Origin of the sequence: Aeromonas sp. R7-2 (assembly GCF_040908105.1) — a bacterium.
GTDB classification, from domain to species: domain Bacteria; phylum Pseudomonadota; class Gammaproteobacteria; order Enterobacterales; family Aeromonadaceae; genus Aeromonas; species Aeromonas caviae.
The window spans coordinates 1-57,671 of sequence record NZ_JBFODC010000018.1; the positions used below are offsets into that span (position 1 = coordinate 1).

Sequence of the window (57,671 nt, forward strand, 5' to 3'; positions counted from 1 at the left end):
AACTTCAACGGCATGAAGGTCGTGGTGAAGGAAGGCGTCAGCCCCGAGATCCTCTGATCCTGACGCCCTGCCACGCAAGCGCTACCCAGCACAGTGGCCGAGCGGGCGGTCAACTTCAACGGCATGAAGGTGGTCGGGAAGGAAGGGATCAATCCCGAGATCCTCTGATCCCGGCTTGAACAAGGGCGCCAAGCGCCCTCTGGCCTTCAGCTGGCCTTGATGGAGAGGGTCAGCACGAAGCGGGCCATGGCCTCGTCGCCGTTGCGCGATGGGCAGGTGGCTACCACCTGGATGGGACGGTTGATGCGCTGGCCGCTCGCCAGGGACTCGTCGATCATGGCATCGATAAGCTCCCCCGCCGCGCAATCAAACTGCACGTCCCCCTCCGGGCGCTTCAAAAACTCCCCCTGCACATCCTTGAAGGCAAAATGCACCTTCTTGCGCCGCGCCCGCCCCTTCTCCATGACCAGGAGCCCTCCCACCAGGTCGGCACCGGTGGCGAGCGCCCCGAAATACATGCTGCCCAGGTGGTTGCGGGTGCGCCAGCCCAGCGGAATGCGGATGCGCAGCGCCCTGGCGTCCATCTGCTCGATGACGGGGGCACAAAAACCAATGACGGGAATGTAGCGCCAGGCGAACAGACGCAGGGCGAGGTTGGCTTTGAGGCGTTGCAGGTCCATTGCAAACTGATCCGATGAGTGAATGTGACGCAAATGTTGCCAGCCTGCTTCCCGATAGACAAGCCTCCCGTGCCATCCCTGTGAGCGGACCCCCAAAGGGTATTTGCAAAATTCATGCAATGGCCAGGTTCTATTTGTCTGGCAAATGATAAAACCGGCCTTTCCTGACCCCGGGTCGCCCCTCTCTTTCCCCTTTTTCCGATTTTTTTCAAGGTCCCGCCCCGGATGACGGGACCATGACAGCCATATCCGAATGAAACACAACGAGAAATACTCCCCGTCAGGGGGCTAGCCCAGGATCCCGCCCCCGCCACTGGGATAATTCGCAGTAACCAAACCCCCTCTCCCTCGCTAGGCTGTTGCTGGCCCGGAAGTAGCCACTCGGCACCGGGTCAACCCGTCTACCAATCTCACCATAAGGATAGAGAGATGAGTCACGTGCAACAGTTGTTCAACGGGGGCGAGAGCGCCGGTACTTTCTAGCTCAACTTCAACAACAACCGTGCCTACGAGCTGTTTGGCCGGGAGTACCTCAAGTGCTATGCCAACCTCAGCGCCAAGGGGAAGATGAGCAAGCCCCTGCCCACCGGGCCGCTGAGCTACACCGTCGACTTCGCCATGGATTGCGGCTGCAGTTCGGTGCTGTTTGACTTCAACCTCGCCTACAAGAAGACCTTCGGCAACCAGTTGCAGGCCCCCCTGTGGCGCGAGTCGGACTACGAGGCCGAGCTGGTGCTCTGCCAGCTGGTGCGCGAGGCACCGGCCAACCGCCTGAGCAACCATGATCAGTTTGCCGAGGCCGAGGCCTTCTTCAACGACGTCAATCTGCCCGACACCGTCCGGGCGGTGGGCAATGATCCCTATGCCGACAAGGACGGTCTGGTGGAGTTCATCGTGGCCAACGAGCTGCTGGACGATCCCGCCGTCATGGCCAAGCTGGCGGAACAGAAGGCCTACCTCATCGCCATCACCTCCGTGGTCACCGCCTACATCAACCGTTACGCCGAAGCCTATGGCGAGCAGTACAAGACGGACGCGGATCTCTGGGCCAGGGCCCTCTCCAAGATCCCCCTGATGGGGCCGAGCAAGATCGATCAGCAGAGCTACAGCCGCCACATCAAGGGGCTCAGCATCGCCACCGACTTCATCAACTTCATCATGGACGTGGTGGTGAGCCAGGGCACCACGGCGCTGGCCAGCTTCAACAAGTTCCTGCAAAAGCAGGGGGATGCCATCCGCTTCGGGGTGGAGAACAACAAGGACTTCTACAAGACCATCACGGTGGGGGTCACTGTGGAAGTGTTCAAGGTGGGCAACGAGCTGGTCTATGTGCCGAAGATCAAGCAGTACCGCGTCAACTTCGACCGCCAGAACAGCAAGTTCACCTCCGCTTGTGCCAGCGCCGAGTTCGTCGACATCTACTTCAACTACCTCTATGCCGCCAACGTGTTCGACTACGAGGCCCTCAAGGACCCCGAGATCAAGCGCGACTTCGACAACTTCATCCAGAAGCAGCGCAAGGCACAAATTGAAGAAGCGGATACCTTCTTCAACGATGACTTCCCGCCCCTGGAGCCCAAGCAGGTCAGCCGCAGCAAGGCCACGGTGTAACCCCGCCAGTCAAAAAAACAGCCGGCAGATGCCGGCTGTTTTTTTAGGTGGGCCTCAGGCCCGTTTCTCTTCAAGCCAGGCCCCCTGGCTCTGCATCTCGAACAGCTGGGCATAATGTCCCCCCAGCGCCATCAGCTCGCCGTGGGTACCGCGCTCGCTCACCCACCCGCGGGAGAGCAGCAGGATTTCATCGGCATCCACAATGGTGGAGAGACGGTGGGCGATGGCGATGGTGGTGCGGCCACGGCGCGCCGCCGAGAGCGCCTGGGAGAGGGCGAGCTCGGTCTGGGAGTCCACGCTCGCGGTCGCCTCGTCCAGGATGAGGATGCGCGGATCCCCCACCAGGGCGCGGGCAAAGGAGAGCAGCTGGCGCTGGCCGGCGGAGAGGTTCTTGCCCCCCTCCTCCATCAGGGTGGCCAGGCCATCGGGCAGGCGGCGCACGAAATCGGCTAGCTGCACCTCCTCCAGGGCCTGCCAGAGCCGCCCATCCTCGATGCCGTCACGCCCAAGGCGCAGGTTCTCGGCCAGGGTGCCGACGAAGATGAAGGGATCCTGCTGCACCAGGCCGATGCAGCGGCGCACCGCCGAGAGGGCCAGGCCGTTCATGGGGTGATCATCGAAGTGGATGCTCCCCCGATCCAGGGGGTAGAAACCCATCAGCAGGCTGATGATGGTGGACTTGCCGCTGCCGGTGTGGCCCACCAGCGCCAGCATCTGGCCCGGCCGGGTGGCAAAGCTCACATCTTGCAGTACCTGCTGCTCCCCGTCGTAGGAGAAGCCCACCCCGTCGAAGCGTACCCGTCCCTCCAGGGGGCGCACCTCCCCGTCGGTGCTCTCGCGGGTTTCATCGAGCAGGGCGAACACCCGCTCCCCCGCCACCATGGCCTGCTGCAACTGGTTGAGCTGGTTGGTCATCTCGATGAGGGGCTCGATCATCCGCCCCAGATAGCTGATGAAGGCGTAAAGCACCCCCACCTGGATGGCCCCCGCCGTGCTCAGCCCCTCGTGGGCAAACAGGGCCAGCAGGCCGATGAGCACCATCATGTAGAAGAGATCGATGAGGGGGCGCAGCAGGATGCCGTTGATCTTGAGGCTCTTGATCCGCGCCTGCCAGTGCTGCTGGTTCACCCCGGCAAAGGCATTGGCGAAGTGGCGCTCCTGCACCATTGCCTGGATCACCGGCATCCCCTGCAACGACTCGTTGAGACGGCTGTTGATGTCGGAGAGCAAGGATCGGGTCGCCCGCACCACGGGCACGCTCAGTTTCTGGTAGAGCCACATCACGGCCCCCACCGCCGGCAGCAGGGTGGCGCACACCAGCATCAGGCGCAGATCCAGCAGCGCCATGGAGAGCAGAATGCCGCACAGGAGCACCACTTTTTGCACCAGAAGCCCTATCACCTGGACATAGAGGTTCATGATCGCCTCGGTGTCGTTGGTGATGCGGGAGATGAGGGATCCCGAGCGGTGCTTGTCGAAATAGCGGGCAGGCAGGCGGATGGCGGTGGCGAACACCTGCTCGCGCAGACGCTGTACCACCGCCTGGGCGATGCGGTTGAAGCGCAGGGATTGCAGATAGAAGCCGGCCGCCGACAACACCTGCAGCCCCAGATAACCGGCGGCAAGGGCGGCGATGATGCCCCACTCCAGCCGGCGCGGCGCCAGGTAGTCATCGATGAAGAGCTTGATGAGCAAGGGGCCCGCCACCTCGGCGCCGGTGGCGAGCAGCAGGCAGATGCCCGCCTGCACCAGCCAGCGGGGGTAGCTGGCGCAGTAGGCGAGCAGCCGTTTGATGGTTGGATTCACAGACTTGCCTCCAGCGCAACGTTCCACGGGAATTGACTCTCTTTGCTCCCCTCTCCGCTCGCGGGAGTCGGGAGAGGGGTGAGGGGTGCCTGGGGTCTTGTCATCCTGTTCACAGGCTCTCCTCCACGTCCTGCTCCAGGCGCTGGTAGCGGACCATGTCCGCGTACCAGCCGTTCCTGGCCATCAGGGTCTCGTGACGGCCCCGCTCGCTGATCGCGCCCTGCTCCAGCACCAGGATCTCGTCCGCCTGCTCCACCGCCGTCATGCGGTGGCTCACCAGCACCAGGGTGCGCTTGTGGACCTTGAGGGCCAGCAGGATCTGCTGCTCGGTGTGGGCATCCACCGCCGAGAGGGCGTCATCCAGCACCAGGATAGGGGCATCCAGCAGCAGGGCGCGGGCGATGGCCAGACGCTGCTTCTGACCGCCGGAGAGGGTCACCCCCTTTTCTCCCACCTCGGTTTCATACCCTTTGGGGAAGCGACTGATGTCGTCGTGCACGCAGGCGATGCGCGCCACCCGCTCAATCTCCTCCCGGCTCGCCTCGGGGCGGCCCAGGGCGATGTTGGCCGCGATGGTGGTGGAGAACAGAAACGGCTCCTGGGGCACATAGGCAAACTGGCTGCGCAGCTCACCCAGCGACAGTTGCGAGATGGGCACCTCCCCCATGCGGATCTCCCCGGCCGTGGGGTTGGCCAGGCGCATCAGCAGCTTGAGCAGGGAGCTCTTGCCTGCCCCGGTGCGTCCCACTATCCCCAGCATGGCGCCAGCCTGCAGGGTGACATCCACCCCCTGCAACAGGGTGCGCTGCTCCAACCGGTAGCCCAGCCCCTGCACCCCCAGGGGAAAGGCCGAGGCCAGCGCAACGGGATGGGCCGGCTCCTCGATGTCGCTGCGCTCCCCCAGCAGGCTTTCGATGCGCGAGTAGGCGGCGCTGCCCCGCTCGATGATGTTGAACAGCCAGGCGATGGCGAACATGGGCCAGATGAGCTGGCCGAGGTACATGGTGAAGCTGGTGAGCTCCCCCAGAGTCAGCTTGTCTTGCAGCACCAGGGCGCTGCCCCCTGCGACCGCCAGAAAATAGGAGCAGCCGATGCACAGGTAAATCACGGGGTCGAACTTGGCGTCGATGCGGGCCACCGCCATGTTGCGCTCCCCCGCCTGACGGGTCAGCTCGGCAAAGCCCTCGTCCTCCAGGGATTCGACCGCGTAGGATTTGAGCACCCGCACCCCGGAGAGGGCCTCCTGGGTCTTGTTGTTGAGGCGGGAGAAGGCCCCCTGCGCCGCCTTGAACTCCTTGTAGATCTGGGTCCCGAAGCGGTTCATGAAGAAAGCCATCACCGGCAGGGGCAGCAGGGAGAGCAGGGTCAGCTGCCAGGAGTACTGGCTGCACATGATGGAGAGCACCAGGATGCCGACGATGAAGGAGTCCACCAGGGTCAGCACCCCTTCCCCTGCGGTCATCTCCACCGCCTGGATGTCGTTGGTGGCGTGGGCCATCAGATCACCGGTGCGGTGGCGCTGGTAGAAATCCGGGCTCATGCGGGTGAAGTGGCTGAACAGCCGGTTGCGCAGCACGTAGGCGAGCCGGTAGGAGGCACCGAACAGCATGACCCGCCACACGTAGCGCAGCAGGTAGATAAGCAGTCCCAGGCCAAAAAGCCCCGCCAGATAGCCGGTCAGGGTGCCGCTGTCCAGGTCACCCTTGGCGATGCCATCCACCACCCAGCCCACCACCTTGGGGGGGATCACGGTCAACAGGGCCACCAGCATCAGCAGGGAGATGGCCACCAGATAACGCCGCCACTGATCCTTGAAAAACCAGCCAAGCCGCAAAAATACGCTCACAGAGAAGTCCTTGGTCGCGGCGCGCTGCCGCGTGATCATGAAGAGAAGCTCAATACAATCGCCCCCTGGCGGGGGCGAACGAGTGGGTCATCATAGCCTGAAGCGGGTGACTTGAGAACGATTGCTAACTTCCCCTCCCTCACAGCCGCTTGTCGGGGGGCGAGAACGGGAAGGCGACCGACTCCTGCTGCTCCCCGGTAAGCAGGAAGTGGGAGACCTCCTCCCGGGTCTGGGTAAAGACCTGCTGCAACTGGTTGAGCTCCCCCTCGCTCAGCTCCTCCTGCAGCCGCAGCCGCCACTCCAGTTCCCCGGCCAGCAGTTGCAGGCGGGAAGCGGAGATGTTGGCCGAGACCCCCTTCAGGGTATGCAGCAAGCGGCACGCCACTTCGGGCTGCTGGCGACGCAGGGCGGTGCGGATGTCCCACAGATCGTCCTTGTGCTCGGAGAGGAACAGCTTGAAGAGGATCTGCAGCGCCTCCCTGTCATGCTCCAGCCGGCGCAGGGCATCCTCCAGATCCAGCACGCCCATGAGGGCCGGCGGCTTGACCTCGATGGGCACCTTGGGTTCCCCGCCGCTGCTCTTCACCCATTGCAGCAGGTTGTTGTAGAGATCGAGCTTGCTCACCGGCTTGGTGACATAGCCGTTCATGCCGACGCCAAGGCAGCGCTCCCTGTCCCCCGGCATGGCGCTGGCGGTGAGGGCGATGATGGGCACATCGTGCTTGTCCACCATCTTGCGGATCTGGCGGGTGGCATCCAGCCCGTCCAGCACCGGCATCTGCAGATCCATCAGGATGACGTCAAACGGCTGCTCCGCCACCTGCTCCACCGCCTCGCGGCCGTTGTCCACCACGGTGACCTTGGCCTCCACCCGACGCAGGTACTCCAGAATGAGCTGCTGGTTGACCCGGTTGTCCTCGGCCAGCAGCACCCGGGTACCGCGCAGCAGCTCCCGGAACTGCTGCTGATCCCCCTGGGCCTCCGCCTGGCGGACCTTGCTGTCATGGGAGCTGCCGTTGAGCAGTTCGTCCACCTTGGCCAGCAAGGCGTTTTCGGTCATGGGCTTGGCCAGGAAATGGGTCAGTCCCATGCTCTCCATCCGCCCGTGCAGCCCCTCCCTGGACCAGGCGCTGGTCATCAGGACAGGCAGGCGCCGCCACTGGCTGTGCTGGTACATCTCGAGGGCCAAGTCCAGCCCATCCTCCTGACCCATGCGCCAGTCGAGGATGGCGAGGCGGATGTGATGCCCCTCTTCCCGCAGCACCTGACGGGCGCGGGAGAGGCTGTTGACCGTGATGACGGACGCCCCCGCCCGCCCCAGGATGTCCTTGGCCAGTTCCAGCACCAGCTCGTTGTCATCCATCATCAGGATCAGGGGCTGGTGATCGAAGAAGACCCGGCGACCCGAGACCCCGTACACCGCCTGGGAGATGGGGATCTCGAACAGGAAGGTGGAGCCCACCCCGGGCTTGCTCTGCACGGTGATCTCCCCGCCCATCAGCCCCACCAGGCGCTGGGAGATGTTGAGGCCAAGCCCGGAGCCGCCATATTTGCGGGTATTGCCCGCCTCCAGCTGGGTAAAGGGCTGGAACAGCTGGGCCTGCTTCTCCGGGGCGATGCCGATACCGGTATCCCGCACGCTGAAACAGACCCGCATGGGATGCTGGCTGGTGAGGGTGATGGCCACCTCCACCTCGCCCCGCTCGGTGAACTTGATGGCATTGTTCACCAGGTTGACCAGTACCTGACCGAGGCGCAGCGGATCCCCGCGCAGAAAGTCGGGCACGGCGGGAGACTTGTTGATGATGACCTCGATGTGCTTGCGCTCCGCCAGATCCGCGAACATGGCGGCGAGGGAGTCGAGCTGCTCGCTGAGATCGAAGTCGATCTCCTCCAGGGTCAGCTTGCCGGACTCCACCTTGGTGAGATCCAGAATGTCGTTGATGAGCAGCAGCAAGGTGTCCGACGAGGATTTGATCTTGTTGAGATAGTCCCGCTGCTGGGGATCCAGACTGGTTTGCAGTGCCAGGGCGCTGAAGCCGATGATGGCATTCATGGGGGTGCGGATCTCGTGGCTCATGTTGGCCAGGAAGTCGCTCTTGGCCTGGGCCAGCAGCGCGGCATGGCGAGAGAGCTCGCTCAGCTTCTGGTTGCGACGCCACAGGGTCGCGGCCACCAGCGAGAAGCAGAGCAGCGCCCCCCCCAGCACCATCAGGTAGAAGCGGCTCTTGAGGGAGGAGGCCCGCTCCAGCTTGCTCTGCTTCCAGGCGGGCAGTGAGCTCAGCCCCTTCATCTCCACCACCTGATTGCGCAGGCGATGGTACTCCATCACCTGCTGATTGAACTCCTGGCCCAGCCGGACGAGGGCCGCGACCCTCGGCTGCTCGCCATAGCGGTCAAGCAGGTGCTGCTGGAGTTGCAACAGTTGCCGCTGCTCGTTCTGATCCCAGCTGCGTCGGAGGTAGTGGTGCAGGCGCATGAGTTCGGTCAGGTCGCGGTACTGCGCCTCACCGACCGGCAGGGTGCCTTGCAACGCCTTGAGCTGGCCCTGGAAGCGGGGAGCCAGATACTCGATGGTCATCTCCATGGTGTAGAGCCTGGCGAGATCCAGCAGATAACCGTCGATGTCCCGCTGCAACGCCTGGGAGCCGGGGTCGTCCACCGACTCCGGATCCTCGTGCACCAGCCTGACGAATCTGTCCAGGTGACTGGAAAGCAGGCTCAGACGTTGCTGTACGCTGCCATCGCTGGCCTTCTCGCGCCCCAGCAGATAGACGGTATCGGTATTGACCCGATTGAGCACCATCTCAGCCGCCACGCTCAAATCGAAGGCACGCTGCTGCTGGCTGAGCAACTGCCAGCAATAGGCAGAAAAGCCCACCAGCGATACGATGATAAGGCCAAAGACAACACGATTGCCCCGTGCAACACTCTTCATCCCGTCTCGATTCTCATGTCATGGTCGGCCATCCGGTGACATCAGGTCACGGCCGGAGGCCAACTGTGAAAAACCACTGAGTGCTATGTTACCGTTAGTCGGCGCTCTGATTGCAATAAAGATGTTGCCGGGCCATGAAATAAGGAAGCAATTATGTCACTTGTCACCACCTATTGTAGCCAATGCTTTACCCGCAACCGCCTGCCTGTCGAAAAAGCAGACTCAAACGCGAAGTGTGGCCGCTGCCGTCACGCCCTCTTCGAACAAACCCCGGTGGCGGGGCGTCAGGCCAGCTTCGATGCCCTGATCCAGTCCGACATCCCGGTGGTGGTGGACTTTTGGGCAAGCTGGTGTGGCCCCTGCCTGCAGTTTGCCCCCGTCTTTCAGGAGGTCGCCCGGGAGCTTGAGCCCCGCCTTCGCTTCGTGAAACTCGATACCGAGCAGGAGGCCGCCATCGCAGGTCGCTATGGCATTCGCAGCATTCCTACCCCCTGATGGTCTTCCAGCGGGGGGAGATCCTGGCACAGCGCAGCGGCTCCCTGCCCAAGAGCCTGTTCAAGGAGTGGCTGCTCTCCTTCACCTCCCCCGTCAAATGAAAATAAAATGTTTCATTTCTGTTTGATTGAAGATCCATTTTCACTTGACTCTGTGAGTCGCCACATGATTTGACCATATCCCCCTGTTTCAAACAGGGGGATATATGTAACCTCGGCATCACAACAACAACCATAAATTAACCGAGAGAACGTTATGCACACATCGGCTGTACCTCCGACTCCCCCCTCACGCTGGCTGGACATCAAGTCCGGGATCGTCATCCTGGATCTGCTCCTGCTCTGCGCCATGCTGGCATGGCTCCCGTTTGACCCCATGGTCAACAAGGGGCTGGCCATCCTGATCTTCATCGCCATCCTCTGGCTGACCGAGGCGGTGAACATCACCATCACTGCCATCTCCATCCCGGTGCTCGCCACCCTGCTCGGGGTGTTCGACATGAGCAAGTCGCTGACCGACTTTGCCAACCCCGTCCTGTTCCTCTTCTTTGGCGGCTTTGCCCTCGCGGCAGCCCTCTCCAAGCAGGGACTCGACACCCAGATCGCCGGCAAGGTGATGCAGCTCGCCAAGGGACACCTGGGCTGGGCTTCCATCGTGCTCTTCACCATCACGGCCGCCCTCTCCATGTGGATCAGCAACACCGCAACCGCGGCCATGATGATGCCGCTGGCCCTCGGCATGCTGAAAGGGCTGGACGTTCACAAGGAGCGCCGCACCCTGGTCTTCGTGCTGCTTGGCGTCGCCTATAGCGCCAGCATCGGTGGCATCGGCACACTGGTGGGCAGCCCCCCCAATGCCATCGCCGCCGCCCAGATGGGCTTGGGCTTCACCGACTGGCTGGAGTTCGGCATCCCCGTGGTGATCATCTTCATGCCGGTAGGCATCGGCCTGCTCTATCTGGTCACCCGTCCTAATCTCTCCCACCAGGTCAGCACCGAGCAGGTCACCATCGAGTGGACAGGCCAGCGCAAGGTGACCCTGGCCATCTTCCTGACCACGGTGCTGCTGTGGATTGGATCCCAGCCTCTTGCCAAGGCGCTGGGCGGCATTCCCCAGTTCGATACCCTGATCGCCATGGGCGCCATCCTGGCCATCGCCGTCAGCCGGGTCGCCAGCTGGGATGACATCAACCAGAACACCGACTGGGGCGTGCTGCTGCTGTTCGGGGGTGGTCTCACCTTGAGCGCCATCCTCAAGCAGACCGGGGCCAACGCCTTCCTGGCGGAGCACCTCTCCAGCGGCCTCTCCTCCATGCCCATCTTCGTGATCCTGCTCTGCCTGGCCGCCTTCGTGGTGTTCCTGACCGAGCTGGTCTCCAACACCGCCACCGCCGCGCTGCTGGTGCCGCTGTTCGCCGGGGTGGCCGAGGCTCTGGGGGTCTCCCCCATCGTGGTCTCCGTCCTGATCGCCGTCGGCGCCTCCTGTGCCTTCATGCTGCCGGTGGCCACGCCCCCCAACGCCATCGTCTTCGCCAGCGGCCATATCCAGCAGCGGGAGATGATGCGGGCCGGCCTGGTACTGAACCTGGTGTTCACCGTCATCCTGACCATGCTGGCCTATTTCATGGGGGATATCCTCCACTGAGGTTCGCCCCCTAATGCCCCTCCAAGCCCCGCATCGCCGGGGCTTTTTCTCGCCCCGAAACCACCGCACTCCCTACCCGTGACATCACGGCGACATTAACTCGCACTTAAGAAATCACCTCCATGATGCTGACAACGGCCATCACGCAGCCATGGCTGACGATGGCGATGATCATGGACATCACGACAAGGGGATCTCCTCATGGGAAAGACGATGCAGAACAACCGTGAAATCATGGTATGGGATCCGGTGGTCAGGGGATTTCACTGGGCCACTGTGCTGTTGTGCGTGCTGAATCTCTTCATCCTTGAAGAGGGGGCGCGCAACCACCGCTATGCGGGATATGCGCTGGCCGGACTGCTGGCACTGCGCATCGTATGGGGTTTCATCGGCTCCTATCATGCCCGCTTCGCCCAGTGGCTGCCGACACCGATCGGCGTCATCACCTATCTCAAGGAGACGATCAAGGGGCGCCCCCCCTACTATGCCGGTCACAATCCTTTGGGGTCCTTGATGATACTGCTGCTGTTGACCTGCCTTGTCGGCACCGCCGCCAGCGGGATCATGACCGAATACGGGCCTCTCTCCGGCACCCATCGCATGGAAGAGATCCACGAGTTCTTTGCCAAGGGGCTGCAGGTGGCCATCTTCGTCCATGTACTGGCCGTCATCGCCCTGGATCGTCTGGTACGGGGCGATCTCGTCAGGGCGATGATCACCGGCAAGAAACGGGTGCCGGCGGACACCCGGGTGGTCGACAGGCCCTGAGCCTCTCTCAACCCGACAGATGAAAAAAAACCCCGCATCGCGGGGTTTTTCACTGGAGCAGACATCAGCCGACGCTGCAGCTCGTCAGTTTCCAGATCCGGTCTACGTAATCCTGGATGGAGCGGTCGGAGTTGAACTTGCCCATGGTGGCCGAGTTGATGATGGCCTTCTTCGCCCACAGGGCCGGATCCCGGTACCAGGCGTCGATCAGCTTGTGCGCCTCGGAGTAGGACTCGAAATCCGCCAGGGTCAGGTAAGGGTCTCCCCCTTCCAGCAAGGAGCGCTTGATGGAGGCCAGCTCCCCCGGGCGACCCGGCGTGAAGTAGTCGGTATCAAACCAGTCCAGCACGGCTTTCAGTTCGGAGTTGGCGTAGTAGAAGTCATACGGGTTGTAGCCGCGCGCCTTCAGGGACTTCACCTCGTCCACATTCAGACCGAAGATGGCGCAGTTCTCGGCACCTGCCTCTTCGGCGATCTCGATGTTGGCTCCATCCAGCGTCCCGATGGTGATGGCACCGTTCAGCGCCATCTTCATGTTGCCGGTACCGGATGCTTCGTAACCTGCGGTGGAGATCTGCTCGGAGACATCCGCCGCCGGGATCAGCTTCTCGGCGAGGCTCACGCGGTAGTTCGGCATGAACACCACTTTCAGCTTGCCCTGGATACGGGCGTCGTTGTTGACCCGCTCCGCCAGCTTGTTGATGGCGTAGATGATGTCCTTGGCCAGCTTGTAGCCGGGCGCCGCCTTGGAGCCGAAGATGAACACCCGCGGATGCATGTCATAGTCCGGGTTCGCCAGCAGGCGACGGTAGAGCGCCATGATGTGGATGAGGTTCAGCTGCTGGCGCTTGTACTCGTGCAGACGCTTGATCTGGACGTCGAAGATCGCCTCCGCGCTCACGTCGATGCCGGTTTCCGCCTTGATGACCTTGACCAGCTTCTCCTTGTTGTGGCGTTTGATGGTCATGAACTGCTGCTGGAACGCCTTGTCGTCGGCAAACTTCACCACGCTGCGCAGCTTGTCCAGTTGCAGCGGCCACTCCTTGCCCACCACCTCGTTGTAGAGTTCGGCCAGTTCCGGGTTGCAGGCCAGCAGCCAGCGACGGGGAGTCACGCCGTTGGTGACGTTGCACATCTTCTCGGGCCACAGCTCGGCATACTCGGGGAAGAGATCTTCCTTCACCAGCTTGGAGTGGATCTCGGCCACGCCGTTCACCTTGGAGGAGCCGATGACGCACAGGTTGCCCATGCGCACCTTGCGCACGTCACCCTCTTCGATGATGGAGAGCTTGGCCTTGATGGCATCGTTGCCCGGCCACTTGGGCTCCACCAGCTCGTTCAGGAAACGGGCGTTGATTTCGTAAATGATCTCGAGATGGCGCGGCAGCACCTTCTCGAACAGGCTGACGGACCACTTCTCCAGCGCTTCCGGCAGCAGGGTGTGGTTGGTGTAGGAGAAGACCTGATAGCAGATGCCCCAGGCGGTATCCCAGTTCAGCCCCTCTTCGTCCACCAGCACGCGCATCAGCTCGGGGATGGCCACGGTGGGGTGGGTATCGTTGAGCTGGATGGCGATTTGCGCGGCAAAGTTGCTGAAGTCACTGCCATGCACCCGCTTGTAGCGACGCATGATGTCCTTGATGGAGCAGGCGCAGAAGAAGTACTGCTGGATAAGGCGCAGCTCCTTTCCGGCGTCGGTCTCATCGTTCGGGTAGAGCACCTTGGAGATGGTCTCGGCCTGGGCCTTCTCGGCCTGGGAGTCGATATAACCACCGGCGTTGAACACGTCCCAGTCGAAGAACTCGGAGGCGCGGGATTCCCACAGACGCAGGATGTTGACGGTGTGACCACCGAAGCCGACCACCGGAATGTCCCAGGGCACCCCTTTGATCTTGCGACCGGCGTGCCACACCTTCTTCAGGCCACCCTTGTCACCAAAGACGGTCTCCACGTAGCCGTAGAGCGGGATCTCCTGCACCGATTCCGGGCGGCAGATCTCCCAGGGGTTGCCATATTCGCGCCAGGAGTCCGGACGCTCGATCTGGCGACCATCCTGGATCTCCTGACGGAACAGGCCGTGCTCGTAGTGGATGCCATAGCCCACCGCCGGGTAGTTCAGGGTGGCCAGGGAATCGATGAAGCAGGCAGCCAGACGACCCAGGCCGCCGTTGCCAAGGGCCATGTCAGGCTCTTGTTCGCAAAGATCGGTCAGTTCTAGACCGAGTTCACCCAGCGCCTCTTCACAGACTTTGTAGAGGGAGAGGTTGTGCAGGTTGTTGGAGGTCAAACGCCCCATCAAAAATTCAGCAGAGAGATAGTGAATCGCACGAGTATCTTTCTTGAAGTGAGTCTGCTGAGTACGGGTCAGGCGCTCGTACACCTGTTCATTGACGGCGGCAGCGGTCGCTTTCCACCAGGCATCCGGAGAGGCTTTCTGTTCGCTTGTACCCAAGGTAGAACGCAGGTGACGCACGATACTCGCCTTGAGCTGATCTTTATCCAGTTGGAGATCCTGGTCTGTCTTCTTCTTGGTAGCCATAAACCATTTTCCTTCGTTACAAATAAAAAATGTCATCCCATCGGGGGGACCGGCGCTGTTGTTATCTCAGAATATGCTCCGGCGGGGGCATACTAGCTAAAGCCAAGGGTTTAAAAGTTAACGTGAGTCACACTTTAACGCATAAAAATGACAGTTTTACCATGAAAACCCTTTCCTTGAGCCAGCCTGAATGAAATATAAATTTCGTTTTAAATCATAGCGATACAAGAAAACAAAAAAGATAGTTTCATGAATAGGTTTTCAATGATTGCCTGTGACTGAAAATACGTGAAAATAACCGTCAACACGGGAGAAATTGAAAGCGTTTTCAATTCACACCTCCTCGTCAGGTAATAAAAAGGATGCCCCAATCGGAGCACCCTTTGATTTCAATTAACCATGTGCCTTGAACTGATTGCTCATAGGGTCGTAGTGATACCCGATCTGTTGCAGACGGGTAGCCAGCTGATCTTCTGTCATGTCGTAGTAAGCCAGCAGCTCTTCAAGGCCATCACACTCCAGCCGCAGCTTCTCGTTGATGATCCCGAGCAGAATGTTCGCATCCAGTCGTTGCAAGGTACTAACGTCCATCTCGCTCCCTCCTCTCCCTATACAGGACTGTATAACCATGAGCGCCGACCCGAAGTTTGTCTACAGGTTAAAAAACATCCTGTATAAGGAAGATATAAATATCCTTTTTAATCATGCAGTTAAAGTCATCTCCTGTTAATCGGCTCACACTTTTAGCCACAAATGACTTGTCACTCCTTGCGAACAGAACTACTGTATGCGCATACAGCATGGTTATTCATACAGGAACGACATATGAGCCAGCCCCTGAATCTTTGCCCCCCCTCCTCCTCTGCCGGTCTGATCACCACCTGGCCCACTCGCCATCAGAGTAAGATGGGACAAGAGCAGCGGCGCGGCCCTCTCCATCAGGAAGCACCGCTGCTCGATGCCCTGGGGCAACTGAGTCAGTCCGACAGTGGCTGGATCCTGCTCGTCGCCCCGCCAGGTCTGCCCGCCGCCGCGCAATTGCAGGCCAGAGGGATCAATCCTGCCAGGGTGCTTGTCGTGCACGCCCCCAAGATCAAAAACTGGCAGCGCCTGCTGGAGCAGAGCCTGATCAATGGTCACTGTGCCGCCGTGCTGACCTGGCTGCCCGAACAGGTCGCCCTGGACCGGAGCACATTGAGCACCCTGGGCCAGCGAGCCGGTGTCCTGACCCGCTTCTTCGAGCCCTCAACCCCTCTGGGTGGGGCACTGAGTTACGGCGGCCAGGATGTCTACCTGAACCACTGATCGCCCCTTCGGCGTGACAGCCAATGCGCCGGCATTGCCCACCGGGTTATCCAGGCTTCCGACCCGGGATGCCATGGCGACAAAGACAAAGCAGCACAGCAGCACAGCAGCACAGCAGCACAGCAGCACAGCAGCACAGCAGCACAGCAGCACAGCAGCACAGCAGCACAGCAGCACAGCAGCACAGCAGCACAGCAGCACAGCAGCACAGCAGCACAGCAGCACAGCAGCAGTAAATTAGCTCAGGCCCAGACCGTCAAATGAGGCCCGCAAAAAAGGCGACCCGAAGGTCGCCTTTCAACATGCTGCTGTACGGGGGCTAATCGCTCTCCGTTTGCATCGAAGTCCGATTGATCAAGCCAGCTTGGTCTCCAGCTCGGCAATCTTGGCGGACCAGTAGGCCGGGCCGGTCTCGTGGATGTTGTTGCCCTGGGAGTCGACCGCCACGGTGACCGGCATGTCTTCCACCTCGAACTCGTAGATGGCCTCCATCCCCAGATCGGCAAAGGCCACCACGCGCGCCTTCTTGATGGCTTTCGCCACCAGATAGGCGGCGCCGCCCACCGCCATCAGGTAGACAGCCTGGTGCTGCTTGATGCTCTCGACCGTCTTGGGGCCGCGCTCGGACTTGCCGATCATGCCGATGAGGCCGGTTTCTCCCAGCATCATGTCGGTGAATTTGTCCATCCGGGTGGACGTGGTGGGGCCAGCCGGGCCGACCACCTCGTCACGTACCGCATCGACCGGGCCCACGTAATAGATGAAGCGGTTGGTGAAATCGACCCCTTCGGGCAGTCCTTCACCTTTTTTCAGCATGTCGGCGATGCGCTTGTGGGCGGCGTCGCGGCCGGTCAGGATCTTGCCGGAGAGCAGCACGGTATCGCCGCTCTTCCAGCTGGCAAGCTCTGCCTTGGTGATACCATCCACGTTGACCCGGCGCACATTGCCACCGGACTCACGGGTGATCTCCGGCCAGTCTTCCAGCCTGGGGGGTGTCAGCTCCGCCGGGCCGGAGCCATCGAGTTCGAAATGCACGTGACGGGTGGCGGCGCAGTTGGGGATCATCACCACGGGCTTGGAGGCGGCGTGAGTCGGTGCGGATTTCACCTTCACATCCAGCACCGTGGTCAGGCCGCCCAGCCCCTGGGCACCGATCCCGAGCTTGTTGACCTTGTCATAGAGCTCGACCCTCAGCTTCTCTTCGGTGGTCTCGGGACCACGGGCAATCAGCTCCTGGATGTCGATGTGCTCCATCAGAGCTTCCTTGGCGAGCACCGCCGCCTTCTCGGCGGTGCCGCCGATGCCGATGCCGAGCATGCCGGGCGGGCACCAGCCAGCCCCCATGGTCGGCACCGTCTTGAGCACCCACTCCACGATGTCGTCGGAGGGATTGAGCATCACCATCTTCGATTTGTTTTCGGAGCCGCCGCCCTTGGCCGCGATACTCACTTCCACCTTGTTGCCCGGGATCATGTCGATGTGCACGACAGCGGGGGCATTGTCTTTGGTGTTCTTGCGGCTGCCGGCCGGATCCGCCAGCACGGAGGCGCGCAGCGGGTTGTCCGGATTGGTATAGGCGCGGCGGGTGCCCTCATCCACCATCTCCTGGACCGTCATGTCGCTGTCCCACTGTACCTGCATGCCGATCTTGACGAAGCAGGTGACGATACCGGTATCCTGACAGAGCGGGCGATGACCTTCGGCAGACATGCGGGAGTTGATCAGGATCTGGGCCAGGGCATCCTTGGCGGCCGGGTTGATCTCGCGGTCATAGGCGGCCTTGGCGGCCTGCACGAAATCGAGGGGGTGGTAGAAGGAGATGTACTGCAGGGCGTCAGCAATGGAATCGATAAAGTCCTGTTTTCTAATGATGCTCATATCATCCTCACTGGTCCTTGTTATCGCTTGCGCGAGCAAGGGCTTCCATATGAGCCGGGCCTTCGGCAGGTGGCAAATGCACCTGGAGCCGGCAGACTGCGGCGTGTTTTTATAACGGTGTTTTTCTTAAAAATGCCGGCGGCCATGATACGCTTGACCACCCGAACCGGCTAGGGAGCCGGGCGCAAACTGTTGCCTATGTAACAAAAAATGAAACCAAGACTGCATATCCACCATTTCGACCCGCAGGCCTCGCTCCACACCTGGTTTGCCTGCCTGCAACACCAACCCTGGGCCATCCTGCTGGAATCCGCCGGCCCCCTGGGGGCTGACAACGGTTTTGACATCATCAGCGCCGATCCGCTTGCCACCCTGGAAACCCGGGGTACCAGCACCTGCCTCACCCAGGATAACCACCAGCACCATCATGACGGCGATCCCCTCGCCCTGCTCGCCAAGACCCAGCAAGCCCTGCTTGGGGAGCGCGTTGAGGATGACTCGGGATTGCCGTTTATCGGGGGAGCCCTGGGACTCTTTGGCTACGATCTGGGCCGACGATTCGAGCGTCTGCCCGCAGTGGCGCAACAGGACATCCAGGTGCCCGACATGGCGGTCGGGATCTACGACTGGGCGCTGCTGCGAAATGTCGCGACGGGACACTGGCAACTGACCCACTGGGGTGATGAAGCCGGCCTCGCCCGCAGGCTCGACTGGCTGATGGCGCAGCGCGAACGAACCACCCTCCCCCTTCGCCTGACCGGCCCCTGGCAGAGCAACATGACGCGGGCCGAATACGGAGACAAGTTTGCCCGTATCCAGGCCTATCTGGCGGCGGGGGATTGTTACCAGATCAACCTGACCCAGCGCTTCAGCGCCCCTTATCAGGGGGATGAATGGTCCGCCTATCTCGCCCTGAGCGCCGCCAACAAGGCGCCGTTCTCCGCCTTTGTCCGCCTGCCGCACAGCGCCATTCTGAGCCTCTCCCCGGAGCGTTTCCTGCTGCTCGACAAGCGCCATATCGAGACCAAGCCCATCAAGGGCACCCGGCCTCGCCACCCTGATCCCGCCCAGGATGCCAGGGTGGCCGAGTCGCTCGCCAGCGCCGACAAGGACAGATCGGAGAACCTGATGATCGTCGATCTGCTGCGCAACGACATCGGCCGGGTGAGCCGGCCGGGGTCGGTCACGGTCCCGCACCTCTTTGCCGTGGAATCCTTCCCGGCGGTGCATCATCTGGTTTCCACCATTCACGGAGAACTGGATACGCGCTGGCAAGAAGTGGATCTGCTGCGGGCCTGCTTCCCCGGCGGCTCCATCACAGGGGCTCCCAAGATCCGGGCGATGGAGATCATCGAGGAGCTGGAGCCGGTGCGGCGCAATGCCTACTGCGGCAGCATCGGTTATCTGAGTCAGCACGGAAGGATGGATACCAGCATCTGCATCCGTACCCTGATCGCCGAAGCCGGTCAGCTGCACTGCTGGGCGGGGGGCGGCATCATCGCCGACTCCGATCCCGACGCCGAATATCAGGAGACCTACGACAAGGTGGCCCGCATCCTGCCACTGCTCGATGCCCTTTGACCCCATCCGGCCCTGCGGGGCCGACACAAGGAGACCCATGGAGATGACGAGTGCCGAGCTGCTGACCCGCTTTTTGCTGCAGCGCCCCGCCCCCGCCCATCGCCTGGCACTGGCCGGGCTCAAACCTGCCGCCGTCTTGATCCCCCTGGTGGAGCGCCCCGAGGGCCTGCACCTGCTGCTGACGCGCCGCAGCGCCGCCCTGCGCCACCACCCGGGGCAGATCAGCTTTCCCGGCGGGCGCCAGGACCCGGAAGACCGGGACCTCATTCACACCGCGCTCAGGGAAACCGAGGAGGAGCTTGGCATTCCCCCCTCCCAGATCCGGATCATCGGCAGCCTCACCCCTCTCAATACCGTCTCACGCTACGATGTGCTGCCGGTCCTCGCCATGCTCGACCCAGGCTACGGGCTGACCCTGAGCCAGGACGAGGTGGCCCAGGCCTTCGAAGTCCCCCTCGCCCACGTGCTGGATCCGGGGCAGCACATAGCCCTGAGCCTGCCAAGAGCGGACGGTCGTCACACCATCTATTGGATCCCTTGGGAGCAATCTTTCATCTGGGGAGCCACTGCCAGCATGATCCGCCAGCTTGCCCAGCACATCTCAACATAACATTTTGACAACATGATGAGGTGGGAAATTATCCAGTTAACATTCAAATAACACTGCATTTGATAAATAAATTTTGATTTTTTATTCTTTTGATCACATTTCTACAAGAAAGTACGGGTTTCAGCCGCACAAAGGTGAATTTGATCAACATTTTTGATTAAAAAGAAAGTATTCTTGCGCCGACTAATTAAAACCACACATTCGGGGTGAGACACATGTCCAATACTGTCACTGGCGCACAGGATGTTGCAGCCGCACAGGAGCAAGGAATCAGCTCGGTCCAATCTCGCGGTTGGAGTAAACAAGACACCACCTGGGTGATCAGCCTGTTCGGTACCGCCGTCGGTGCAGGCATCCTGTTCCTGCCCATCAACGCTGGCATGGGTGGCTTCTGGCCGCTGGTGGTGATGGCGCTGCTGGTCGGCCCCATGACCTACCTGGCCCACCGTGGTCTGGCGCGCTTCGTGCTTTCCTCCAAGCAGCCCAATGCCGACATCACCCAGGTGGTGGAAGAGCACTTCGGCGTGGGTGCCGGTAAATTGATCACCCTGCTCTATTTCTTCGCCATCTACCCCATCGTGCTGATCTACGGCGTGGGCATCACCAACACGGTGGAAAGCTTCCTGGTCAACCAGTTGCAGATGACGCCGCCCCCGCGCTGGATCCTCTCCATCGTGCTCATCATGGCCATGATGTCCGTGATGCTGGCTGGCGAGAAGCTGATGCTGAAAGTGACCGAGTTCCTGGTCTATCCGCTCATCGCCATTCTGGCGGGCATCTCCCTGTACCTGATCCCGGACTGGACCGGTGCGGCCCTGAATGAAATGCCGAGCACCAAAGACTTCGCCACCACCCTGTGGCTGACCATCCCGGTGCTGGTGTTCTCCTTCAACCACAGCCCGGCCATCTCCAGCTTCGCTCTGGCCCAGCGCCGTGATCACGGTGAGCATGCCGTCGCCAAGTCCGACGCCATCCTCAAGCGCACCGCCATCATTCTGCTGGGCTTCGTGATGTTCTTCGTCTTCTCCTGCGTGATGAGTCTGACGCCGGCCCAGCTGGCAGAAGCCAAGTCCCAGAACATCGCCGTGCTCTCCTACCTGGCCAACCAGCATGCGAGCCCCATCATCTCCTACTTCGGTCCGCTGGTTGCCTTCGTGGCCATCGTCTCCTCCTTCTTCGGCCACTATCTGGGTGCCCGTGAAGGTCTGAAAGGGATGATCGTCCAGAACATGCGCAGCTCCGGCAAGGCACCGAACCACAAGAAGGTGGAGCTGTTCATCATCGCTTTCTTCATCCTGACCCTGTGGGGCGTGGCCGTGATCAACCCCTCCATCCTCGGGATGATCGAATCCCTGGGTGGCCCCATCATCGCCACCATCCTGTTCCTCATGCCCATGTACGCCATCAAGCGCGTTCCGGCCATGGCGAAATACCAGGGCCAGATCAGCAACGTCTTCGTGGCGACCATGGGCCTTATCGCCATCTCCGCCATCCTTTATCAACTGGTCGGCTAAGCCTTCCTGCGATACCGTCGGGCCAGCATCTGGCCCGGCGCCTCCCACAGCCCGGCAGATCTCCTCTGCCGGGCTGTGTTCGTTATGATCATCAGGCACTGAGCTCAGATGATCAGAGCCCCCTGCCCTCAAATCAGAGACAGCCCTTTCACCCACTCTCTTTCCCCTTGGTGACAGCTTGCCGCTCATATTCCTTTCCCCATGGCACACGACCAAGGCGTGCTGCGTTATCCCGTCATCTGCCGCACGCCATCGGCCTTGCCAGGCAGAACACCAGAGCCCTTGTCCTTGCCAGGAACGCCCGCTCTTCGGGGTTTAGCCCAGAGAGCCGACACCCCCACCCAATGGAGCCTTTCTTCGAGGCACTCAGGGAAAGTACCGGCCACAGGGCGCAGGCAAACCGCCGAGAGGGCCTTGACCGGGATTCTCGTACAGCGTCCGAAGAGCAGATGACCCCTTCGGTCACCAGAGGGGATGCCACAAGCCGCCACGCTGACAGCACAAACAGCCCGATATGCCCTGCCGAATGCAGCGCCGGGCACGCGGGTACAGGGAATGGTTTGTTGGCGGTGGCGAGAACACGAAGACAGCCAACGGGCCCCTCCCGGGAAATCACACAGGGGGATCCGAGCACTGTCACTGCCATGACACGGCGAGAAGGTGCAGGGCGCCTGACGCGCGCGCAAATAAAAAGCGCCCTCCGAAGAGGGCGCCTGTGCAAAGCGGAAAGTCTGAGGGGATCAGGCTTCGCGGCTGGGGACCGGGGCGGCATCCAGCAGGCTCTCATCCTCGGCCATGCAGGCGGCCGCAGTGAACAGCACGTCGGTGGAGCTGTTGAGGGCCGTCTCGGCGGAATCCTGCAACACCCCGATGATGAAGCCAACGGCCACCACCTGCATGGCGATGTCGTTGCTGATACCGAACAGGCTGCACGCCAGCGGGATCAGCAGCAGGGAGCCGCCCGCCACGCCGGAGGCGCCACAGGCACTGACGGTGGCAACCACGGAGAGCAGAATGGCGGTCGCCATGTCCACTTCCATCCCCAGGGTATGCACCGCCGCCATGGAGAGCACGGTAATGGTGATGGCGGCGCCGGCCATGTTGATGGTGGCACCCAGCGGGATCGAGACCGCATAGGTGTCTTCCGGCAGGCGCAGCCTCTCGGCCAGGGCCATGTTGACCGGAATGTTGGCGGCGGAGCTGCGGGTGAAGAAGGCGGTCACACCGCTCTCTTTCAGGCAGGTCAGCACCAGGGGATAGGGGTTGCGCTTGATCTTCCAGAAGACGATGAGCGGATTGACCACGAAGGCGATGAACAGCATGCAGCCGATCAGTACCACCAGCAGTTGGGCATAGCCAAACAGCGCATCGAAGCCGGTTTCAGCCAGGGTGGAGGCAACCAGACCCAGGATGCCGAGCGGAGCGCAACGGATCACGGCCTTGACGATGGCGGAAACCCCGTGGGACACATCGGAAATCAGTGATTTGGTGCTTTCATTGGCGTGACGCATGGCGATACCAAGGCCGATGGCCCAGGCCAGGATGCCGATATAGTTGGCTTCCAGCAGTGCTTTCACCGGGTTGGTCACCACGTTGAACAGCAGGGTCTGCAGCACTTCCGTGATGCCCCCCGGCGGCGTGATCTCGGTAGCGCCTGCCACCAGATGCAGGTTGGAGGGGAAGAGGAAGCTCGCCACCACTGCCACGGCAGCCGCCAGGAAGGTACCCAGCACATAGAGCAGCAGGATCGGTTTCATGTTGGTCTTCTGACCCTGCTTGTGGCCGATGATCGCCGACATCACCAGCACGAAGACCAGCAGCGGCGCCACGGCCTTCAGGGCGCCGACGAACAGGCTGCCGAGCAGACCCGCCGCCTTGGCCCACTCGGGCATGAACATCGCAAGAAGGATACCGAATACCAGACCGACCAGGATCTGGCTAACCAGACTGGTGCTGTTGACCAGTCGAATGAGGGGGTGTTGTTGTGTCATCAAGTAGTCCCTGTGCACTCATGGTGCGTGAATCATTAGTCCTGTTGGCAACCAGCCCCGCGCATTGGCACCGGTCCGTTGACGGTGACGCCGTGGGCAGCTCTTCTGGTGGATCTGTCCCGTTCGCATGGGGTTGCGGACAGGAATATCCCATCTGCCATGGTTTTTTTCCACATAATCACTGAAAAATATCAGGGTTACCTCACAAAAAATCTACAACAATGTGATAACACAATATCAACCACGGTCAAAATGTCACCAAACCAGTCCGATCATCGGCCACCACTGGGCCAGAAGTGATATGATGACGCCCTTTTTCAGGGAGCCTTGCCATGATCACCTCTTTATTGACCCGACACTTCGGCTTTGATCGCTTGCGGCCCGGGCAGGAAGCAGTGATCAGTCGTCTGCTGGCCGGCAAGAGCGCCGCAGCCATCTTCCCGACTGGCGCGGGGAAATCCCTCTGTTATCAATTGCCCGCCCTCGCACTGCCCCACCTGACCCTGGTCATCTCTCCCCTGCTGGCCCTGATGCACGATCAGCTCGCCTTTTTGCGCAGCAAGGGGATCGCCGCCGCCACTCTGGATTCCAGCCAGACAGCGGAAGAGAGCCGGCGCGTGATGCAGCAGGCCAGCGATGGCCAGCTCAAGATCCTGATGATCTCGGTGGAGCGCCTCAAAAATGAGCGCTTTCGCCGCTTCATCGCCCACATCCCCCTGTCACTGCTGGTAGTGGACGAGGCCCACTGCATCTCGGAGTGGGGCCACAACTTTCGCCCCGACTACCTCAAGCTGCCGGATCATCGCCGTGAACTGGCCATTCCCCAGGTGCTGTTGCTGACCGCCACCGCCACCCCGGCCGTCATGGCGGACATGCAGGCAAAATTTGCCATCGACCGGGACGATCTGGTGGTCACCGGTTTCTACAGACCCAATCTGGATCTGGCCGTCCTCCCGCTGGCCGGCATTGCCCGCGATACCTGGCTGCGCGAGGAGCTGCACCGGGATCCGGCCGCCCCCACCATCGTCTACGTGACTCTGCAACACAGCGCAGAGCAGTGCGCCGCGCAGCTACAGGCCAGCGGCATCCGGGCATGCGCCTACCATGCGGGGCTCGATCCCGCCCTGCGCAGCCAGATCCAGCACGACTTCATGGCTGGCAGACTCCACTGCATCGTGGCCACCATCGCCTTTGGCATGGGCATCGACAAGGCCGACATTCGCCGGGTCATTCACTACGACCTGCCCAAGTCCATCGAGAACTACAGCCAGGAGATAGGCCGCGCCGGACGTGACGGGCTTCCCTCCCGCTGCACCGTGCTGGCGAGCCGCGCCCAGTTGCCGGTACTTGAAAACTTCGTCTATGGGGATACACCGGACAGGGACGCCATCGCGCACTTGCTCGATATCGTGCGCCAGAGCGGCGCCGAGTGGGAATTCAGCCTGCTGCGCCTCTCCAACGAGACCAACGTTCGCCAACTGCCCCTCAAGACCCTGCTGGTCTATCTGGAGATGGCGGGGGTCATTGCACCGGCCTACAGCTACTTTGCCGAGTACCGTTTCAGGTTCGTACTGGAAAAACAGGCGATCCTCGCTCGTTTCAATTCCGAACGCCGCCAGTTCCTGGAGCAGGTCTTTGCCTGCGCCCCCCAGGCGCGCACCTGGTGCACCATGGACTTCGAGGCGCTGTGGCAGGGATATCAGAGAGAACGCCAGCGCGCCGCGGCGGCGCTGGACTACCTGCAGCAGCAGGGTTGGATCGAGCTTGAAAGCAAGCAGATGACCGAGGTCTATCGGGTGTTGAGCCAGCAAATCGATACCGCGACCCAGGCCGAAGAGCTTCATGGATTGTTTGAAAAGAAAGAGCAGAGCGAGCTGGCCCGCCTTCAGGCGCTGCTGGCCTTTTTCACCTCGACCACCTGCCTTAGCCATGAGCTTGCCCGCTATTTTGCCGACGACGCGGCCCCCGAGCGGTGCGGGCACTGTTCCGTCTGCCGGGGAGAGATCGCCGTGTTGCCGCCGTTACCATCACCGGGCTTGCCCAACGAGCACGGTCTGCGCACCTGGTGCGACCCGCTGATCGCCCTGTGCCATCAGCGCCATCCCAGGATCCTGACCCGTTTCCTGTGTGGCATCGCCACCCCGCTGACCACCCGTCTCAAGGCCAGGGATCTGGCCGGTTTTGGCCAGTTGGCGGACCATCCCTTCGCCGAGGTGCTGGCGGCGGTGTCAGCCCTCTATCCCGCCGAATCCTGAGCTTGCAGGTTTGGCGCCGTTCAGACGCTGAAAAAATAAGACCCTCGCGGATGCGAGGGTCAAGCCAACGGAAACGTGCTTAAACAGAGCTTAGTATCTGCACAATCACCCACTCTCTTGCTAAAGCGATGACTGCTCGACACAGGGCCAATCTAGAGCAGCCAGAATGTAGCGTCAATGTAAAAATTAGAGCAAAAACACCAAACAAATGACATTACGTTGACGTAAGCGATATGCCTTTTCACCCTCTATTCCCTGCCGCCCTTGCCCTTGCTGGCACAGCCCCCTGACAAAACAGAGCGTCACCATTTTCTCCCTCTGGCACACAAAGATTTATTTTTTATGTCTTTGACATTTGCATCACTGTCGTGGCAAAAATAATTTAACAGTCAGTAACATAGGTATGTCACTTACTGCTTCTTCCCGCACGAGGATCGGGAAGCTCCCGCACAAACTTAAACCAATGATGGCGATGGATTACTGGGGGCTGTTGACTAGGCTTAAGAGGTAAACAGAACAAAAGTAGTGATCCACTCTTTTTCAGGGCAAGCGACTATAACGAGGGCTAAGTTATGGGCATCTTCGAGCACTATCAACAGCGGTATGAGAAGGCCAGAGAGGAGGAGTACAGCATCCAGGAGTTTCTGGATATGTGCAAACAGGACAAATCCTGCTACGCCTCTGCCGCCGAACGTCTGCTGACCGCCATCGGCGAGCCGGAAATGATCGATACCTCGACCAATCCACGTCTCAGCCGTCTCTTTTCCAACCGCGTCGTCGCGCGTTATCCCGCTTTCAAAGACTTCTATGGCATGGAAGAAGCCATCGAACAGATTGTCTCCTATCTCAAACATTCCGCTCAGGGTCTGGAAGAGAAGAAACAGATCCTCTATCTGCTCGGACCGGTTGGCGGCGGTAAATCCTCGCTGGCAGAGAAACTCAAATCCCTGATGCAAAAAGTGCCCATCTATCGCATCAAGGGCTCACCGGTGAACGATCACCCCTTCTGCCTGTTTGACATCGACGAAGATGGCGAAATCCTCGAGAAGGAGTACGGCATCCCTCGCCGTTATCTGCGTCCCATCATGTCTCCCTGGGTCGCCAAGCGCCTTCACGAGTTTGGTGGCGACATCACCAAGTTCAAGGTGGAAAAGGTGAACCCCTCCATCCTCGATCAGATCGCCATCGCCAAGACCGAACCGGGGGACGACAACAATCAGGACATCTCCTCCCTGGTCGGCAAGGTCGATATCCGCATGCTGGAACACTTCGCCCAGGATGATGCCGATGCTTACTCCTACTCCGGTGCGCTGTGCAAGGCAAACCAGGGGATGATGGAGTTCGTCGAGATGTTCAAGGCCCCCATCAAGGTGCTGCACCCGCTGCTGACGGCGACACAAGAGGGGAACTACAACGGTACCGAGGGACTCTCCGCCCTCCCCTTCGACGGCATCCTGCTGGCCCACTCCAACGAATCCGAGTGGCAGCAGTTCCGCAACAACAAGAACAACGAGGCCTTCCTCGACCGGGTTTACATCGTCAAGGTGCCCTACTGCCTGCGGGTGTCGGAAGAGGTGAAGATCTACGAAAAACTGCTGTTCAACAGCGAGCTGACCGAGGCCAAATGCGCACCGGGTACTCTGGAGCTGCTGGGCCAGTTCTCGGTGCTGTCGCGACTCAAGGAGCCGGAAAACTCCAGCCTCTACTCCAAGATGCGAGTCTATGACGGCGAGAGTCTTAAAGACACGGATCCCAAGGCGAAGAGCTACCAGGAGTATCGCGACTATGCCGGTGTCGACGAGGGCATGAACGGCCTCTCCACCCGCTTCGCGTTCAAGATCCTCTCCCGCGTCTTCAACTTCGACCACGCGGAAGTGGCTGCCAACCCGGTGCACCTCTTCTACGTGCTGGAGCAGCAGATAGAGCGCGAGCAGTTCCCGCAAGAGCTGCACGATCGCTATCTGGAGTTCATCAAGGGTTACCTGACTCCGCGCTACGTCGAGTTCATCGGCAAGGAGATCCAGACCGCCTACCTCGAGTCGTATTCAGAGTACGGTCAGAACATCTTCGATCGCTACGTCACCTACGCCGACTTCTGGATCCAGGATCAGGAGTATCGTGACCCAGAAACCGGCCAGCTGTTTGACAGAGCGTCTCTCAACAGCGAGCTGGAGAAAATTGAAAAACCTGCCGGGATCAGCAACCCGAAAGATTTCCGCAACGAAATCGTCAACTTCGTGCTGCGTGCCCGGGCCAACAATGCAGGCCGTAACCCCAACTGGACCAGTTACGAGAAGCTGCGCACCGTGATCGAGAAGAAGATGTTCTCCAACACGGAAGAGCTGCTGCCGGTTATCTCCTTCAACAGCAAAACCTCGGCTGAGGAGCAGAAGAAGCACGATAACTTTGTCGAACGGATGATGGAGAAAGGCTACACACGTAAACAGGTGCGGCTGCTCTCCGAGTGGTATCTCAGGGTACGCAAGTCATCCTGACCCTGCCGTGTTCAAGGGGGAGTTATGGCGCATTTTATCGACCGCAGGCTCAACGGCAAAAACAAAAGCGCTGTCAATCGGCAGCGCTTCATCCGCCGCTACAAGAAGCAGATAAAACAAGCGGTCTCGGATGCTGTCTCCAAGCGCAGCATTCAGGACGTGGACAAGGGCGAGAGCATCAGCATCCCGACCAAGGACATCGGGGAACCCCATTTTCATCAGGGTCATGGCGGCAAACGGGAGATGGTGCATCCGGGCAACGACCAGTTTGTCTCCGGTGACAAGATTGACCGGCCCAAAGGGGGTGGCGGCGGCCAGGGGAGTGGCGAGGGCCAGGCCTCGGATCAAGGAGAGGGCGTCGATGATTTCGTCTTCCAGATCTCCAAGGACGAGTACCTGGACTTGCTGTTCGAGGATCTGGAGCTGCCGCGGCTGCAAAAGACCCAGCTCAACCAGCTGATGGAGATGAAGACCTATCGGGCCGGCTACACCTCCAACGGGGTGCCTGCCAACATCAACGTGGTGCGCTCCCTGCAAAATTCGCTGGCGCGGCGCATGGCGCTGCAGGCAGGCAAGAAACGTCAGTTGCGTGAACTGGAGAAGCGCCTGGCCCAGCTGGCTTGCGAGCCCAACGACCATTTCGCCGAAATGGCGCAACTTGAAAAAGAGATCAGGGAGCTGAAACGGCGGATCGATGCGGTCCCCTTTATCGACACCTTCGACCTCAAATTCAACAACTTTGTCAAACGGCCCGTCCCCTCGAGCCAGGCGGTAATGTTCTGCCTGATGGACGTCTCCGGTTCCATGGATCAGGCTACCAAGGAGATGGCCAAGCGTTTCTATATCCTGCTTTATCTATTCCTGAGCCGGACTTACAAGAATGTCGAGGTGGTCTACATCCGCCACCACACCCAGGCCAAGGAGGTGGACGAGCACGAGTTCTTCTACTCCCAGGAGACCGGCGGCACCATCGTCTCCAGTGCGCTCAAGATGATGAACGACATCATCAACGAACGTTATCCCGCCAACCAGTGGAACATCTATGCGGCGCAGGCCTCTGATGGTGACAACTGGGCCGATGACTCACCCCAGTGCAGGGAGATCCTGATGCGCGACATCATGCCGCGGGTGCGTTACTACTCCTACATCGAGATCACTACCCGCGCCCACCAGACCCTGTGGCACGAATATGAGGCGGTGGCAGAGCAATACGCCCACTTCGCCATGGAGCACATTCGCAAGGTCGAGGACATTTATCCGGTGTTCCGGGAATTGTTCAAGAAGCAAGCGGCTTGAGGGATCACATATGGTAGAAACCGCAAGAAAGATAGCGCCGCTGGACGATGGTCCTGACTGGAACTTCGATCTGCTGGAGCTTTATCACCAGGAGATAGCCCGGGTCGCCAAATTCTATCGGCTCGACACCTATCCCAACCAGATCGAGGTGATCACTGCAGAGCAGATGATGGATGCCTACTCCAGTGTCGGCATGCCCATCGGTTATCAACACTGGTCATTCGGCAAGCGCTTTATCCACACCGAACGCAACTACAAGCGCGGCCAAATGGGACTGGCCTACGAGATCGTCATCAACTCGGACCCCTGCATCGCCTATCTGATGGAAGAGAACACCATGCCGATGCAGGCGCTGGTCATGGCCCACGCCTGCTATGGTCACAACTCCTTCTTCAAGAACAACTATCTGTTCAAGGCCTGGACCGATGCCTCCTCCATCATCGACTACCTGTTGTTTGCCAAGAACTACATCACCGAGTGCGAGGAAAAACACGGCATCGATGCGGTGGAGAAACTGCTCGACTCCTGCCATGCCCTGATGAACTTCGGGGTGGATCGTTACAAGCGGCCCCAGAAGATTTCTCTGGCCGAGGAGAAGCGACGCCAGAAGGCGCGGGAAGATTATCTGCAAACCCAGGTCAATGAGCTGTGGCGTACCCTGCCCAAGCAGCACAAGATTGCCGGGGTGGAAGACAGGCGCTATCCTGCCGAGCCTCAGGAGAACATCCTCTATTTCATCGAAAAGAATGCCCCCCTGCTCGAGCCCTGGCAGCGCGAGGTGGTACGTATCGTGCGCAAGATCAGTCAGTACTTCTACCCGCAGAAGCAGACGCAGGTGATGAACGAGGGCTGGGCCACCTTCTGGCACTACACCATTCTCAACCACCTCTATGACGAGGGAAAAATCAGCGATCGCTTCATGCTGGAGGTGCTGCACAGCCACACCAACGTGGTCTATCAGCCCCCCTACAACAGCCGGTATTACTCGGGGATCAACCCCTACGCCCTTGGCTTTGCCATGTTCACGGACCTGCGTCGCATCTGCGAACACCCGACCGAGGAGGACAGATACTGGTTCCCCGATTACGCTGGCACCAACTGGGTCGAGACATTGCATTTCGCCATGCAGAACTTCAAGGACGAAAGCTTCATCAGCCAGTTCCTCAGTCCCAAGGTGATGCGAGACATGAAGCTCTTTGCCATCGATGACGACGATCTGAAGAACTACCTCAAGGTGTCCGCCATTCACAATGAAGAGGGCTACCGGCTGGTGCGTAGCACCCTGTCCGCTCAATACAACCTGAGCAACCTGGAGCCCAACATTCAGGTCTACAACGTGGCAGTGAAAGGCGATCGCTCCCTGACCCTGCGCTATGTTCCCCACAACCGCATCCCCCTTGGCGAGTCACGCCACGAGGTGCTAAAGCATCTTCATCAGCTGTGGGGCTTCGATGTGGTGCTGGAGCAGGACAATGGCGAGCTATCCGCAGATATCATCGGCCGTTGTCCGGACCGCAAGAGCATGACCTGACGTCAGTGCCGGGCATAAAAAAACGCGCCATCAGGCGCGTTTTTCTTGGATCAGGGCAATCAATTGTCACACAGGTTGCTTGGCATGTCCTGACGCAGACGGGTCCAAAGCTTGCCAGACTCGATACCGTACTGGCGTACCGTCATGAACACGGCTTCGTGATCCTTGGTTTCGGCCAGCTTGCGCAGCGTCTTGTAGTAGGCATCTGCGGTTTCCCGCGCCTGCTTGTCCGAGAAGTAGTAGCGGCCAACCCGGCTGTACAAGCCCTTGAAACCGTTGAGGATCAAGGCATAGATGGGGTTGCCAGAGGCAAACGAAAGCTGGTGATGCAAACGGTAGTCGAAGTCCGCATAGGCCTCGGCCGTGTTCTCCACATCATCGGCACCACGCAAGATCTCGGCGGCCTGTTCCGGGTTGTTGCGAATGGCGCCACGGATGAAGATGGTGCAGATGTTGGTCCGGGCGGAGAGCAGTTGTGCCACCAGATCAGGCACCTTGTCCTGATCGAGACGCGCCAGGGTCTCCAGGATGTTGAGACCGGAGGTTTCCCAGAAATTGTTGACCTTGGTCGGTTTGCCATGCTGGATGGTGAGCCAGCCATCACGGGCAAGGCGCTGCAACACTTCACGCAAGGTAGTGCGAGTCACGCCGATCAATTCGGACAGCTCGCGCTCCGCCGGCAGAATGGATCCAGGAGGAAAGCGATTGTTCCAGATGGACTCGATGATGTATTCCTCGGCAAACCCGGCAGGGCTTTGCGCTTTAATGACCATGTAATGACTCTGTTGTAGTGCGTAAAAAGGCCCCCGAATAATAGCAAAGCCGGTCATGCTGGCAAGCAGAAGGTCGGTCCTCTGCTCACATTACCCCGATCTTTTTGTTAAAAATATGTATACAGCAACAAGTGGGGAGTCAACCAACACCAAATGATGGGGATATAAGCGTTTGCTCGCTGGGCAAGTTCAGCGACCTTATTTATAGTTATCGCTCCCTTGATTAAAATCATGTGCAATCAATCTGATACAGGTGAATATCCGGATGTTCGGCTCGGGTCGGGCTCGACTGCATAGACGCAGATATCAACAACAGAACAGAGAACCATCATTATGCCAATCAGTCTAGGGCGCGCGTTTACAAAGAACTTTTTGGGCAATGCTCCGCGATGGTACAAAATTGCCATCGTTCTATTCCTGCTGATCAACCCGATCATTTTCTACGTTGATCCCTTCCTGGCCGGCTGGCTGCTGGTTGTCGAGTTTATTTTCACCCTGGCCATGGCCCTCAAGTGCTATCCGCTGCAACCGGGCGGACTCCTGGCCATCGAAGCCGTGCTCATCGGCATGACCTCCGCCAACCAGATAAAACATGAGCTGGTGGCCAATATCGAAGTGCTTCTGCTGCTGGTCTTCATGGTGGCCGGCATCTACTTCATGAAGCAGTTGCTGCTCTACGTCTTTACCAAGATGCTGGTGCGCATCCACTCCAAAACGTTGCTTTCTCTCGCCTTCTGCCTGGTGTCTGCATTCCTCTCCGCGTTCCTTGATGCCCTGACCGTGATCGCCGTGGTCATCAGCGTCGCAACCGGCTTCTACGCTATCTACCACAAGGTGGCCTCCCGGGATGAGTCCGGCAATCTGCATCATGATGACGAAGAGATTGACGAGCTCTCCCGCCAGCATCTGAACGAATTTCGTGCCTTCCTGCGCAGCCTGATGATGCACGCCGCCATCGGTACCGCCCTGGGGGGCGTCTGCACCCTGGTCGGCGAACCCCAGAACCTCATCATCGGTGAACAGGCGGGGTGGCACTTCGGTGAATTTGCCATTCGCATGGCGCCAGTCACCATTCCGGTCTTCATTTGCGGCCTGCTGACCTGCATCCTGGTCGAAAAATTCCGCTGGTTCGGTTATGGCGCCCGCTTGCCCGAGCCCGTGCGTCACATCATGGAATCCTACGAGCGCGACGAAAACGCACAACGTACCCCGCAGGACAAGGCCAAGCTGATCGTCCAGGCGCTGATTGCCACCTGGCTTATCACGGGTCTTGCCCTCCATCTGGCTGCTGTTGGGCTAATCGGCCTGACGGTCATCGTGCTCGCGACGGCGTTCACCGGCGTGACCGAAGAACACGCGCTTGGCAAGGCATTCCAGGAGGCTTTGCCGTTCACCGCCCTGCTCACCGTCTTTTTCAGCGTGGTCGCCGTCATCATCGATCAACAGCTGTTCAAGCCGGTGATCCAGTGGGTACTGGCGGCCAAGCCGGAGGATCAGCTTGCCCTCTTCTACCTGGCAAACGGTCTGCTCTCCATGGTCAGTGACAACGTCTTCGTCGGCACCGTCTACATCAACGAGGTGAAGACCGCCCTGATCAACGGCGCCATCAGCCGCGAGCATTTTGATCTGCTGGCCGTGGCCATCAATACCGGCACCAACCTGCCATCGGTCGCCACCCCCAATGGCCAGGCCGCATTCCTGTTCATGCTCACCTCGGCCCTCGCTCCCCTGCTGCGCCTCTCTTATGGCCGCATGGTCTGGATGGCGCTGCCCTATACCCTGGTGCTGGGGCTTGTCGGCTTTTTCTCCGTGGAACTGCTCCTCGGTCCTGTAACCGAATGGTTCTATCAGGCAGGGTGGTTGCTGGATCATGGGGCACTGCCACTGCCCACCCCGTCCACACACTGATCATGAAAGGGGCTGTTCGGCCCCTTTCTTTTCAGATGGGGCTCTGCTCTAATTCAGCCACTATTTTTCTCTGAGAGATCAATCAGATGATCGAGTATCTTCGCCGCATTGCCAGTCATCGCCTGGCCTGGGGATTGCTGGCAGCCTCCGCTTTCGCGCTGGAACTCTGCGCCCTCTTCTTCCAGCACGTGCTGGGTTTGCACCCTTGCGTGATGTGCATCTATGAACGTATCGCCCTCCTCGGCGTGCTCACCGCCGGGCTCCTCGGCATGGTCGCGCCAGAGCGCTGGTACCTGCGCTGGAGTGCCATGCTCCTGTGGGGTTACAGCGCCTTCTGGGGCCTGAAACTGGCGCTCAAGCACGTGGATTACCAGATGAACCCCTCCCCCTTCAACGTATGCGAAGGGTTTGTTGACTTCCCTGCCTGGGCACCACTGGATAAATGGGTTCCCTGGATGTTCTACCCGGACGGCGACTGCAGCGAGATCAGCTGGCAGTTCCTCGGTTTCTCCATGCCGCAGTGGCTCGTGGTCATCTTTGCCGCCTACCTGCTGGTGTTCGTCATCGTGGCTGCTGGCAACCTGATAAAAGGGCGCTGCTGCAACTAGTCGTTCACTCGACCATAAAAGGGAGCCCGTGGCTCCCTTTTTATCTCCTCTTATCGCCTCACGGCCCCATGCCCAGGGGGCCGGCTCCCGTTCTCCCTGTTCTGCCAATGAAGTGGCTGCCTGCGGGTGTGCATCATCGTAACAGGCCACAAGCGGGTCAAAGGGCGCAGCGGCGACCTGCCACTCAGCCAACCAACAAGAAGGGAGCCATAGGCTCCCTTCTTTCATGTCGTGCACGGCGATGTCACGCGCCTTCGGAGGTAGCCTTGCTGGCACTTCTCCTGGCCTTCACCATGCCGATCACCATGGGCAACAAGGAGACCGCGATGATGCCGAAGATGAGCAGGGTAAAGTTGTGGCGCACTACCGGCAGATTGCCAAAGAAGTGGCCGGCATAGACGAAGGAGAGCACCCACAAGAGCCCCCCCACCAGGTTGAACGCCAGGAAGCGGGGATAGGTCATAGCCCCCATGCCCGCCACGAAGGGGGCGAAGGTCCGCACTATGGGCAGGAAACGGGTGATGATGATGGTCTTGCCGCCATGCTTGGCATAAAAAGCATGGGTCTTGACCAGATAGTCCCGGCGAAAGATTTTGGAATCGGGGTTGCGAAACAGCTGCTCACCGAAGAAGTGGCCTATGGTGTAGTTCACCACGTTGCCGAGCACCGCGGCGATGATCAGCACGGCGGCCAGGGTGTGCACGTCCAGTACGCTGCCCACTGTGAGGGCACCTGCCGCAAACAGCAGGGAGTCCCCCGGCAGGAAGGGGGTCACCACCAGCCCGGTCTCGCAGAAGATGATGAGAAACAGAATGGCGTATACCCAGACACCATAGTTCTCGAACAGCTCTTTCAGATGTACGTCAACGTGCAGAATAAAGTCGATGGCAAAGAGGATCAGATCCATTTTTTGGTACCCATGAAGTGAACGGCGTGGAGTCTACGCCAATGAGACCTGGCTCACAATCTCCCCATGGTCCCCTTTTTCGAACCCCATGAAGGGAGTCATTCAATCCCCCCTTCTTTTCCCCTTTCCCTGAACGTAGGGTTCTGCTCACTCGGCCTTGTCCAGAGCGGCCAGCACCTCGCCGGGCAGGCATTTCTCCCAGCCCCACAAGAGGAGCAGCAACAGGGTCGCGTCGTCGAGCCAGCCAAGGAGAGGCACCACATCGGGGACAACGTCCACCGGGCTGATGCCATAGAGCAGGATAAGGATCACCAGCCCCTTCGCCCACCAGGGTGTGCCTGGGTGGCGAAAGCCCTGATAGAGGCGGCGCAAACGCCGCCAGATGAGCCAGCGTCTGGCGCTCATGACGCGATCAGCTCGCCGTGCAGCCGCTGGATCTGATCCCGCAGCGCCGCCGCCTGTTCGAACTCCAGATCCCGCGCATGCTGGAACATCTGCTCTTCCATCCGCTTGATCTCCTTGCTGATCTCGCTGGCAGAGCGGGCATGGTACTCCCCTTGCGGTTCGGCAGCCTTGCGACTCCCCTTGCCGGCCTTGCCCGCCGTGCGGCTGCCCCCCATGTCCATCACATCGCCGATGGCCTTGTTGAGCCCCTTCGGCACGATGCCGTGTTCCAGGTTGTGGGCGTGTTGCAGGGCGCGGCGCCGCTCGGTCTCTTCAATCGCGACCTTCATGGAGTTGGTGATGGTATCGCCGTAGAGGATCACCTTGCCGTTGAGGTTTCGTGCCGCCCGGCCGATGGTCTGAATGAGGGAGCGGGTGGATCGCAGGAAGCCCTCTTTATCCGCATCCAGAATGGCCACCAGGGAGACTTCCGGCATGTCGAGGCCTTCGCGCAGCAGGTTGATGCCCACCAGCACATCGAACTTGCCAAGGCGCAGGTCGCGGATGATCTCCACCCGCTCCACGGTATCAATGTCCGAGTGCAGATAGCGCACCCGTACCTCGTGATCCGCCAGGTATTCGGTCAAGTCCTCCGCCATCCGCTTGGTCAGTGTCGTGACCAGCACCCGCTCCTCCACGGCGACCCGCTTGCGGATCTCGGAGAGCAGATCGTCCACCTGGGTGCTGACCGGCCGCACTTCCACCTCGGGATCGAGCAGGCCGGTGGGACGCACCACCTGCTGCACCACGTCACCGCCGGACTTTTCCAGCTCGTAGGGGCCCGGGGTCGCCGAGACGAACACCGTCTGGGGCATCAGCGCCTCGAACTCGTCGAACTTGAGGGGCCGGTTGTCCAGCGCCGAGGGAAGCCGGAAGCCGTACTCCACCAGGGTCTCCTTGCGGGATCTGTCCCCTTTGAACATGGCGCCGATCTGCGGCACCGTGACGTGGGATTCGTCGATGATGAGCAGGCCGTCCCCCGGCAGGTAGTCAAACAGGGTGGGCGGCGGCTCACCCGGCGCGCGACCGGAGAGGTAGCGGCTGTAGTTCTCGATACCGGAGCAGTAGCCCAGCTCCTGCATCATCTCCATGTCGAACTGGGTGCGCTGGCTGATGCGCTGCTCCTCCACCAGCTTGTTGAGGCTCATCAGCTGCTCACGCCGCCCCTTGAGCTCCTCCTTGATGTGATCGATGGCCCCCAGGATGGTTTCCCGCGGGGTGGCGTAGTGGGTCTTGGGGTAGATGGTGTAGCGCACCACCGTCTGCTCGATGGCACCGGTCAGGGGATCGAACAGGGAGAGGCGTTCTACCTCTTCATCAAACAGTTCCACCCGCAGGGCCAGCTTGTCAGACTCGGCGGGGTAAATGTCGATCACCTCCCCCCGCACCCGGAAGGTGCCGCGCTGGAAGGCCATGTCGTTGCGGGTGTACTGCAGTTCGGCGAGGCGGCGCAGGATATCCCGCTGATTGATCACGTCCCCCACTTTGAGGTGCAGCATCATGCTGAGGTAGGCCTGGGGATCCCCCAGACCATAGATGGCCGACACCGAGGCGACGATCACCACGTCACGCCGCTCCAGCAGCGCCTTGGTGGCTGACAGCCGCATCTGCTCGATGTGATCGTTGATGGAGGCATCCTTCTCGATGAAGGTGTCCGTGGTCGGCACATAGGCTTCGGGCTGGTAGTAGTCGTAATAAGAGACGAAATACTCCACCGCGTTGTCGGGGAAGAACTCCTTCATCTCCCCGTAAAGCTGAGCCGCCAGGGTCTTGTTGGGGGCCAGGATCATGGTGGGACGATTGAGGGTCGCGATGACGTTGGCCATGGTAAAGGTCTTGCCCGAACCGGTCACCCCGAGCAGGGTCTGGTGGGCCAGTCCCGACTCGATGCCATCAAGCAGCTGGGCGATGGCCCTCGGCTGATCCCCGGCGGGTTGAAACTGGCTGGCCAACTGGAATAACTTGCTCATGACGACTCCCGGCAAAAAACGGCAAGGGAGCAGTGTACCCCGAGTTGAAGGAGCTGGGTATCCGCTCACCCTCCCTGATGGCTATTGACCCCGAAATACGACCTCTGTATGATGCACCTCCTTGCCTGATGTTCCCCCGTAGTTCAGTCGGTAGAACGGCGGACTGTTAATCCGTATGTCACTGGTTCAAGTCCAGTCGGGGGAGCCAATTCCTCACCATCTCGGTGCAAGTTATCCACTTTAGTGCTTTCCTCTTCCAATTTTAATGCACAAGCCCTTCCCTGCGGCCTGACTCCCTTTTGATCTCCCGTTACTGACCAGCAGCGTTTTGTTCTGCTGCGCATAACTATTTGATTTTTATAGAAACAATTTATTGCAGGTATTTTTTGAACAGTCCTTGCAGCCCAGTATTGGCGCGGCTTTCAGCCTGATCGCCAAGTTTCATGAACAGGGTTATCCACAGTTTCTGTGGGTAACTTGACCAAAGCCACGGTTCATCTGGGCTGGCAGCCATTGTCCCCGGTTTGCGATGGCTGCCCCCGCTCTTCCCCATTTTCTGCTGTTTTTCCCTTCCCCCCTAAATGGGATGAATCGACTCGCGGTGCTGCCTGTGGGGGATTTTTTTTCGCTATGCCGCGTCCTGCGGGTCAGCCCTCGCCGGATGAGTCATGAGTCTCTTTTGTTACCCTTCAATTTCCTCAGTGGAAAATGCTGAAAAACATGCCCGTTTGCTCCCCATGCAGCAGGTAATAAATTGTCCACAGGAGCGTCATCCCCTCTCTGCTCGACAGCATATTTCACTCATTGACAGCGGGCCTTGCAGCGTAAAATAGAGGTGTTTTCCCCAGCCCCCCCTCGCATCCCTATCTTCACCGAAGAGACCAGCACTTAACTGGCTGTTAATCCGCTTTGGCGCTTCTTTCTTGATACAGGATCCGGCACAATATCGGCCCCACTTTTTTCCTCGGTTTTTCCGGGCATGACCATAGATTTCGTGACACTGCTACATCAAAGCGACTCACTGCTGCTGTTCGTGGTACTGGCCTTCGGGCTGCTGCTGGGCAAGGTACGCATCGGCAACTTCCAGATAGGCAACACCATAGGCGTGCTCTTCACCGCCCTGCTGTTTGGCCAGATGGGATTCCAGTTTTCCACCTCCACTGAAAACGTCGGCTTCATGCTGTTCATCTTCTGCGTGGGGATTGAAGCGGGGCCGCACTTTTTCAGCGTCTTCCTTCGCGACGGCATCCACTACATCACCCTGACCCTGGTGATCCTGCTGTCGGCCCTGCTGCTGACCGTGGGGCTCGCCAAGTTCTTCAATCTGGGGCCCGGCATGGCCGCCGGCATTCTGGCAGGTTCTCTCACCTCCACGCCGGCCCTGGTGGGGGCCCAGGACGCCCTGCGAAGCGGATTGCTCAACCTGCCCCACCAGACAGACATGCAGTCGGTGCTCGACAACATGGGGATAGGCTACGCCCTGACCTACCTGGTGGGCCTGGTGGGCCTGATGCTGGTGGTACGCTACCTTCCTTCCCTGGCCAGGCTGGATCTCAACACCGAGGCCCAGAAGATCGCCCGCGAGCGGGGGCTCTCCGACAGCGAGAGCCGCAAGACCTATCTGCCCATCATCCGCGCCTATCGGGTCGGCCCGGAGCTCGCCGCCTGGATCGGCGGTCGTACCCTGCGCGAAACCGGCATTTATCCCCACACAGGCTGCTATGTGGAGCGCATTCGCCGCAACGGCATTCTGGCCAGCCCCGATGGTGACGCCGTCATTCAGGAAGGGGACGAGATCGCCCTGGTGGGCTACCCCGAGAGCCACGAGAAGCTCGACGTCAACTACCGCAACGGCAAGGAGGTGTTCGATCGCAACCTCCTTGACCTGCAGATCGTCACCGAAGAGATCGTGGTGAAAAATGATGCCGTGGTGGGTCGCCATCTGGTGGAGCTCAACCTCACCGAGAAGGGATGCTTCCTCAACCGGGTGGTGCGCTCCCAGATAGAGATGCCGTTCGATCGCAACATCATGCTGCAAAAGGGCGACGTGCTGCAGATCAGCGGCGAGAAGCAGCGGGTCAAGCTGCTGGCCAACAAGATAGGCTTCATCAGCATCCACAGCCAGACCACGGATCTGGTGGCCTTCGCCACCTTCTTCGTGCTGGGCCTGCTCATCGGCTCCGTCTCCCTGGTGTTCGGCCAGATAGAGTTCGGCCTCGGCAATGCCGTCGGCCTGCTGCTGGCGGGGATCCTGATGGGCTACCTGCGTGCCAACCACCCCACGGTGGGCTATGTGCCACCAGGCGCCCTGCGCCTTGCCAAGGATCTCGGACTCGCCGTCTTCATGGTGAGTACCGGCCTCAAGGCGGGGGGCGGCATCCTTGATCACCTGAGCGAAGTGGGGATGGTGGTACTCTTCTCCGGCATGCTGGTGACCACCTTGCCAGTGCTGGTAGGCTACCTGTTCGGTGTCTGGGTGCTGAAAATGAACCCGGCCCTGCTGCTTGGTGCCATCACCGGGGCACGTACCTGCGCCCCGGCCATGGACGTGGTGAACGAGGCGGCCAACAGCTCCATCCCGGCGCTCGGCTACGCCGGCACCTATGCGGTGGCCAACGTCATGCTGACCCTGGCGGGCTCCTTCATCATCGGCTTCTGGTTCTAGCCGCAGAGTACCTGCCCGCCCATGAAAAAAGGGAGCCTCGAGGCTCCTTTTTTCATGGGCGGGCACTCCTGGATGGAATAGTGAAAATCGTGCTATGGGGACGGGTCTATCAAACCCAATAAGCTAAATCCTCTACAAGGTGCCACTTACACTCAATAAAACGAGCGAGGTGTAAGTGATGAAACGCGCATGGATGATTGTGATCTGGTGGTTCTGCTCCCTGACGCCAGCCTGGGGGGCCGAATCCGGCAAGCAGGTGGCCCCCGAGGCAGAGACGGAGAAAAGCGCCCTGAGCTTTGCAAACGACGAGCTTGCCAAACCCAGGCTGGGAGATCTCGACGTCATGCTGGAGCAGCGCACCATCCGGGTGCTCACCACCTACAACAAGACAGGATTTTTCATCACCAAGGGCGTGCAACGGGGGGCCACCTACGATGCCTTCATGCAGGTGGAAAAGCGCCTCAACGAACAGTTGCGCAAGCAAAAGGCGATCAAACGCCACCTCAAGGTGCACTTTGTCTTCATTCCCGTGGCCCGGGAAGCCCTGCTGAGCTCCCTTATCGAAGGCAAAGGCGACATCGCCGCCGCCAACCTCACCATCACGGACAAACGCAGGCAACAGGGTATCGCCTTCACCGATCCCCTGCTTGAAAACGTGCGGGAGCTGCTCGTCTCCGGACCCCTCTCCCCCAAGGTGGAAAACGCCGCCGATCTCGGGGGCCAGCGCGTCTTCGTGCGCCCCTCCTCCAGCTACTACGAGAGCCTGCTCGCCTACAACCAGGCTCGCAAGTCGGCGGGAGAGCCCCTCATCGACCTCCAACCCGCCTCGGAGGTGCTCGAAGATGAAGATCTGGTGGAGATGGTGAACGCAGGCCTGCTCCCCTTCATCGTCATGGACGAGCACAAGGCCCGCTTCTGGCAAAAGATTTTCCCCGGGATCACCATTCACGACACCCCCGTGTTCCGGGAAGGGGGCGTCATCGCCTGGGCGGTGCGCAAGGAGAGTCCCCAGTTGCTCGCCATGCTCAACGAGCAGATAAAGGCGCTGCGCGGCAAGGCGACGGGGGACGAGATCCTGGCCCGTTATCTCAAGCAGAACAAGTTCGTCAAAAGCGCCGCCGCCGAGGCGGAGCGCAAGAAATTCCTGCAGGTGGTCGAGCTGTTCCGTGAATATGGCGAGCGCTATGACATGGACTGGCTGCTGATGGCTGCCCAGGGCTACCAGGAGTCCGCCCTCAACCATCATGCCCGCAGCCATGTGGGCGCCATCGGCATCATGCAGATCATGCCCGCCACCGGCAAGGGGCTGAAGGTCGGCGACATACGCCAGCTCGAGCCCAATATTCACGGCGGCGTCAAATACATGCGCTGGATGATCGATCACTACTATGCGGACGAGCCCATGACCGCCCTCGACAAGGCCCTCTTCTCGTTCGCCTCCTACAATGCCGGCCCCGCCCGGGTGGCGCGGCTCCGCGCCGAGGCCAGAAAACGGGGGCTGGATCCCAACGTCTGGTTCCACAATGTCGAGTACGTGGCGGCGGAGAAAATCGGCCCCGAGACGGTCACCTATGTGGGCAACATCTACAAGTACTACATCGCCTACAAGCTGGTGATGGAGCAGGTGGCCCTGCGCCAGCAGGCGAGCGATGCCCTGAAACAGGAGGCGAAGGAGGACGTCAGCACATCGGCGGCGAAACCGACCCAGTGAGCCTTGCCGGACGAGGCGCTCACGAGCGCCTCGTTTCTATGCGCGCGCCCCTCTTCGGCCCATGACCAGAATGAACACAATGGTCACAACAGCCTTAATAGCCATTACGGTCAGATTGTTTTCCAGCCAGACATGATTAATTAACCTTCTTGCAACAATCACAAGGAGAGCACCATGTTGCAAGGAACCCTCAAACGCACCCTGATCGGTAGCCTGCTCGCACTGAGCGTCGGCGCCCACGCCCAGATCAACGAAGTCCACTTCCTGATCCCGGGCGGCGCTGGCGGCGGCTGGGATACCACGGCCCGCGGCACCGGTGAAGTGCTGGCCAAGTCCGGTCTGGTCAAGACCGTCTCCTACCAGAACATGTCCGCCGGTGGCGGCGCCAAGGCCATCGCCCACCTCATCGAGACCTCGGCCCAGTCCGACAAGACCCTGATGGTCAACTCCACCCCCATCATCGTCAAATCCCTCTCCAAGGAGCTGCCCCAGTCCTTCCGTGACCTGACGCCAGTGGCCGCCATCATCGCCGACTACCAGGCACTGGCGGTGAAAGCGGACTCCCCCTATCAGAACTGGGCCCAGCTGCTGGCAGCCTACGAGGAGAACCCGGCCAAGGTGAAGATCGCCGGGGGTTCCGCCCGTGGCAGCCTGGATCACCTGGTCGCCGCCCTGACCTTCAAGAACGCCGGGGCCGACGCCAGCAAGCTGCGCTACGTCGCCTACGATGCCGGTGGCAGCGCCATGGCCGCCGTGCTGGCCGGAGAGACCCAGGCCATCTCCACCGGCTTTGGCGAGGCAATGGAAGCGGTCAAGTCGGGCCAGATGCGGATCCTCGGGGTCACTTCCGACAAACGCCTGCCGGGGGCGGAGCAGATCCCCACCTTCAGCGAGCAGAACAACCCCACCGTCTTCGCCAACTGGCGCGGTTACTTCGCCTCCCCCACCATCAGCCCGGAGAAATCCGCCGAGTTTGCCGCCCTGCTCAAGCAGATGTACGACAAGCCGGAGTGGGAAGTGGTCCGCAGCCGCAACAGCTGGACCAACCTCTACCAGTCCGGTCCCGAGTTCACCGCCTTCCTTGACGGCCAGGAGCAGCAGATCGGCGGCCTGATGCGCGAGCTCGGCTTCATCAAGTAACCCTCGTTGTCACCTTGCAGGCGGGCGCAGGCCCGCCGCTCATGTTGGAGTCAAGAGATGAACATTACCAAGGAGCGACTGGGGGGCCTGCTGTTTCTGCTGCTCTCCCTCGCCTATGGCTACTACGCCACCGAGATACCGGGCTACCCCGGCGACGAATACGAACCCTTCACCGCCAGTACCCTGCCCTATGCCCTGGCCGGGATCGGGGCGCTGCTCTCCCTGCTGCTGGTGCTCTTCCCCGGGGGCGAGCCCCTGCGCCGGGAAGAGGGGGACTGGCGCCGGGTCTTCATCCTGCTCGGGCTCATGGTCATCTACGGACTGGGGCTCACCTGGTTTGGCTTCGTGCTCTCGACCATCGCCTTCCTGAGCGTGGGCATCCGGGTACTCGGTGAGCCCAGCCTGCGCTACGGCCTGATGATCAGCGTCCCCTTCTCCATCGGCTTCTGGGCCCTGCTCACCAAGGGGCTCAACGTCTATCTGGAGCCGGGTCGCCTGTTCACCCTGCTCGGTTTCTAAGGAGTCACCATGTTAGACGGAATCTTGCAAGGACTCGGCACCGCACTGCTGCCGGTCAACCTGATGATGGTGGTGCTTGGCTGCTTCATCGGCACCTTTATCGGCATGTTGCCGGGCCTTGGCCCGGTCACCGCCATCGCCCTGATGATCCCCATCACCTATGGCCTGGATCCGGCCTCCGGCATCATCTTGATGGCGGGGGTCTATTACGGCGCCATCTTCGGGGGCTCCACCTCCTCCATCCTGATCAACGCCCCCGGCTGCTCCGCCACCGTGGTCACCGCCTTCGACGGCTATCCCCTGGCCTGCAAGGGACAGGCGGGCAAGGCGCTGGCCATCGCCGCCTACGCCTCCTTCACCGGCGGCACCCTCTCCGCCATCATGCTGATGGTGGCGGCGCCCCTGCTCGCCAAGGTCTCCCTCTCCTTCCAGTCAGCGGATTACTTCGCCCTCATGGTGCTGGGCCTCTCCGCCGTGGCGGCCTTTGCCGGCAAGGGGCAGGTGCTCAAGGCGCTGATCATGGCGCTGTTCGGCATCATGATCTCCACCATCGGCATCGACCGCAGTGTCGGAGTAGACAGGTTTACCTTCGGCCTGCCGGACCTGCGTGACGGCTTCTCCTTCCTGCTGCTGGCCATGGCCACCTTTGCCCTCGCGGAGATCCTGATGGCGGTGCTGCGCCCCGGCAAGGACAACAGCGAGGAAGAGGCCAGGCAGATGCAGCAGCTCGGCAGCCTCAAGCTCAGCAAGGAAGAGGTCAGGGAAATCGCGCCCCCCATCGCCCGCTCCTCGGTGCTGGGCTTTCTCATCGGCGTGCTGCCGGGAGCCGGTGCCACCATCGCCGCCTTCATGGCCTATGGGGCCGAGCGCAACATCGCCGGCAAGCAGCGCCAGGAGCAGTTCGGCAAGGGCAGCCTGCGCGGCCTGGCCGCCCCGGAAGCGGCCAACAACGCCGCCTCCACCGGCTCCTTCGTGCCCCTGCTGACCCTGGGGATCCCGGGCTCCGGCACCACGGCCCTCATCCTGGGCGCCCTGGTGGCCTACGGCATCCAGCCGGGCCCGCGTCTGTTCATGGAGCATCCGGACGTCTTCTGGTCGGTGATCATCTCCATGTATCTGGGCAACGTGGTGCTGTTGATCCTGAACCTCCCCCTCATCCCCTACCTGGCCCGGGTACTGGCGGTGCCGCGCCCCGTGCTCATCCCCATGGTGCTGCTGTTCTCCCTGACCGGGGTCTATCTGGTCTCCTTCAACACCATGGACATCCATGTGATGGCCATCGTTGCACTGATCGCCATCGGCCTGCGCCTGCTCACCTTCCCCATGGCCCCCATGCTGCTCGGCTTTATCCTGGGGGGCATGCTGGAGGACAACCTGCGCCGGGCTCTGGTGATCAACGACGGCAGCCTGAGCTTCCTGTGGGAGCGCCCCATCACCCTCGCCTTCACGGTGATCACCCTGACCATGTTGCTGCTGCCCGTCTGGCAGTGGTGGCAGGCTCGCCGGGCCCCCAAGGGGGAGCCTGCCACCAGCCACTGAATCGATGAGCCTCTGCCACCTCTGAACCCTGACCATAACGCGCAGAGACCTTGATGCCCACGGGAAGCAAACCCTGATAAAAAGAGCGCCGAAAGGCGCTCTTTTCTTGTCTGGACAACAGGTTCCGGGCGACCGGATCACGGCTTGCGGTAACGCCGCTCCGGCCGCCCGACGGTGCCATATTCGAGCTCGGGGCTCGCCAGTCGCTGCCCCACCAGAAATTCCAGATAGCGGCGCGCCGTGGTCCGGCTCACCCCTATCCGGCTGCCTATCTCCTCGGCACTGGCGGCCTCCGGAGTCAGGGCCGTCAGCACCCGCTGCAGGGTGAGAGCATCGATGCCCTTGGGCAGTCCCTCTGCCGCCACCTGCTGCAACGGCGTACCGAACAGGGTGTCCACCGCCTGCTGGTCGATGTCGGCCAACGCCGCCAGGGCGGCGATGCTCTGACGGTACTTCTCCAGGGTGTCGCGCAGCCGCTCGAACACCACGGGCTTCAAGATGAAATCCACCACCCCGAGGCGCATCGCCTCCTGCAGGGCAGCGGCTTCCCGCGCAGCGGTGAGCAGGATCACATCCAGACTCGCCCCCGCCTGGCGCAGCTCTCTCAATAGCGAGAACCCCTCTCCATCGGGCAACCAGACATCCAGCAGCACCAGATCGGGCCGGAGGATCCCTATCTGCTCCCTGGCATCGAACAGGGTCAACGCCACCCCCAGCACCTCGAAACCGGCGAGGCGCTGCACGAAGCGGCGGTGGATCTCGGCAATGGCGGGATCATCCTCGACGATCAGGATCTTGATCACTCACACCTCCTTGGGAATGTAACAGACGACGCAACTTCCCTGCGTCGTGGCTTCGATGGTGATCTCCCCCTGCAGGGCATCCAGGGTCTTGCGCACCAGGGAGAGCCCGATACCGTGTCCTGGCTCGGGCTTGCTGCTGACCCCCTGTTCGAACAACCTGTCCGCCAACTGCGGGTCGATGCCGCCAGCCCCGTCTTCCACCTCCAGCACCAGATCCTGCCCCAGATCGCTCAGGGAAACCCGGATGGGCTGATAGGGCGCACCGTGGCGGCGGGTCGCCTCGAAGGCGTTGTCGATGAGGTTGCCCAGCACCGTTACCAGCTGGGAACCGCTGACACGGGCAGGAATGTCGTGCAGACGGGCATCGGGATCGATCACGAGCTCAAGACCGAGCTCGTGTGCCCTGTGGTATTTGCCGAGCAGCAACCCCGCCACCTTGGGTTTGGCGATGGCCCCCATCAGGAAGCCGAGCAGGGTCTGCTCCGTGGCCGCCTCCCGCCCGATGAAGGCGAGCGCCTCCCGGGTGGCACCGAGCTCAATGAGGCCGGCGATGGTCCCGAGCTGGTTGTTGTGCTCGTGGGTCTGCACCCGCAGCAGATCGCTGTAGGCCTGCACCTGGGAGAGCTGGGCACTGAGTTCCGCCAGCTCGTCCTTGCGCCGAAAACTCGACACGGCGCCGATCAGCTTGCCCTCGCGCACCAGCGGCAACCGGTTGACGATGAGGGACTGGCCGTTGAGCACTATCTCCTCGTCAAACTGGGGGGTCTGCTCTTGCAGGATGGAGAGCATGCGACTGCCCGGCAGCAGGTGACCGATGGGCTGGCCGATGGCGCTCCTGGCGGTGGTGTCGTCCAGGCGCAGCAGCTTGATGCCGTTGGGGTTCAGGGAGGTGAGGCGCCCTTGCTCGTCGATGGTGAGGATCCCCTCGCGCACCGTGCGCAGGGTACAGTCGAGCTCCGCATAGAGACGCCCCATCTGCTCGGGTTCAAAGCCGAAAATCGCCTTCTTGTAGCGTCGGGCCAGCCAGGCGGCGGCGACACTGTTGAGCAGCACGATGAGCAAGGTCATGGCCAGGCCGAAGCGCAAATAGTCCTGCAGATCCGCATCGATGTCCCGCACCAGATAGCCGACCGACACCACCCCGATGATCTTGCCCATCTCGTCACGGATGGGCCCCTTGCCGCGCACCGAGACCCCAAGGGACCCTTGGGCCCTGGAGATATAGGCTTCCCCCTGCAGGGCACGCTCGGGATCATCCCCCACCATGGGTTTGCCAATCCGGTCCGCATTGGGGTGTGCCAGGCGGGTGGCCTGCCTGTCCCCGATGACGATGTAGCTGGCCCCGACCTCGGTTCGGATCCGCTCCACCAGGGCATTGAGGCGCACCGTGTCCGCCCGCTTCACCCCGGCAATAATGCCGGACTCTCGCGCCACCAGCCGTGCCACGTCCAGGGCCTGATCCCCCACCTCCCGGTAGCGCTGCTCGGCGACATAGTAGTAGCTGGCCCCGCTCAGCAACACCAGTTGCAACAGACTGACCAGACAGAGAATGAGCAGGAAGCGTCCTTGCAACCCGAGCCTCATGCCTCCTTGTCGCCTCGCAACAAGTCGAGCAGCAGACTGCCATCGCGCAGGGCCTTGTGCACCTGCACCGAGGTGGGTTTGGTGGGATCTTCGTAGAAGTGGGTGGATTCAATCTGCAGGCGCACCAGGTACTCGGCGGGCAACTGGCTTGCCAGGGACTGGTGCAACATGGGGAAGAGCAGTCGATCGGCCCGGGTGATCTCCCCCCCAAGCAGCAGCTTGCCCGGATTGAGCAGGCAGATGAGGTTCGCCAGCACCCGGGAAAGGCGGCCTGCAGCCTGGTGCAGGATGTCCTGACACAGGCTGTTGCCGGCCAGCGCCAGCTCGCACAGCTCGCGGATGGTGACGCTTTCGGGCAGATCGAACTCCTGCATCCGTTCGCGCAGCTCCCGATATTGCGCCTCCAGCGCCTGATTGGTCACGAGGGTGCAGGCGCAGCCGAAGCCACCGCAGTAGCAGCGCTGGCCATAGGGTTCGAGCTGCAGGTGGCTGAGATCCCCGAGCAGAGCCGACTCGCTCTCGATGAGCTGGCCATTGACCACCATGCCGACCCCGATGTCGTTGTGCACGAACACCAGCACCGCATCCGAGCAGTTCCTGGCGGCGCCCCACTCCCGCTCGGCCTGGATCCAAGTGCGCACGTCGCCGCTCACCAGCACGGGTACCGAGAAGGCTTCCTGCAGGGTGGGACCGAGGGGCCAGTTGCGCAGATCGTAATAGGGAAAATGCTTGACCATGCCGGAGTGGCGCTCCACCTGGCCGGGCAGGCAGAGGGCGATGCAGGCCAGACGCAGCGCCTTCTTGGGCAAAAAGCCCTCGATGGCCCGCACCAGGCTTGCCAGCAGCTCGGCACGCTCCGCCTCGTTGAAGACATGGCGATGGCGTGCCAGGGAGTGACCCGCGAGATCGAACAGGGCCATGTCCACATAGCCGCGCCCCAGGCGCATGGAGAGAAACTGGAAGCGGCGCTCGTTGATGCGCAGCAGGGTCTGGCGACGGCCACGCCCCACCGAGCTCTCGCCGCAGGTGACCACCAGGCCGCCGTCCAGCAGCTCGCGGGTGATCTTGGTGATGCTGGCCGGCGACAGGCCGGTCAGACGGGACAGATCGGTACGGGACAGCTCCTTGTGCTCCTCCAGGCTGGCATAGACCAGGCCGTAGTTGAGCTGACGGATCAAATCGATACTGCCTTTCACGATCTCATTCATAGGGTTGGGGCTAACGAAAGGAACGAATGGCGCGATTTTCACACATTCTGCGCCGATCCCCAAATTTGCCGTCTGGAAATCCTGTCCAGACGGCAAAAATGTGATTAGTAACGGAAGCGGGAGACGAGTTGGCGCAATTTGTCACCCGTGCCTGCCAGGGCGCGGGTGGTGGTGCTGGACTCCCCGGACGCCTCGGTCAGCTCGCTGACGATCTGCTGGATGGCCACCAGGTTCTTGTTGATCTCCTCGGAGACCGCGTGCTGCTCCTCGGCGGCCGTGGCGATCTGGATGTTCATGTCGTTGATGGTGCCGACCGCCGCCACCATGCTGTCCAGGGAGCTGGCGATGTGGCTCGCCTCCTGCACCGTCTCCTGGCTGCGTGCCTCGCTGGCCTGCATCACCTCCACCGCCTGTTTCACTCCGCCCTGCAGGCGCTGGAGCATCTCGTTGATCTCCTTGGTGCTCTGCTGGGTACGGCCCGCGAGGGATCGCACCTCATCCGCCACCACCGCAAAGCCGCGCCCCTGCTCGCCCGCCCGGGCCGCCTCGATGGCGGCGTTGAGGGCCAGCAGGTTGGTCTGATCGGCGATGCCGCGAATGACCTCCACCACGGAGCCTATCTTGCCGGTCTCGTGGGCGAGCTGCTCGATGACCCCGGCCGCCACATGCACTTCGTCCACCAGCCGGTTGATGCTGCCGATGGCGCTGTTCACCACGCCGCGGGCCGCATCGGACTCGCGGGCCGCATCGCTGGTGGCGCTGGCGGCGTTGGAGGCGCTCGCCGCCACCTCCTGGGCGGTGGAGCTCATCTCGGTCACCGCAGTCACCACCTGATCCGTCTCCTTGCCGTGGCCCTGCATCTGCCTGTCCGCATGCTCGCTCAGGCTATGCAGCCGATCCACGGCCCCCAGCAACTGGTGACTGGTTTCCCCCACCTGGCTCACCACCGACTGGATCCGTTCGACAAAGCGGTTGAAGGCGGCGGCCAGCTGCCCCACCTCGTCCTTGCTCTGCACCTTGAGGCGCTGGGTCAGATCCCCGTCCCCGTCGGCGATGTCATTGAGTGCGGCAACCGCATCCGCCAGCGGGCGGGTGACCCGGTTGCCGATCACCACGGTGGCCGCCAGGGTCACCCCCAGGATCACCAGGATGAACAGCACCCCGGTTTTCAGGGAGCCATACATGGTCTCCTCCCGCTCGCTGCGCAGGGTGGCCAGCTCATTGTCGATGTCGTCGATGTAGAAGCCCGTGCCCACGACCCACTGATACTTGTCGAGCACCAGATTGAAGGAGAGCTTGGGGGCATCCCGCCCGATAGAGGGCTTGTTGGTCCAGTACTCCGAGAAGCCATCTCCTTCCCGCGCCGACTTGATGATCCCCTGAATGAGGAAGGCACCCTTGGTATCCTTGTCCTGCCAGCGGTTCTTCCCCTCCATCTCGGGCCGGGTCGGCAGCAGCACGGTATTGCCCTGATAGTCGTAGACGAAGAAGTAGCCGTCGCTGCCATAGCGCAGCGGCCGCAATATCTCCTTCACCTGCTGGCGCACTTCGGGACTGTCAGGCTTGCCGTAGCTGCCCTCGATGGCCGTCTTGGCCAGCATCAGATAACTGCTGAGCAGCGCCTTGCGCTCCTTGATTGCCCTCTCCCGCGCCACCACCAAATCCGACTCCAGATCGCTCCTGGCCACCAGGTAGTTGCTGAGATTGACCACCAGGGCCATCAGCAGCACGGGGATGGCCCCCAGTAACAGGATCTTCTGCTTAAGTGTCATTGTGTCACCCTTTGTGCTGTGTTCATTGCTGCATGATGTCTGCCTAAACGGCATGGGAAGCTGGCCGAAAGGGAAGTGCGTTCGCTACAATCCCGCCACCTTTAATTATCGACCAGATGAGCTGACTCATGAACCTATGTCCTTGCGGTTCCTCTCTTTTTCTTGCCAAGTGCTGCGGTGTACTCCACGCAGGCCAGCCCGCCGCCACCCCGGAGCAGCTGATGCGATCCCGCTACAGCGCCTTCGTGCTGGGATTGGGAGAATATCTGGTACACAGCTGGCACCCGGACTATCTGAACGGGCTGACCGTGGCCGACCTCTCATCGACCGACACCCGCTGGGATGGCCTCGAGATCCTCGCCAGCCAGGGCGGCCCCGATGACATCCTCGGCATGGTGGAATTCAAAGCCTGGTTCCTGGAGGGGGACGAACGTTACTGCCTTCATGAGCGCTCCCGCTTCGTGCGCCATCAGGGGCGCTGGGTCTACACCGACGGCGAGCAGGATCCGGCGCCGCTGCGGGTCGGGCGAAACGACCCCTGCCCCTGTGGCAGCGGCAAGAAGTTCAAGAAGTGCTGCGGCTGAGGTTTCCCCCACGCCGCCCTCTGGCCAGCCCCCGGGCTGGCCTTCTCCCCTCCCGTCATGCTTTCCCCTGCCCGCCTCGACGGTGACGTGAGGTTCATCACATTTCGCTCATCGCCTCACACTTAATGAGCGTTTACGAACATTAATTTGGCCCATATCAAACATTTTACGTCGTGGAGGCGCCACACTGGCCTCATCTGGAAGAGATGAGACGGGCACGAATGAAAAGAATCACCACACAAGTCGTCATCATAGGGGGGGGCGCCACCGGCGCCGGCATCATGCGCGATTGCGCGCTGCGCGGCATCGACTGCATCCTGCTTGAGCGGGACGACATCGCCGCCGGCACCACGGGCCGCAACCATGGCCTGCTCCACTCCGGCGCCCGCTACGCGGTGACGGATCAGGAGTCCGCCCGCGAATGCATTCAGGAGAACCGCATCCTCAAGCAGATCGCCAGCCACTGCGTCGAGGACACCGGCGGCCTCTTCATCACCCTGCCGGAAGATGACATCCATTTTCAAAATACCTTCATGGACGCCTGCGCCCTGGCGGGCATCGACGCCCGCCAGCTGGATCCCGCCGAGGCGCTGCGCCTTGAACCCAACGTCAACCCGGCGCTGATCGGTGCCATCCAGGTGCCGGACGGCACGGTCGACCCCTTCCGCCTGGCCGCTGCCAACGTGCTGGACGCGAAAGAGCACGGCGCCCGCATCTTCACCCACAGCAAGGTGCTGGGGCTTCTGCGCACCCAGGATAGGGTGCACGGGGTCAAGGCCATCAACACCCGCACCGGCGAAGCGTTCGAGGTGGAGTGCCAGGAGGTGATCAACGCCGCCGGCATCTGGGGCCAGCAGATCTGCGAGTATGCCGACCTCGGCATCCGCATGTTCCCCGCCAAGGGTTCCCTGCTCATCATGGATTACCGCCTCAACCAGCTGGTGCTCAACCGCTGCCGCAAACCGGCGGACGCGGACATTCTGGTGCCGGGCGATACCATCTCCCTCATCGGCACCACGTCGAGTCGCATCGATTACCACAAGATTGACCAGCTCAGCGTCGAGCCCGAGGAGGTGGAGGTGCTGCTGCGCGAGGGGATAAAACTGGCCCCCATCATGGCCCGCACCCGATTGCTGCGCGCCTACGCCGGCGTTCGCCCCCTGGTGGCGGTGGATGGCGACGAGTCCGGCCGCAACATCAGCCGCGGCATCGTGCTGCTGGATCACGCCGAACGAGATGGCCTCCAGGGGTTCAACACCATCACCGGCGGCAAGCTGATGACCTACCGGCTGATGGCCGAATGGGCCACCGACTTGCTTGCCAAAAAGCTTGGCAACAGCAAGCCCTGCCGCACCGCCGAGCTGAGCCTGCCCGGCTCGCGGGATCCGGAGAAGGTCTCCGCCCCCGGTCTCTCGGTACCCGCCGAAGGCTCGGCCCAGTACCGCCACGGCGAGCGGGTCATCGCCTTTTTCCGCGACAACCCCAAGGCCAACGCCCTCATCTGCGAGTGCGAGATGGTGACCGCGGGCGAGATTGAATACGCCCTGCGGGAGCTCGACGTGGACAACCTGGTGGATCTGCGCCGCCGCACCCGCCTCGGCATGGGCCCCTGTCAGGGGGAGCTGTGCGCCTATCGCGCCGCTGGCCTGATGCAGGAGTACGGCAAGGCGGACGGTCGTCAGGCCTGCGTCATGCTGCGCCAGTTCCTGGAGGAGCGCTACAAGGGTACCCGGCCGGTGCTGTGGGGCGATGCCCTGCGGGAAGCCGAATTTACCTACTGGATCTATGAAGGGCTGTTCGGCCTTGGTGAGTGGACGGCCCCCCACCTGGTGAGCGAGCCCCCCTTCCCGCTCGATGCCAGCACCGCCAATTCCACCAAGGAGCGCAGCCATGAAATTTGACAGCATCGTGATCGGCGGCGGCATGGCGGGCCTCTCCGCAGCCCTGCGCCTCGCCGAGGCCGGCCAGAAGACCCTGCTGATGGCCTCCGGCCAGAGCGCCCTGCACTTCTCCTCCGGCTCGGTGGATCTGCTGGAGAGCGACGGGGATCCCCGCGCCGCCCTGCCCGCCTTCATGGCGGCCCATCCGGATCACCCTTACAGCAAGGTGGGGATGCAGAATATCGAGGGGAGTCTGGCCGACCTGCAACGCCACTGCGCAGAAGAGGGGCTACCCTTGATGCGCCAGGAACACAACCACCAGCGGCTGACCCCCATCGGCACCCTCAAAGCCACCTGGCTCTCCCCCGACACTTGCGCCTGCATGACCGATGCCCCCGCCCCGGACGCCATCCTGCTCGCCACCCTGGAAGGGTTTCGCGATTTTCACCCGGCGCTCGCGGCGGCGAATCTCGCGACCCACGCCCGTTTTGCCCACAGCCGCATCCTGACCGGGGAAATTCGCCTGCCCCAGCTCGCCCAGTTCAGCCGCAATCCCCACGAGTTTCGCTCCGCCGACATCGCCCGCCTGTTCGACAAGCAGGGGCCTGGCCAGCAGGACCTGCTGGCGGATCTGGCCCGCGAGATCAGCCGCATGGTGCAGGGATGCGGTGTGCCCGGCTGTCGCCATATCGTGCTGCCCGCCTGCCTGTCGCTGGGGCTGGTCGGCCCGCGTCTGAGCGAGCTGGAACGGCGCACCGGCTGCACCATCAAGGAGGTGGCCACCATGCCGCCGTCCCTCATCGGCATGCGGATGCAGGAGGCCCTCAAGCGCCGCTTCATGGCCCTTGGCGGCACCTTCCTCACCAGCGAGCGGGTGCTGGGCGCTCGCTATGACGGCGACAAGGTGATCGGGGTGCACAGCCAGCACGGGGAGGATCAGCTGTTCGAGGCGGACCACTTCGTGCTCGCCTCCGGCAGCTTCTTCAGCCGCGGGCTGGAGTCGCGCCTCGGAGGCATTCGTGAACCCATCTTCGATGCCGACGTACTGAGCCTTGCCGAGCGCGACGCCTGGGCCGGCCGCCGCCTGTTCGACCACCACCCCTTCATGGGCTTCGGGGTCAAGACCGACGAGCGGCTGCGGGTGCTGCGCGGCGGCAGGCCCCTCACCAACCTCTACGGCGCTGGCAGCGTGCTGGCGCACTATGACCCCATTAAAGAAGGTTCCGGCTCCGGCGTGGCCGTTGCCACCGGCTGGCAAGCCGCTGGCCATATTCTGGCGGAGGGCTGAGATGAATCACATATTCCCACTCCAACGACACGGCGTGCTGGCCCACGACGATGCCCAATCCAAAGAGGGCTCTGGCTCAGGTGTCGCGGTCGCCACCAGCTGGCAGGCCGCCGGTCACATTTTGAGTTCAGCCCGATGATGATTTCGCCCCATATCCCGTGCCTTCACACCCAACGGGAGGAGAACTGACATGCTACTGGATCATGCCAACCAGACTTTCGATCAGTGCATCAAATGCACCGTCTGTACCGCCTACTGCCCGGTGGCCAAGGCCAACCCGGCCTACCCCGGCCCCAAGCAGGCGGGGCCGGATGGGGAGCGGCTGCGCATCAAGAGCCCCGAGCTCTTTGACAGCGCCCTCAAATACTGCACCAACTGCAAGCGCTGCGAAGTGGCCTGCCCGAGCGGGGTGCGCATCGGCGACATCATCGCCAAGGCCAAGCACCAGTACAGCGGCTTCAAACCGGGGATCCGCGAGTTCGTGCTCTCCCACACGGATCTGATGGGCAGCATGTCCACCCTGATGGCCCCGGTGGTCAACTTCACCACCGGCCTCAAGCCGATGAAGCAGGTGCTGGACAAGGCGCTGGGAGTCTCCTCCCACCGGGACTTGCCCAAATACTCACAAGGCACCTTCCGCGGCTGGTACAAGAAGCAGAAAACGACTCAGGCCCGCTTTGCGCGCCAGATCGTCTACTTCCACGGCTGTTATGTGAACTACAACCACCCCCAGCTCGGCAAGGAGCTGGTGCAGGTGCTCAACGCCATGAACATCGGTGTCCAGCTGCTTGCGCGGGAGAAGTGCTGCGGCGTGCCGCTGATTGCCAACGGCTTCATGGACAAGGCCAGGCAGCAGGCGGCCTTCAATATCCAGCAGCTGGAGAACACCCTGCTCGGCAACGAGATGCCGCTGCTGGCCACCTCCTCCACCTGCGGCTTCACCCTGCGGGACGAATATCCCCACCTGCTGGAGCAGGACAACCACAAGGTGCGGGATCGCATCTCCCTGGTGACCCGCTTCCTGTGGAACGAGTTCGATCGGGGCAACAAACCGGCCATGAAGCCCCTCAATCTGCACATCGCCTACCACACCCCCTGCCACCTGGAGAAGATGGGGGGCGTCATCTACACCCTCGAGCTGCTGCGGGCCATCCCCGGCGTCAAGGTGACGGTGCTGGACTCCCAGTGCTGCGGCATCGCCGGCACCTACGGCTTCAAGTCCGAGAACTACGACACCAGCCAGGCCATCGGCCAGGGGCTGTTTGATCAGGTAAACCGGCTCAAACCCGATCTGGTCATCACCGACTGCGAGACCTGCAAGTGGCAGATCGAGATGAGCACGGCGTTTCGCTGCGAACACCCGGTGCACCTGCTGGCACGGGCGCTGGCCTGACCGCCATCCCCCCGGTCCGCCCATCATCACGGGCACCGGCTTGGAAGCGACACGCCCCGGTCAATACCTGCGCCCCCTCTGGCCGGCATTGACCGGGATCGGCGCGGCAAGGCCCTGACGCCGCCCGGGCAGCCCGATGGGAGGCCCGGGCGGCGAATTCCTTTGGTTGTTTGAACCACCCACACAGTGAAAAGCAACAACACCCACCCCGTTAAAATCCATCTCCCATTACCACCACCAGGAAATATCAAGCCAGCATATTCAGCCAAAAAAAGAGCCGGCATTCGCCGGCTCTTTGCCCCATCAGGGGTGCTGGATGATCAGGCTGTGCTGATCCAGCATGGATTGCAGGATGTCGTGAGAGGAGGAGCCACTCAGGTTCCAGCCACTCAGATCCACGTCCTTCAGGGTGATCTGCTGGGTGACATTGCCATCCCCCGCCGGGGAGACCGACAGGCTCACGTCACTCAGGCCATTGCCGGTGCTGGTCACCGATGCCTGGAGATGACCCAGCAGGCCATCCACGCTGTTGTCGGTCACCCCCTTGAGCAGGTCCGCCAGATCGATCCTGTCCCCCTCCTGGGGACGGAAGTCGGTGATGGTGTCTATCGCCGGAGAGGCCGTCGTCCCCTCGTCACCACTGCCCCACACGAAGAGATCGCTGCCGGCGCCACCGGTCAGGAAGTCGTTGCCCTGACCGCCCCGCAGCACATCATCTCCCATGCCGCCCAGGAGGCGATCATTGCCGGAGGAGCCGAACAGCCAGTCCCCCTGATCCGAGCCCAGCAGATCGTGACCGCTCTGGCTGTGGATGGTGATGGTCTCCGTGGCCGAGCTCAGGGTGCCGCCACCCAGGCTGGATTCGGCACTCAGGGTGAGGGCATGATCCCCCGCCGGCAGATCCTTGAGGTAGATGGGCACGGACTGGTCCATCGGCAGCAACCAGTCGTTGCCATCCGCGTGGCCGACGCTCTGGCCGTGCTCGTCCACCACCTGGGCGCTGCCGAGGTTCTGGATCCGCACCGACAGCTCACCCGGGGCCGGATTGACCACGCTGGCGCTGAGGTTGAGCGGCACCCAGGCCCCTTGCAACGCAAGGATATCGTGGGTGCCGACCCCCAATTGGGGATCGTCCGGCTCGGCCGTCACCTGGATGGCAATCTGGGCGCTGTCGGTCAGGACGCCACCGGCACCGGTATTGCCCTGATCCGAGGTGGTGATGCTCAGGTTGTCCTGACCCCAGAAATCCCTGGCTGGCTCGTAGTGCAGGTTGCCTGCCAACAGACCGTTGAGATCATCGAGCGACCCGACCAGGGTCACCACGCTGGTCCCCGCCCCCTGCACCGAGACGGCGCCTGCCGCCCCCAGCAGGGTCAGCACACCGTGCTCCACCCGCAGCACCATGGAGATGGGCGCACTGCCCGCATCCACGTCCTTCACGCTGATCCCGGTGAGCGACAGGGAGCCATCCTCTTTCACCTGCAATGAGCCCGGCACCTGGGTGACAGGGGCATCATTGACTGGCTCGACCTCGATGGGCAGCACGTCGGTATCGCTCAGGGGGCCACCGCTGCCGGTGTTGCCAAGATCATTGGTCACCATGGTCAGGGCATCCTGGCCATTGAAGTCCTGCTCGCCCTGATAGGTCACGCCCCCTGCGAGCAAGGCATTGATGGCATCCTGGGAACCGCTCAGCACCAGGGTGTTGCTGCCGCTGCCGCTCACCGTCACGCCACTGCCCGCCGCCAGTTCCAGGGTACCGTGCAGCACGGAGAGGGTGACAGAGAGGGGGCTGTTGCCCGCATCCACATCACTCACCTGCAGCCCGTGAATGGTGAAGGGCTGATCTTCCTGCGCCACCTGGGGCGTCGTCGGCAGCTGGTTGACGGGGGCATCGTTGACCGGTTGTACCAGGATGGGCAGCACATCGGTGTCACTCAGGGCGCCACCGCTGCCGGTATTGCCCCTATCGTCCGTCACCATGGTCAAGGCGTCATTGCCATGGAAGTCCGGGTCGCCCTGATAGGTGACGCCGCCCGAGAGCAGGGCATTGAGATCCGCCAGAGTGCCGGTCAGCACCACATCGCCGGTACCGTTGCCGGTCAGGGTCACGCCGCTCCCGGCCGGCAGGGTCAGGGTGCCGTGCTCCACCGAGAGGCGCACTTCCATGATGCCGTTGCCCGCATCCACGT

The 57,671-nt window shown here is 61.4% G+C and carries 39 protein-coding genes, 1 tRNA gene and 1 pseudogene (1 of these 41 running past the window's edge); 24 read left to right on the top strand and 17 right to left on the bottom strand.

What is annotated here, in order from left to right:
• Nucleotides 1–206 precede the first annotated feature (206 nt).
• Nucleotides 207–680, bottom strand: a complete 474-nt coding sequence (locus AB5Y47_RS04345) for a DUF4442 domain-containing protein (RefSeq protein ID WP_010674883.1) — start codon at nucleotides 678–680, stop codon at nucleotides 207–209.
• 567 nt (nucleotides 681–1,247) lie between these two features.
• Here AB5Y47_RS04345 and AB5Y47_RS04350 point away from each other — a divergent pair.
• Nucleotides 1,248–2,291, top strand: a complete 1,044-nt coding sequence (locus tag AB5Y47_RS04350) for a hypothetical protein (protein ID WP_368219881.1) — start codon at nucleotides 1,248–1,250, stop codon at nucleotides 2,289–2,291.
• A 54-nt stretch (nucleotides 2,292–2,345) separates the two neighbouring features.
• Here the strand turns inward: AB5Y47_RS04350 and AB5Y47_RS04355 are convergent, their stop codons facing one another.
• From AB5Y47_RS04355 to AB5Y47_RS04365, 3 genes are all read right to left on the bottom strand, one after another.
• Entirely contained in the window at nucleotides 2,346–4,097 is a 1,752-nt protein-coding gene (locus AB5Y47_RS04355) for an ABC transporter transmembrane domain-containing protein (protein ID WP_368219883.1), read from the bottom strand.
• A gap of 109 nt (nucleotides 4,098–4,206) precedes the next feature.
• A complete protein-coding gene (locus AB5Y47_RS04360; protein WP_103243058.1) occupies nucleotides 4,207–5,943 on the bottom strand; it encodes an ABC transporter transmembrane domain-containing protein in 1,737 nt (578 codons plus the stop codon).
• 139 nt (nucleotides 5,944–6,082) lie between these two features.
• Nucleotides 6,083–8,881 carry a response regulator gene (locus tag AB5Y47_RS04365; protein ID WP_045524566.1) on the bottom strand — a complete coding sequence of 933 codons (2,799 nt, stop codon included), beginning with the start codon at nucleotides 8,879–8,881 and terminating at the stop codon, nucleotides 6,083–6,085.
• A gap of 153 nt (nucleotides 8,882–9,034) precedes the next feature.
• Here AB5Y47_RS04365 and trxC point away from each other — a divergent pair.
• The 3 genes and pseudogenes from trxC to AB5Y47_RS04380 all read left to right on the top strand — a co-directional run bounded on the left by trxC (nucleotide 9,035) and on the right by AB5Y47_RS04380 (nucleotide 11,788).
• Nucleotides 9,035–9,477 (top strand): annotated as a pseudogene (trxC, locus tag AB5Y47_RS04370) (thioredoxin TrxC).
• Nucleotides 9,478–9,631: 154 nt separating this feature from the next.
• Nucleotides 9,632–11,020: a DASS family sodium-coupled anion symporter gene (locus AB5Y47_RS04375; RefSeq protein ID WP_043155181.1), complete on the top strand. Its 1,389-nt coding sequence runs from the start codon at nucleotides 9,632–9,634 to the stop codon at nucleotides 11,018–11,020.
• Nucleotides 11,021–11,221: 201 nt separating this feature from the next.
• Nucleotides 11,222–11,788, top strand: a complete 567-nt coding sequence (locus tag AB5Y47_RS04380; RefSeq protein ID WP_368219885.1) for a cytochrome b/b6 domain-containing protein — start codon at nucleotides 11,222–11,224, stop codon at nucleotides 11,786–11,788.
• A 64-nt stretch (nucleotides 11,789–11,852) separates the two neighbouring features.
• Here AB5Y47_RS04380 and AB5Y47_RS04385 read toward each other — a convergent pair whose 3' ends face one another.
• Together AB5Y47_RS04385 and AB5Y47_RS04390 are read right to left on the bottom strand one after the other, a co-directional pair.
• Nucleotides 11,853–14,327: a glycogen/starch/alpha-glucan phosphorylase gene (locus tag AB5Y47_RS04385; protein WP_045524561.1), complete on the bottom strand. Its 2,475-nt coding sequence runs from the start codon at nucleotides 14,325–14,327 to the stop codon at nucleotides 11,853–11,855.
• 393 nt (nucleotides 14,328–14,720) lie between these two features.
• Entirely contained in the window at nucleotides 14,721–14,918 is a 198-nt protein-coding gene (locus tag AB5Y47_RS04390; RefSeq protein WP_005323525.1) for a DUF4250 domain-containing protein, read from the bottom strand.
• A 234-nt stretch (nucleotides 14,919–15,152) separates the two neighbouring features.
• Between AB5Y47_RS04390 and AB5Y47_RS04395 the strand changes: the two genes are divergently transcribed.
• Nucleotides 15,153–15,632, top strand: coding sequence for a cell division inhibitor (locus AB5Y47_RS04395; RefSeq protein ID WP_201888295.1), 480 nt, complete (start codon nucleotides 15,153–15,155; stop codon nucleotides 15,630–15,632).
• Nucleotides 15,633–15,986: 354 nt separating this feature from the next.
• On the opposite strand, the gene AB5Y47_RS04400 is transcribed toward AB5Y47_RS04395, so the two are convergent.
• Nucleotides 15,987–17,510, bottom strand: a complete 1,524-nt coding sequence (locus AB5Y47_RS04400) for a fumarate hydratase (protein WP_010674897.1) — start codon at nucleotides 17,508–17,510, stop codon at nucleotides 15,987–15,989.
• A gap of 210 nt (nucleotides 17,511–17,720) precedes the next feature.
• Between AB5Y47_RS04400 and pabB the strand changes: the two genes are divergently transcribed.
• The 3 genes from pabB (at nucleotide 17,721) to AB5Y47_RS04415 (ending at nucleotide 21,215) form a co-directional block, all read left to right on the top strand.
• Nucleotides 17,721–19,091, top strand: a complete 1,371-nt coding sequence (gene pabB / locus AB5Y47_RS04405) for an aminodeoxychorismate synthase component I (protein ID WP_368219886.1) — start codon at nucleotides 17,721–17,723, stop codon at nucleotides 19,089–19,091.
• Between the two features lie 43 nt (nucleotides 19,092–19,134).
• Nucleotides 19,135–19,701, top strand: a complete 567-nt coding sequence (locus AB5Y47_RS04410; RefSeq protein ID WP_029314598.1) for a CoA pyrophosphatase — start codon at nucleotides 19,135–19,137, stop codon at nucleotides 19,699–19,701.
• Nucleotides 19,702–19,916: 215 nt separating this feature from the next.
• Nucleotides 19,917–21,215, top strand: a complete 1,299-nt coding sequence (locus AB5Y47_RS04415) for a serine/threonine transporter (RefSeq protein ID WP_029314600.1) — start codon at nucleotides 19,917–19,919, stop codon at nucleotides 21,213–21,215.
• Nucleotides 21,216–21,955: 740 nt separating this feature from the next.
• Here AB5Y47_RS04415 and sstT read toward each other — a convergent pair.
• Entirely contained in the window at nucleotides 21,956–23,206 is a 1,251-nt protein-coding gene (sstT, locus tag AB5Y47_RS04420) for a serine/threonine transporter SstT (RefSeq protein WP_113070184.1), read from the bottom strand.
• 332 nt (nucleotides 23,207–23,538) lie between these two features.
• Here sstT and AB5Y47_RS04425 point away from each other — a divergent pair, with 332 nt between their 5' ends.
• The 4 genes from AB5Y47_RS04425 (at nucleotide 23,539) to AB5Y47_RS04440 (ending at nucleotide 30,783) form a co-directional block, all read left to right on the top strand.
• Nucleotides 23,539–25,461, top strand: coding sequence for an ATP-dependent DNA helicase RecQ (locus AB5Y47_RS04425; protein ID WP_368219887.1), 1,923 nt, complete (start codon nucleotides 23,539–23,541; stop codon nucleotides 25,459–25,461).
• Nucleotides 25,462–26,033: 572 nt separating this feature from the next.
• A complete protein-coding gene (locus AB5Y47_RS04430; RefSeq protein WP_010674903.1) occupies nucleotides 26,034–27,956 on the top strand; it encodes a PrkA family serine protein kinase in 1,923 nt (640 codons plus the stop codon).
• Between the two features lie 24 nt (nucleotides 27,957–27,980).
• A complete protein-coding gene (locus AB5Y47_RS04435; RefSeq protein WP_322131742.1) occupies nucleotides 27,981–29,252 on the top strand; it encodes a YeaH/YhbH family protein in 1,272 nt (423 codons plus the stop codon).
• Nucleotides 29,253–29,262: 10 nt separating this feature from the next.
• Entirely contained in the window at nucleotides 29,263–30,783 is a 1,521-nt protein-coding gene (locus AB5Y47_RS04440; protein ID WP_039040868.1) for a SpoVR family protein, read from the top strand.
• 59 nt (nucleotides 30,784–30,842) lie between these two features.
• Here the strand turns inward: AB5Y47_RS04440 and fadR are convergent, their stop codons facing one another.
• The gene (gene fadR / locus AB5Y47_RS04445) at nucleotides 30,843–31,556 is read right to left on the bottom strand and encodes a fatty acid metabolism transcriptional regulator FadR (protein ID WP_010674906.1); all 714 of its coding nucleotides are present in this window, start codon (nucleotides 31,554–31,556) and stop codon (nucleotides 30,843–30,845) included.
• Between the two features lie 333 nt (nucleotides 31,557–31,889).
• Here fadR and nhaB point away from each other — a divergent pair, with 333 nt between their 5' ends.
• Together nhaB and dsbB are read left to right on the top strand one after the other, a co-directional pair.
• Nucleotides 31,890–33,464, top strand: coding sequence for a Na(+)/H(+) antiporter NhaB (nhaB, locus tag AB5Y47_RS04450; protein WP_368219889.1), 1,575 nt, complete (start codon nucleotides 31,890–31,892; stop codon nucleotides 33,462–33,464).
• An 86-nt stretch (nucleotides 33,465–33,550) separates the two neighbouring features.
• On the top strand, nucleotides 33,551–34,072 hold the full coding sequence (dsbB, locus tag AB5Y47_RS04455) for a disulfide bond formation protein DsbB (RefSeq protein WP_010674908.1): 522 nt from the start codon (nucleotides 33,551–33,553) through the stop codon (nucleotides 34,070–34,072).
• A gap of 244 nt (nucleotides 34,073–34,316) precedes the next feature.
• Here the strand turns inward: dsbB and AB5Y47_RS04460 are convergent, their stop codons facing one another.
• The 3 genes from AB5Y47_RS04460 to uvrB form a co-directional block, all read right to left on the bottom strand.
• Entirely contained in the window at nucleotides 34,317–34,979 is a 663-nt protein-coding gene (locus AB5Y47_RS04460; RefSeq protein ID WP_010674909.1) for a DedA family protein, read from the bottom strand.
• 147 nt (nucleotides 34,980–35,126) lie between these two features.
• The gene (locus AB5Y47_RS04465; RefSeq protein ID WP_010674910.1) at nucleotides 35,127–35,384 is read right to left on the bottom strand and encodes a DUF1232 domain-containing protein; all 258 of its coding nucleotides are present in this window, start codon (nucleotides 35,382–35,384) and stop codon (nucleotides 35,127–35,129) included.
• Nucleotides 35,381–37,393 carry an excinuclease ABC subunit UvrB gene (uvrB, locus tag AB5Y47_RS04470; RefSeq protein ID WP_368219891.1) on the bottom strand — a complete coding sequence of 671 codons (2,013 nt, stop codon included), beginning with the start codon at nucleotides 37,391–37,393 and terminating at the stop codon, nucleotides 35,381–35,383. Before uvrB ends, AB5Y47_RS04465 begins: the two co-directional genes overlap by 4 nt.
• 132 nt (nucleotides 37,394–37,525) lie before the next feature.
• Between uvrB and AB5Y47_RS04475 the strand changes: the two genes are divergently transcribed.
• The 6 genes from AB5Y47_RS04475 (at nucleotide 37,526) to AB5Y47_RS04500 (ending at nucleotide 44,967) form a co-directional block, all read left to right on the top strand.
• Nucleotides 37,526–37,601: transfer RNA gene (locus AB5Y47_RS04475), tRNA-Asn, on the top strand.
• Nucleotides 37,602–38,372: 771 nt separating this feature from the next.
• Nucleotides 38,373–40,058, top strand: coding sequence for an aspartate:alanine antiporter (locus AB5Y47_RS04480; protein WP_029314601.1), 1,686 nt, complete (start codon nucleotides 38,373–38,375; stop codon nucleotides 40,056–40,058).
• 178 nt (nucleotides 40,059–40,236) lie between these two features.
• A complete protein-coding gene (locus tag AB5Y47_RS04485) occupies nucleotides 40,237–41,769 on the top strand; it encodes a transporter substrate-binding domain-containing protein (protein ID WP_368219892.1) in 1,533 nt (510 codons plus the stop codon).
• A gap of 174 nt (nucleotides 41,770–41,943) precedes the next feature.
• Entirely contained in the window at nucleotides 41,944–42,909 is a 966-nt protein-coding gene (locus AB5Y47_RS04490) for a tripartite tricarboxylate transporter substrate binding protein (protein WP_010674916.1), read from the top strand.
• A 57-nt stretch (nucleotides 42,910–42,966) separates the two neighbouring features.
• Nucleotides 42,967–43,428, top strand: coding sequence for a tripartite tricarboxylate transporter TctB family protein (locus tag AB5Y47_RS04495; protein ID WP_005300329.1), 462 nt, complete (start codon nucleotides 42,967–42,969; stop codon nucleotides 43,426–43,428).
• Nucleotides 43,429–43,437: 9 nt separating this feature from the next.
• On the top strand, nucleotides 43,438–44,967 hold the full coding sequence (locus tag AB5Y47_RS04500; protein ID WP_045524545.1) for a tripartite tricarboxylate transporter permease: 1,530 nt from the start codon (nucleotides 43,438–43,440) through the stop codon (nucleotides 44,965–44,967).
• Between the two features lie 137 nt (nucleotides 44,968–45,104).
• On the opposite strand, the gene AB5Y47_RS04505 is transcribed toward AB5Y47_RS04500, so the two are convergent.
• From AB5Y47_RS04505 to AB5Y47_RS04520, 4 genes are all read right to left on the bottom strand, one after another.
• Entirely contained in the window at nucleotides 45,105–45,770 is a 666-nt protein-coding gene (locus AB5Y47_RS04505) for a response regulator (RefSeq protein ID WP_261999491.1), read from the bottom strand.
• Nucleotides 45,771–47,354: a sensor histidine kinase gene (locus AB5Y47_RS04510; RefSeq protein ID WP_010674919.1), complete on the bottom strand. Its 1,584-nt coding sequence runs from the start codon at nucleotides 47,352–47,354 to the stop codon at nucleotides 45,771–45,773.
• Complete coding sequence (locus AB5Y47_RS04515) at nucleotides 47,351–48,562, bottom strand: ROK family transcriptional regulator (RefSeq protein ID WP_029314606.1); 1,212 nt, start codon at nucleotides 48,560–48,562, stop codon at nucleotides 47,351–47,353. The genes AB5Y47_RS04510 and AB5Y47_RS04515 overlap by 4 nt, the downstream gene beginning before the upstream one ends.
• A gap of 104 nt (nucleotides 48,563–48,666) precedes the next feature.
• Nucleotides 48,667–50,334: a methyl-accepting chemotaxis protein gene (locus tag AB5Y47_RS04520; RefSeq protein WP_010674921.1), complete on the bottom strand. Its 1,668-nt coding sequence runs from the start codon at nucleotides 50,332–50,334 to the stop codon at nucleotides 48,667–48,669.
• 128 nt (nucleotides 50,335–50,462) lie between these two features.
• Here AB5Y47_RS04520 and AB5Y47_RS04525 point away from each other — a divergent pair, with 128 nt between their 5' ends.
• The 4 genes from AB5Y47_RS04525 (at nucleotide 50,463) to glpC (ending at nucleotide 55,479) form a co-directional block, all read left to right on the top strand.
• Nucleotides 50,463–50,918, top strand: a complete 456-nt coding sequence (locus tag AB5Y47_RS04525; protein ID WP_080560511.1) for a YchJ family protein — start codon at nucleotides 50,463–50,465, stop codon at nucleotides 50,916–50,918.
• A gap of 221 nt (nucleotides 50,919–51,139) precedes the next feature.
• Nucleotides 51,140–52,819, top strand: coding sequence for an anaerobic glycerol-3-phosphate dehydrogenase subunit A (gene glpA / locus AB5Y47_RS04530; protein WP_368219894.1), 1,680 nt, complete (start codon nucleotides 51,140–51,142; stop codon nucleotides 52,817–52,819).
• Complete coding sequence (gene glpB, locus AB5Y47_RS04535) at nucleotides 52,809–54,086, top strand: glycerol-3-phosphate dehydrogenase subunit GlpB (RefSeq protein ID WP_316287592.1); 1,278 nt, start codon at nucleotides 52,809–52,811, stop codon at nucleotides 54,084–54,086. Before glpA ends, glpB begins: the two co-directional genes overlap by 11 nt.
• 190 nt (nucleotides 54,087–54,276) lie before the next feature.
• Nucleotides 54,277–55,479, top strand: a complete 1,203-nt coding sequence (gene glpC / locus AB5Y47_RS04540; protein WP_368219896.1) for an anaerobic glycerol-3-phosphate dehydrogenase subunit GlpC — start codon at nucleotides 54,277–54,279, stop codon at nucleotides 55,477–55,479.
• A 303-nt stretch (nucleotides 55,480–55,782) separates the two neighbouring features.
• On the opposite strand, the gene AB5Y47_RS04545 is transcribed toward glpC, so the two are convergent.
• On the bottom strand, nucleotides 55,783–57,671 hold part of the coding region annotated (locus AB5Y47_RS04545; RefSeq protein ID WP_368219897.1) for a type I secretion C-terminal target domain-containing protein (this coding region is incomplete at its 5' end). Its footprint extends 5,599 nt past the window's final position; 1,889 of 7,488 annotated nt are visible.

Bases quoted from the DNA above. Each gene is read 5' to 3' on its own strand.
- AB5Y47_RS04345 (WP_010674883.1), bottom strand. From the start codon at position 680: ATGGACCTGCAACGCCTCAAAGCCAACCTCGCCCTGCGTCTGTTCGCC.
- AB5Y47_RS04350 (WP_368219881.1), top strand. From the start codon at position 1,248: ATGAGCAAGCCCCTGCCCACCGGGCCGCTGAGCTACACCGTCGACTTC.
- AB5Y47_RS04365 (WP_045524566.1), bottom strand. From the start codon at position 8,881: ATGAAGAGTGTTGCACGGGGCAATCGTGTTGTCTTTGGCCTTATCATC.
- AB5Y47_RS04375 (WP_043155181.1), top strand. From the start codon at position 9,632: ATGCACACATCGGCTGTACCTCCGACTCCCCCCTCACGCTGGCTGGAC.
- AB5Y47_RS04380 (WP_368219885.1), top strand. From the start codon at position 11,222: ATGGGAAAGACGATGCAGAACAACCGTGAAATCATGGTATGGGATCCG.
- AB5Y47_RS04385 (WP_045524561.1), bottom strand. From the start codon at position 14,327: ATGGCTACCAAGAAGAAGACAGACCAGGATCTCCAACTGGATAAAGAT.
- AB5Y47_RS04390 (WP_005323525.1), bottom strand. From the start codon at position 14,918: ATGGACGTTAGTACCTTGCAACGACTGGATGCGAACATTCTGCTCGGG.
- AB5Y47_RS04395 (WP_201888295.1), top strand. From the start codon at position 15,153: ATGAGCCAGCCCCTGAATCTTTGCCCCCCCTCCTCCTCTGCCGGTCTG.
- AB5Y47_RS04400 (WP_010674897.1), bottom strand. From the start codon at position 17,510: ATGAGCATCATTAGAAAACAGGACTTTATCGATTCCATTGCTGACGCC.
- pabB (WP_368219886.1), top strand. From the start codon at position 17,721: ATGAAACCAAGACTGCATATCCACCATTTCGACCCGCAGGCCTCGCTC.
- AB5Y47_RS04410 (WP_029314598.1), top strand. From the start codon at position 19,135: ATGACGAGTGCCGAGCTGCTGACCCGCTTTTTGCTGCAGCGCCCCGCC.
- AB5Y47_RS04415 (WP_029314600.1), top strand. From the start codon at position 19,917: ATGTCCAATACTGTCACTGGCGCACAGGATGTTGCAGCCGCACAGGAG.
- sstT (WP_113070184.1), bottom strand. From the start codon at position 23,206: ATGACACAACAACACCCCCTCATTCGACTGGTCAACAGCACCAGTCTG.
- AB5Y47_RS04425 (WP_368219887.1), top strand. From the start codon at position 23,539: ATGATCACCTCTTTATTGACCCGACACTTCGGCTTTGATCGCTTGCGG.
- AB5Y47_RS04430 (WP_010674903.1), top strand. From the start codon at position 26,034: ATGGGCATCTTCGAGCACTATCAACAGCGGTATGAGAAGGCCAGAGAG.
- AB5Y47_RS04435 (WP_322131742.1), top strand. From the start codon at position 27,981: ATGGCGCATTTTATCGACCGCAGGCTCAACGGCAAAAACAAAAGCGCT.
- AB5Y47_RS04440 (WP_039040868.1), top strand. From the start codon at position 29,263: ATGGTAGAAACCGCAAGAAAGATAGCGCCGCTGGACGATGGTCCTGAC.
- fadR (WP_010674906.1), bottom strand. From the start codon at position 31,556: ATGGTCATTAAAGCGCAAAGCCCTGCCGGGTTTGCCGAGGAATACATC.
- nhaB (WP_368219889.1), top strand. From the start codon at position 31,890: ATGCCAATCAGTCTAGGGCGCGCGTTTACAAAGAACTTTTTGGGCAAT.
- dsbB (WP_010674908.1), top strand. From the start codon at position 33,551: ATGATCGAGTATCTTCGCCGCATTGCCAGTCATCGCCTGGCCTGGGGA.
- AB5Y47_RS04460 (WP_010674909.1), bottom strand. From the start codon at position 34,979: ATGGATCTGATCCTCTTTGCCATCGACTTTATTCTGCACGTTGACGTA.
- AB5Y47_RS04465 (WP_010674910.1), bottom strand. From the start codon at position 35,384: ATGAGCGCCAGACGCTGGCTCATCTGGCGGCGTTTGCGCCGCCTCTAT.
- uvrB (WP_368219891.1), bottom strand. From the start codon at position 37,393: ATGAGCAAGTTATTCCAGTTGGCCAGCCAGTTTCAACCCGCCGGGGAT.
- AB5Y47_RS04480 (WP_029314601.1), top strand. From the start codon at position 38,373: ATGACCATAGATTTCGTGACACTGCTACATCAAAGCGACTCACTGCTG.
- AB5Y47_RS04485 (WP_368219892.1), top strand. From the start codon at position 40,237: ATGAAACGCGCATGGATGATTGTGATCTGGTGGTTCTGCTCCCTGACG.
- AB5Y47_RS04490 (WP_010674916.1), top strand. From the start codon at position 41,944: ATGTTGCAAGGAACCCTCAAACGCACCCTGATCGGTAGCCTGCTCGCA.
- AB5Y47_RS04495 (WP_005300329.1), top strand. From the start codon at position 42,967: ATGAACATTACCAAGGAGCGACTGGGGGGCCTGCTGTTTCTGCTGCTC.
- AB5Y47_RS04500 (WP_045524545.1), top strand. From the start codon at position 43,438: ATGTTAGACGGAATCTTGCAAGGACTCGGCACCGCACTGCTGCCGGTC.
- AB5Y47_RS04510 (WP_010674919.1), bottom strand. From the start codon at position 47,354: ATGAGGCTCGGGTTGCAAGGACGCTTCCTGCTCATTCTCTGTCTGGTC.
- AB5Y47_RS04515 (WP_029314606.1), bottom strand. From the start codon at position 48,562: ATGAATGAGATCGTGAAAGGCAGTATCGATTTGATCCGTCAGCTCAAC.
- AB5Y47_RS04520 (WP_010674921.1), bottom strand. From the start codon at position 50,334: ATGACACTTAAGCAGAAGATCCTGTTACTGGGGGCCATCCCCGTGCTG.
- AB5Y47_RS04525 (WP_080560511.1), top strand. From the start codon at position 50,463: ATGAACCTATGTCCTTGCGGTTCCTCTCTTTTTCTTGCCAAGTGCTGC.
- glpA (WP_368219894.1), top strand. From the start codon at position 51,140: ATGAAAAGAATCACCACACAAGTCGTCATCATAGGGGGGGGCGCCACC.
- glpB (WP_316287592.1), top strand. From the start codon at position 52,809: ATGAAATTTGACAGCATCGTGATCGGCGGCGGCATGGCGGGCCTCTCC.
- glpC (WP_368219896.1), top strand. From the start codon at position 54,277: ATGCTACTGGATCATGCCAACCAGACTTTCGATCAGTGCATCAAATGC.